Annotated in this window: 45 protein-coding genes and 1 riboswitch (1 of these 46 running past the window's edge); of the genes, 16 read left to right on the top strand and 29 right to left on the bottom strand. The window is 70.3% G+C overall.

Going from position 1 to position 57161, the window contains the following annotated elements; translation table 11 throughout:
- The 4 genes from BUF17_RS05980 to BUF17_RS05965 form a co-directional block, all read right to left on the bottom strand.
- Positions 1–1760 carry the 5' portion of an ABC transporter ATP-binding protein gene (locus tag BUF17_RS05980; RefSeq protein WP_073626570.1) on the bottom strand. It extends 103 nt beyond the left edge of the window, so 1760 of the gene's 1863 nt are visible here — the first part of the coding sequence; the start codon lies at positions 1758–1760; its stop codon lies off the left edge, out of view.
- Between the two features lie 127 nt (positions 1761–1887).
- Entirely contained in the window at positions 1888–3096 is a 1209-nt protein-coding gene (locus BUF17_RS05975) for a substrate-binding domain-containing protein (RefSeq protein WP_073626568.1), read from the bottom strand.
- Positions 3097–3332: 236 nt separating this feature from the next.
- Complete coding sequence (locus tag BUF17_RS05970) at positions 3333–4073, bottom strand: acetoacetate decarboxylase (RefSeq protein WP_073626566.1); 741 nt, start codon at positions 4071–4073, stop codon at positions 3333–3335.
- Positions 4074–4241: 168 nt separating this feature from the next.
- On the bottom strand, positions 4242–5423 hold the full coding sequence (locus BUF17_RS05965; RefSeq protein WP_073626564.1) for a DUF3734 domain-containing protein: 1182 nt from the start codon (positions 5421–5423) through the stop codon (positions 4242–4244).
- 148 nt (positions 5424–5571) lie between these two features.
- Positions 5572–5831, top strand: a riboswitch (cobalamin riboswitch).
- 153 nt (positions 5832–5984) lie between these two features.
- Here BUF17_RS05965 and cobW point away from each other — a divergent pair.
- The 6 genes from cobW (at position 5985) to BUF17_RS05935 (ending at position 14401) form a co-directional block, all read left to right on the top strand.
- Positions 5985–7034, top strand: a complete 1050-nt coding sequence (gene cobW / locus BUF17_RS05960; RefSeq protein ID WP_139282434.1) for a cobalamin biosynthesis protein CobW — start codon at positions 5985–5987, stop codon at positions 7032–7034.
- A 47-nt stretch (positions 7035–7081) separates the two neighbouring features.
- Positions 7082–10564: a cobaltochelatase subunit CobN gene (gene cobN / locus BUF17_RS05955; protein ID WP_073626561.1), complete on the top strand. Its 3483-nt coding sequence runs from the start codon at positions 7082–7084 to the stop codon at positions 10562–10564.
- Positions 10561–11916, top strand: a complete 1356-nt coding sequence (cobG, locus tag BUF17_RS05950; protein ID WP_073626560.1) for a precorrin-3B synthase — start codon at positions 10561–10563, stop codon at positions 11914–11916. The genes cobN and cobG overlap by 4 nt, the downstream gene beginning before the upstream one ends.
- Before the next feature lie 270 nt (positions 11917–12186).
- Entirely contained in the window at positions 12187–12822 is a 636-nt protein-coding gene (locus BUF17_RS05945; RefSeq protein WP_073626559.1) for a precorrin-8X methylmutase, read from the top strand.
- Positions 12819–13580: a precorrin-2 C(20)-methyltransferase gene (locus BUF17_RS05940; RefSeq protein WP_073626558.1), complete on the top strand. Its 762-nt coding sequence runs from the start codon at positions 12819–12821 to the stop codon at positions 13578–13580. Before BUF17_RS05945 ends, BUF17_RS05940 begins: the two co-directional genes overlap by 4 nt.
- The gene (locus BUF17_RS05935; protein ID WP_073626557.1) at positions 13577–14401 is read left to right on the top strand and encodes a precorrin-3B C(17)-methyltransferase; all 825 of its coding nucleotides are present in this window, start codon (positions 13577–13579) and stop codon (positions 14399–14401) included. Before BUF17_RS05940 ends, BUF17_RS05935 begins: the two co-directional genes overlap by 4 nt.
- On the opposite strand, the gene BUF17_RS05930 is transcribed toward BUF17_RS05935, so the two are convergent.
- Positions 14356–15282, bottom strand: coding sequence for a cobalt-precorrin-6A reductase (locus BUF17_RS05930; protein WP_084564236.1), 927 nt, complete (start codon positions 15280–15282; stop codon positions 14356–14358). The two genes, BUF17_RS05935 and BUF17_RS05930, sit on opposite strands and share 46 nt — an antisense overlap.
- Here BUF17_RS05930 and cbiE point away from each other — a divergent pair.
- From cbiE to cobM, 3 genes are read left to right on the top strand one after another with little or no spacing between them, the layout of a single operon-like run.
- Positions 15266–16492: a precorrin-6y C5,15-methyltransferase (decarboxylating) subunit CbiE gene (gene cbiE, locus BUF17_RS05925; protein WP_244530778.1), complete on the top strand. Its 1227-nt coding sequence runs from the start codon at positions 15266–15268 to the stop codon at positions 16490–16492. The genes BUF17_RS05930 and cbiE overlap by 17 nt on opposite strands.
- Positions 16489–16953 carry a cobalamin biosynthesis protein gene (locus tag BUF17_RS05920; protein ID WP_244530777.1) on the top strand — a complete coding sequence of 155 codons (465 nt, stop codon included), beginning with the start codon at positions 16489–16491 and terminating at the stop codon, positions 16951–16953. The genes cbiE and BUF17_RS05920 overlap by 4 nt, the downstream gene beginning before the upstream one ends.
- Positions 16950–17714, top strand: a complete 765-nt coding sequence (cobM, locus tag BUF17_RS05915) for a precorrin-4 C(11)-methyltransferase (RefSeq protein WP_073626556.1) — start codon at positions 16950–16952, stop codon at positions 17712–17714. The genes BUF17_RS05920 and cobM overlap by 4 nt, the downstream gene beginning before the upstream one ends.
- Before the next feature lie 188 nt (positions 17715–17902).
- Here cobM and BUF17_RS05910 read toward each other — a convergent pair whose 3' ends face one another.
- On the bottom strand, positions 17903–19087 hold the full coding sequence (locus tag BUF17_RS05910; protein ID WP_084564119.1) for a cobalt-precorrin-5B (C(1))-methyltransferase: 1185 nt from the start codon (positions 19085–19087) through the stop codon (positions 17903–17905).
- 125 nt (positions 19088–19212) lie between these two features.
- Here BUF17_RS05910 and cobA point away from each other — a divergent pair, with 125 nt between their 5' ends.
- Together cobA and BUF17_RS05900 are read left to right on the top strand one after the other, a co-directional pair.
- Positions 19213–20058 carry a uroporphyrinogen-III C-methyltransferase gene (cobA, locus tag BUF17_RS05905; protein ID WP_244530776.1) on the top strand — a complete coding sequence of 282 codons (846 nt, stop codon included), beginning with the start codon at positions 19213–19215 and terminating at the stop codon, positions 20056–20058.
- A complete protein-coding gene (locus BUF17_RS05900; RefSeq protein WP_073626555.1) occupies positions 20055–21386 on the top strand; it encodes a cobyrinic acid a,c-diamide synthase CobB in 1332 nt (443 codons plus the stop codon). The genes cobA and BUF17_RS05900 overlap by 4 nt, the downstream gene beginning before the upstream one ends.
- Before the next feature lie 13 nt (positions 21387–21399).
- Here the strand turns inward: BUF17_RS05900 and BUF17_RS05895 are convergent, their stop codons facing one another.
- Positions 21400–22407, bottom strand: a complete 1008-nt coding sequence (locus BUF17_RS05895; protein ID WP_073626554.1) for an adenosine kinase — start codon at positions 22405–22407, stop codon at positions 21400–21402.
- A 345-nt stretch (positions 22408–22752) separates the two neighbouring features.
- On the opposite strand from BUF17_RS05895, the gene BUF17_RS05890 reads away from it, so the two are divergent.
- Complete coding sequence (locus BUF17_RS05890) at positions 22753–25884, top strand: UvrD-helicase domain-containing protein (RefSeq protein WP_073626553.1); 3132 nt, start codon at positions 22753–22755, stop codon at positions 25882–25884.
- 34 nt (positions 25885–25918) lie between these two features.
- On the opposite strand, the gene BUF17_RS05885 is transcribed toward BUF17_RS05890, so the two are convergent.
- The 5 genes from BUF17_RS05885 to BUF17_RS05865 all read right to left on the bottom strand — a co-directional run bounded on the left by BUF17_RS05885 (position 25919) and on the right by BUF17_RS05865 (position 32453).
- Complete coding sequence (locus tag BUF17_RS05885) at positions 25919–26386, bottom strand: GNAT family N-acetyltransferase (RefSeq protein ID WP_084564117.1); 468 nt, start codon at positions 26384–26386, stop codon at positions 25919–25921.
- Complete coding sequence (gene poxB / locus BUF17_RS05880; protein ID WP_073626551.1) at positions 26383–28110, bottom strand: ubiquinone-dependent pyruvate dehydrogenase; 1728 nt, start codon at positions 28108–28110, stop codon at positions 26383–26385. Before poxB ends, BUF17_RS05885 begins: the two co-directional genes overlap by 4 nt.
- Positions 28111–28219: 109 nt before the next feature.
- Complete coding sequence (locus BUF17_RS05875) at positions 28220–29905, bottom strand: NAD-dependent malic enzyme (RefSeq protein WP_073626549.1); 1686 nt, start codon at positions 29903–29905, stop codon at positions 28220–28222.
- 464 nt (positions 29906–30369) lie between these two features.
- The gene (locus BUF17_RS05870; RefSeq protein WP_073626547.1) at positions 30370–31302 is read right to left on the bottom strand and encodes a pseudouridine-5'-phosphate glycosidase; all 933 of its coding nucleotides are present in this window, start codon (positions 31300–31302) and stop codon (positions 30370–30372) included.
- Positions 31302–32453, bottom strand: coding sequence for a carbohydrate kinase (locus BUF17_RS05865; protein ID WP_073626545.1), 1152 nt, complete (start codon positions 32451–32453; stop codon positions 31302–31304). Before BUF17_RS05865 ends, BUF17_RS05870 begins: the two co-directional genes overlap by 1 nt.
- A 280-nt stretch (positions 32454–32733) precedes the next feature.
- On the opposite strand from BUF17_RS05865, the gene BUF17_RS05860 reads away from it, so the two are divergent.
- Positions 32734–34284, top strand: coding sequence for a glycosyltransferase family 39 protein (locus BUF17_RS05860; RefSeq protein WP_139282433.1), 1551 nt, complete (start codon positions 32734–32736; stop codon positions 34282–34284).
- A 191-nt stretch (positions 34285–34475) separates the two neighbouring features.
- Here the strand turns inward: BUF17_RS05860 and groL are convergent, their stop codons facing one another.
- Both groL and groES read right to left on the bottom strand, forming a co-directional pair.
- Positions 34476–36116, bottom strand: coding sequence for a chaperonin GroEL (groL, locus tag BUF17_RS05855; RefSeq protein ID WP_073626541.1), 1641 nt, complete (start codon positions 36114–36116; stop codon positions 34476–34478).
- A gap of 98 nt (positions 36117–36214) precedes the next feature.
- Positions 36215–36502, bottom strand: coding sequence for a co-chaperone GroES (groES, locus tag BUF17_RS05850; RefSeq protein WP_073626539.1), 288 nt, complete (start codon positions 36500–36502; stop codon positions 36215–36217).
- A 449-nt stretch (positions 36503–36951) separates the two neighbouring features.
- On the opposite strand from groES, the gene wrbA reads away from it, so the two are divergent.
- Positions 36952–37551, top strand: coding sequence for an NAD(P)H:quinone oxidoreductase (gene wrbA, locus BUF17_RS05845; protein ID WP_073627178.1), 600 nt, complete (start codon positions 36952–36954; stop codon positions 37549–37551).
- Positions 37552–37695: 144 nt separating this feature from the next.
- Here the strand turns inward: wrbA and BUF17_RS05840 are convergent, their stop codons facing one another.
- The 3 genes from BUF17_RS05840 to BUF17_RS05830 form a co-directional block, all read right to left on the bottom strand.
- Entirely contained in the window at positions 37696–38589 is an 894-nt protein-coding gene (locus BUF17_RS05840) for a DMT family transporter (protein WP_073626537.1), read from the bottom strand.
- Entirely contained in the window at positions 38586–39122 is a 537-nt protein-coding gene (locus tag BUF17_RS05835; protein ID WP_073626535.1) for a GNAT family N-acetyltransferase, read from the bottom strand. Before BUF17_RS05835 ends, BUF17_RS05840 begins: the two co-directional genes overlap by 4 nt.
- A gap of 198 nt (positions 39123–39320) precedes the next feature.
- Positions 39321–40211, bottom strand: coding sequence for a LysR family transcriptional regulator (locus BUF17_RS05830; RefSeq protein WP_073626533.1), 891 nt, complete (start codon positions 40209–40211; stop codon positions 39321–39323).
- Positions 40212–40300: 89 nt separating this feature from the next.
- Here BUF17_RS05830 and BUF17_RS05825 point away from each other — a divergent pair, with 89 nt between their 5' ends.
- Entirely contained in the window at positions 40301–41347 is a 1047-nt protein-coding gene (locus BUF17_RS05825; protein WP_073626530.1) for an NAD(P)H-binding protein, read from the top strand.
- Here the strand turns inward: BUF17_RS05825 and BUF17_RS05820 are convergent.
- The 7 genes from BUF17_RS05820 to BUF17_RS05785 all read right to left on the bottom strand — a co-directional run bounded on the left by BUF17_RS05820 (position 41296) and on the right by BUF17_RS05785 (position 50372).
- The gene (locus tag BUF17_RS05820; RefSeq protein WP_073626528.1) at positions 41296–41724 is read right to left on the bottom strand and encodes a DUF1810 domain-containing protein; all 429 of its coding nucleotides are present in this window, start codon (positions 41722–41724) and stop codon (positions 41296–41298) included. The genes BUF17_RS05825 and BUF17_RS05820 overlap by 52 nt on opposite strands.
- A gap of 54 nt (positions 41725–41778) precedes the next feature.
- Positions 41779–42831: an alpha/beta hydrolase family protein gene (locus tag BUF17_RS05815; protein ID WP_073626526.1), complete on the bottom strand. Its 1053-nt coding sequence runs from the start codon at positions 42829–42831 to the stop codon at positions 41779–41781.
- Between the two features lie 205 nt (positions 42832–43036).
- Positions 43037–43891, bottom strand: a complete 855-nt coding sequence (nadC, locus tag BUF17_RS05810; protein ID WP_073627176.1) for a carboxylating nicotinate-nucleotide diphosphorylase — start codon at positions 43889–43891, stop codon at positions 43037–43039.
- A 68-nt stretch (positions 43892–43959) separates the two neighbouring features.
- Positions 43960–45537, bottom strand: coding sequence for an L-aspartate oxidase (locus BUF17_RS05805; RefSeq protein WP_073626524.1), 1578 nt, complete (start codon positions 45535–45537; stop codon positions 43960–43962).
- Positions 45538–45624: 87 nt separating this feature from the next.
- The gene (gene nadA / locus BUF17_RS05800) at positions 45625–46590 is read right to left on the bottom strand and encodes a quinolinate synthase NadA (protein WP_073627174.1); all 966 of its coding nucleotides are present in this window, start codon (positions 46588–46590) and stop codon (positions 45625–45627) included.
- Positions 46591–46969: 379 nt separating this feature from the next.
- Positions 46970–49228 (bottom strand): mechanosensitive ion channel family protein, encoded by a 2259-nt coding sequence (locus BUF17_RS05795; protein WP_139282432.1) that lies wholly within the window; start codon positions 49226–49228, stop codon positions 46970–46972.
- A gap of 130 nt (positions 49229–49358) precedes the next feature.
- Positions 49359–50372, bottom strand: a complete 1014-nt coding sequence (locus BUF17_RS05785) for an NUDIX hydrolase (RefSeq protein WP_428977627.1) — start codon at positions 50370–50372, stop codon at positions 49359–49361.
- A gap of 323 nt (positions 50373–50695) precedes the next feature.
- Here BUF17_RS05785 and BUF17_RS05780 point away from each other — a divergent pair, with 323 nt between their 5' ends.
- On the top strand, positions 50696–51502 hold the full coding sequence (locus BUF17_RS05780) for an SDR family NAD(P)-dependent oxidoreductase (protein ID WP_073626516.1): 807 nt from the start codon (positions 50696–50698) through the stop codon (positions 51500–51502).
- A 29-nt stretch (positions 51503–51531) separates the two neighbouring features.
- Here the strand turns inward: BUF17_RS05780 and BUF17_RS05775 are convergent, their stop codons facing one another.
- The 5 genes from BUF17_RS05775 to BUF17_RS05755 all read right to left on the bottom strand — a co-directional run bounded on the left by BUF17_RS05775 (position 51532) and on the right by BUF17_RS05755 (position 56632).
- On the bottom strand, positions 51532–52080 hold the full coding sequence (locus BUF17_RS05775; protein WP_073626513.1) for a biotin transporter BioY: 549 nt from the start codon (positions 52078–52080) through the stop codon (positions 51532–51534).
- Positions 52077–52715 carry an energy-coupling factor transporter transmembrane component T family protein gene (locus BUF17_RS05770; protein ID WP_073626511.1) on the bottom strand — a complete coding sequence of 213 codons (639 nt, stop codon included), beginning with the start codon at positions 52713–52715 and terminating at the stop codon, positions 52077–52079. The genes BUF17_RS05775 and BUF17_RS05770 overlap by 4 nt, the downstream gene beginning before the upstream one ends.
- Complete coding sequence (locus BUF17_RS05765) at positions 52712–53386, bottom strand: energy-coupling factor ABC transporter ATP-binding protein (protein ID WP_073626509.1); 675 nt, start codon at positions 53384–53386, stop codon at positions 52712–52714. Before BUF17_RS05765 ends, BUF17_RS05770 begins: the two co-directional genes overlap by 4 nt.
- A gap of 221 nt (positions 53387–53607) precedes the next feature.
- Positions 53608–54708, bottom strand: coding sequence for a TRAP transporter substrate-binding protein (locus BUF17_RS05760; RefSeq protein ID WP_073626507.1), 1101 nt, complete (start codon positions 54706–54708; stop codon positions 53608–53610).
- Between the two features lie 298 nt (positions 54709–55006).
- Positions 55007–56632: an MFS transporter gene (locus BUF17_RS05755; RefSeq protein WP_084564112.1), complete on the bottom strand. Its 1626-nt coding sequence runs from the start codon at positions 56630–56632 to the stop codon at positions 55007–55009.
- Positions 56633–57161 lie beyond the last annotated feature (529 nt).

Here is a 57161-nt window from a genome sequence, read left to right as displayed (position 1 = left end):
TAGAGGCCGCCTCTGGCGATCAGTTCGTCGTGGGTCCCCGATTCGGCGACGCGCCCCTGATCCAGCACCACGATGCAGTCCGCCGCGCGGATGGTGGAAAGCCGGTGGGCGATCACCAGCGTCGTGCGCCCTTGCGACAGCCGGTCGATCGCCTCCTTGACGAGATGCTCGGATTCGGAATCGAGCGCCGATGTGGCTTCGTCGAGCAGCAGGATCGGAGCATCCTTGAGGAAGGCGCGGGCGATGGTCACGCGCTGGCGTTCGCCGCCCGAAAGCCGCGCGCCCCGGTCGCCCACCTGGGTGTCGTAACCCTCCGGCAGGCGGGCTATGAAGCGATCCGCGGCAGCGGCCTCTGCGGCTGCGCGGATGGCGGCATCGTCCGCACCCGGCCGGCCGAGCGCGATGTTGCCGCGCACGGTGTCGTCGAACAGCACCGCCTCCTGGGTGACGACGCCGATCGCCTGACGCAGGCTGGCGAGCGTCACCGAGCGGATGTCCTGCCCATCGATCAGGATACGGCCGGCCTCGATGTCGTAAAGCCGGGGAAGCAGGCCGAACAGCGTCGACTTGCCCGCGCCGGAGCGCCCGACGATGGCCGTGGTCTTGCCGCCGGCGATGGAGAGGTCGAACCCGTCGAGCGCCAGCGTGCCGTCCGGGTAACGGAAACGCACGTCCTCGAAGCGGATCGCGCCGGATGAGACCGCCAGCGGCGCGGCGTCCGGACTGTCGACCACCGTCGCCTTCTCGTCGATCACCGAGAACACGCGGTCGAGCGCGGAGAAGCCCTGCTGCAGGATGGTGTTCAGGCTGCCGATGCCGCGCAGCGGCTGTGCCGCGAGCAGCAGCGCCGAGACGAAGCCGGTGAACTCGCCGACCGATGACGCGCCGGACCCGATGCGCCAGCCGATCACGGCCAGCACGAGCGCGACGGCAAGGCCGCCGAGCGCCTCGAGCACCGGCTCCACCCGGCCGCGCTGGTCGGCCGTCTTGATCTTCAGCTTGCGGATGACCTCGAACACCGTGTTGGCACGGGTCCGGAGATAGTCCTCCAGCCGGTAGCTCTTCACCACGCGGGCGGCGCCGAAGCTCTCGGACACGAGCCCGGCCATCATGCCCATCTGTTCCTGGGTGGTGGTCGTCACCCGCCGCACCCGCTTGCCGATGCGCTGGATCGGGATCACCGCGAACGGCACGATGACGAGCGACATCAGCGACAGCTGCCAGTCGAGCCACAGCATCGCCGCGAACACCGAGATCAGCGTCAGCACGTCGCGCACCAGGCTCGATGTCGCCCGCGTCAGGGCCTCGCGGATGAAGCCGAGGTCCGTGGTGAAGCGCTGGGTCAGTGCGGCCGGGGTTTCGCGCGACAGCCGGGCGACGTCGGCGGCGACGAGATGGTCGTAGAGCTCGATCTGGAGTTCCGTCTCGATGCGGGTCGCCACCCGGTTGGTCAGCGCCACCTGGCCGTAGAGCGCCACGCTCTTGACGATGGTCACCAGCGCCACGGCGACCGGCAGATAGGCGATGCGCACGCTGTCGCGCGCGGTGAAGGCGTCGTAGGCGTGATTGATGATCAGCGGATAGAGGCCGGTGGTGCCGGCGGCGATCGCCGTGACGACGAGCACCATGATGAGCTGCGGCCACATCGCGCGGATATGGCTGCGCCAGAGCCGTGCGGCCAAGGGAAGGCTTTCGCCACGAAGGGGAGGGGCTTTGAGGGCCTTGGAGGGAGTGCCCTGGGCGCTGTCACGCTGCTTCATCGCGGGCCGCCGGCTCCTTGTTCTCTGCCTGCCGCGCCGTCCGCGGGCCGGCGAACGACGGGCCGGCGGAGCGTATGGACGAATCGGCCGGGTTTGGCAATGCCGGGCCAGCCGCCGGCAACGCGGCTCATTTCGGCGGCCAGAGCGGCACGTCGTCGATGATGATCGCGCTGGTCCATAGCGTCTCGACCGCCTCCACGAGGTTCTGCGGTGCCGGAACGTAGCCGAGCGATCCGCCGATCTCGCCGCCGGAGCGATAGATCCAGTCGAAGAACTGCAAGGCCGCGACGGCGTTGTCGCGGTTCTGCGGCACGGCATCCATGACGACGAACGTCGTCGCCATCATCGGCCAGCCGCCGATCGACGATGGGTCGACCTTCGCCGGGTCGATCACGAGGTCGGCGAAGCCGAGCCCGCCGTTCAAGCCCGCGGTCAGCGTCGCCACGGACTTGGTGAAGCTCTCCGGGCTGGCGGTCAGGGTGCCGGTCGGCGTGCGCAAGGCCACGATCGGCGCCCGTGAGGCGGTGGCGTCGGCGAAATCGGTGTAGCCGATCGCACCCGGCGTCGCCGCCACGGTCACCGCGACGCCAAGGTCGCCGGTGGACAGCACGGGCTCGCCGCGAAAAGGCACCTTGCCGCGCGCGGAACGCAGCGCATCGGCATAGGCCTTGCTGGCCACGGAGAGATAGCGGTTGAAGACGATGGTCGATCCGCCGCCCTCGTGCTCGTGGCTGACGACGACGATCGGAATGTCCGGCAGCTTCATGCCGCCGTTCAGCGCGGCAATCGCCGGATCCGACCAACGGGTGATGCGGCCGAGAAAGATGTTGGCGAGGGTGTCGCCGTCGAGCTCCAGCCGCGACACGCCCGGAACCGTGGCGACCGGCACCACCGCTCCGAACACCAGCGGCCACTGCACGAAGCCGTAGCTGTCGAGATCGGCCGCGCTGAACGGCGCATCGGTCAGCGCGAAGGTGATCGCGCCTTCGTCGATCTGGGAGCGGGCGGAGGCGACGCCGTTCGGCTGGTAGCTCACCGGGATGTGGGTCTTCTGCTGGAAGCCCGCCGCCCAGCGCGACATCGCGGGAAAGACGAGCGTCGAGCCGGCCCCCGTCACCACCGAGCGGGCGGCGGTGTCCGGACGGTTGGCCTGTGCCTGCGCCGGGCTTGCGGCCGGCATCGCCAGCGGGACGGAGAGCATCAGCGCGGCAGCGGCGGCGCGGACGAGCCGGAGGGCATGGGCGCGGACCGGGGCATAGGCATCGCCCGTGCGGGCCGGTCCGCGGCCGTTCGCCGGGGCGCCGCAGGTCCGGGATGTCGTGAGGCGGGAGATCATCGGGGCAGGGCTCCGCAACGCCGGCATGGTGTCGGCGGCGCACTCTGGTCCGGCGCGCGCGCGGGATCAAGGCGGCAAAGCACACCGGACAGCGGATGCGACCGCGGGCCGGGTCGTTCCCGCGGTCCCACCGTTCTTTCGGTCCCGGCGCGGCGGCACACGGCAGCGCCACATCGGGAACGGGCGGCTGCCACCTTGGCGGCAGCCGCAAGTGTGTCAGGCAGGATAGACGTGCGTCAGGCGAGGTAGTCGTGCACCACTTCGCCGAGACCGAGGGTGAGGTCGGTCACGATATGAACGCCGCTCAGCACCTCCAGCACCGGCAGGTCGGCGACGGGAGCGAGCGCGTGGTGGAACAGTTCCAGCGCGGCCGGGCCGGTCCAGGCGCCTTTGAAGACGATGTCCGTCATGTGGTAGCGCACGAGTTCGCAGATCCGCGGGCTGCCGTCCACGTGGGGGATGATCTTCAGCAGGTAGTTCGGGGCGGTCAGCGCGCCCATCACATCGGCTTCGGAAAGCGTCTTGTGCTTGTAGCCCATGGTGGCGGTCGCCAGCTTGACCGGACCGAAATGGAGATTGCCGAGCAGCGTCTCCTTCTCGATCGTCAGCTTGGGGTTGGCGAGCTTCTTCGGGAAGCCCCAGAGTTCGCGTCCGCCGGCGATCGGCGGCTCGCAGTCGAGATACATCGCGTGCACGTAGGCGCCGGGCTTGCCCTTGTAGCTCACCGGAATGACCTGGCCGGATTCGGTGTAGTCGCCGAAGCCGGTCGAATCCGGCATGCGGATGAACTCGAACTTGACGATGGGATCGGTGATTTCCAGCGGCGCCGGCACGACCTTGGCAAGCGCGGCCGGATCGGTCCGATAGGTGACGATCAGGAACTCGCGGTTGATGAACCGGTACGGCCCGACCGGATAGGCCGGGCTGGTGAACGGCATCGCGAAGGCCTTCTGGCGGATTTCGTCTTCACTGATCATCGTGTGCTCCAGCGGGGCAGGCGGTGGACGGGCCGGATGCGGACCGGGGAGGCGGGGCATCCGGGGGGAAGGCACGGTTCGCGCGGGCGGGCATTTTGCTCCGGCCCACGAAGGCGCTGCGGCGCGGCGCGGCGTGTGCCGTTGCCGGCGCCGGGCGGCGCCCGCCGATCAGTCGTCGGCGTCGCGGTTGATGTCGTGGGTGACGACGCCGGCGTCGGCCTCGGTCGGCGGGCAGAACCACTCCGGATGCCGCAGCGTGCGCATGATGGTGTCGCGGCCGGCGTTCCAGTGATCGACCATGGTATTGCGCGAGAACTCGTAGTCCTTGAACTCGCGGTCGTAGCCGTGGCGGCGGTAGATGAGGTGGATGATGTTCACCTCCGCCTTCATACGGAGCTTCGCGAGCTCCTTGTATTCCGGCATGTCGTGGAATTCCTTCGGCAGCTTGTCGAGAAGCGCGCCGACGGCGCGCCGCGAGCGCTGCATCTGGCGGAACATATCGGTGTTCAGGCGCGTGCGGCTGGAGAACTGGATGTCCTTCTCCCGCTCGCCGAGCTCCGCGAAGGTGCGCGGGCGGTTGCCCGTCGACGAGAACAGGTCGACCTGGAAGATCAGCGAGCGGTCGTGCGGTGCCCGCGACAGCACGTAGGACAGCGGCGTGTTGGAAACGAGTCCGCCGTCCCAGTAGAGTTCGCCTTCGATCTCGACCGGCGGAAATCCCGGCGGCAGCGAGCCCGAGGCCATGATGTGCTCCGGCCGGATGCGCCGTTCGCGGCTGTCGAAATAGACGAAGTTGCCGCTGCGGATGTTCACCGCGCCGACGGAAAGCCGCACCGGGCTCTTCTCGTTCAGATAGTCGAAATCGACCAGCGTCTCCAGCGTGTTGCGCAGCGGCGTGGTGTCGTAGATGCTGAGCGCCTCGATCGAGCCGGGCGGCTGGAACTGCGGCGGCGGAAAGCGCGGTTCGAAGAAGCCGGGCTGGCCGAAGGCGAGCGCCGAGAACGACGACAGCTGATTGAACATGCTGCGCGCGGCGTCGCCCGAGGGGATGAAGGGCCACTGCACCCGGCTCGTGACCAGGTCCCAGAATGCGCGCAACTGGTCTATGCGCCGCTCGGGCGGGTTGCCGGCGATGATCGCGGAATTGATCGCGCCGATGGAAATGCCCGCGACCCAGGTGATGTCGAGACCGACTTCGGACAGGACTTCCGCGACGCCCGGTTGATACGACCCCAGTGCGCCGCCTCCCTGCAAGACCAGAACCACGTTCTTGTAGTTCGCCTCGACTTCCTTGCGGACCGCCGAGAAGTCTTCAACCGATTGCCGTTTGCCGGGCTTGAATTGGAACACCTAGGGCTCCTTCGATATTGGCGTGGCGGCGATGATAGCCACAAATATGTGTCAAATATACCCTGCTGCCGGGCCGCGGGCGAGGCGCCGCAGCCCGGCGCAAGGCTGCCGGGCGCGCGCGTGCGTTGACAAGGCCGGCCGGTGGCGCCTTAGTGGCCTTGCCGACGGTCCCGGTGGGCGAGAGCCTCCGGGTGAAAAGGGAATGCGGTCTGGACAGCGGTGCTGTCCGATGCCGCAGCTGCCCCCGCAACTGTAGGCGGCGAGCCCTCGCCAAGATGCCACTGGCGTTAGTGCCATCTCTTTAGAGGTGGAGCGGCCGGGAAGGCGGCGGGGGGCGGCGGACGGCGTCATGCGCCGGATCGCCGGAACGCCGCGAGCCAGGAGACCTGCCGCCGGCCGAACGATCGGGATGCGTGCCGGGCGGGGTGCCTCGGGATGCAGACGACGGCTGGACGTTCGGGCTCGGTGGTTGCCGGCCTCGCAACCGGCGTCGGTCCTTGACGCACCTCGCGACAAGATCGCCTCATCGGCGGCTGGCCCGGTGCGATCCGAAGGATGTCCATGCAAACCCTCGCGCGCATTCCCTGCACCATCGTCACGGGCTTCCTGGGCTCCGGCAAGACCACGCTGATCCGCCACGTGCTTGAGACCGCCCACGGCCGCAGGCTGGCGGTGATCGTCAACGAGTTCGGCGACGTCGGCATCGACGGCGAACTTCTCAAGGGCTGCGGCGACGAGACTTGCCCGGAAGAGAACGTGGTGGAACTCGCCAACGGCTGCCTGTGCTGCACGGTGGCCGACGAGTTCGCCCCGGCGATCGAGACCATCCTCTCGCGCCGCCCCGAGGTGGAGCATATCCTGATCGAGACCTCCGGCCTCGCCCTGCCGAAGCCGCTGGTGCAGGCGTTCCAGTGGCCGGAAATCCGCGGCCGGGTCACGGTCGACGGCGTCGTCGCGGTGGTCGACGGCGCGGCGCTGGCCGACGGCAAGGTGGCGGCCGACGAGGAGGCGCTGGCCCGCCAGCGTGCCGAAGATGCCTCGCTCGACCACGACGATCCGGTGGAAGAGGTGTTCGAGGATCAGCTCGCCTGCGCCGACCTGATCATTCTTTCCAAGACCGATCTTCTCGACGAGAACGGCCTGGCCCGCGCCCGCGCCGCCATCGACGGTGCGCTCGCCGAGAGTGGCGTCGATCGTCCGGTCGCCGTGGTGCCGGTCGCCGAAGGCCGCATCGAGGCCGCCGCGCTGCTCGGCCTCGGCGTCGGGGTGGAAGACGAGATCGAGAACCGCCGCACCCATCACGACGACGAGGAAGACCACGACCACGACGAGTTCGACAGCTTCGCCCTGCCGATCGGCGAGGTGTCCGATCCGGCCGACCTCGCCCGGCGCGTGGCGGCCGCGGCGGCGGCCGGTCCCGCGCTTCGCGTCAAGGGGTTCGCCTCGGTTGCCGGCAAGCCGATGCGCCTCGTGGTCCAGGGCGTCGGCACCCGCGTCGGCCACCATTTCGACCGGCCGTGGAAGGCGGGCGAGGCACGCGACGGCCGCCTCGTCGTCATCGGCCTGAAGGGGCTCGACCGCGACGCCGTCGCGCGCGCCCTCGCCGGCTGACGCCGAGAGACCGGCAAAGAGACCCCCGGCAAAGAGCCCCTGGCATCATGCACCTCATCGCCACCACCGCCCGCGGCCTCGACGAGATGACGGCTGCCGTCGATCTCGGCCAGACGCCGGGCGACGTGGTGGTGATGTCATATTCGGACGGCGAGCTGACCGCCCTCGGCGCCGGCTGGGAGGCCTGGACGGCCGAGGTCAACTCGGAAGAGGCCCGTTCGGCGAAAACCGAACCGCGAGGGGCCCGGCGTCCTGCGCTTCGTCTCGTGCAGCTTGCCGATCTCGCCCATCCGATGTCGGTCGATCTCTGGATCGACCGCACCGCCCGTCACGCGCGCCTGATCATCGTCCGCATGCTCGGCGGGCTCGACTGGTGGCGCTACGGGCTTGAACGGCTCTCGGCCTTGAGCCGTGAGGCCGGCATCGCCCTCGCCGTGATCCCGGCCGATGGCCGCGACGATCCTCGCCTCGACGCGATTTCCACGCTGTCACCCGATCGTCTGGCCGCGCTGGCTGATTATTTCTCCGCCGGTGGCGCCGCCAATCTCCGCAGCCTCGCGCGCCGTCTTTGCGAGGACGCGGGCTTCGTCGTCCCGGCCGGAACCATCGCTCCACCGGCGCCGGTGCCGTGGGCGTCCGGCTATCACCCGAAGCGGGGCGCGTGCCCGCTCGACGACCTTGCGGCGGTGCTGCCGGCCGGTCGACCGGTCGTGATCGTGCTGTTCTATCGGGCGCTCTGGATCGCGGCGGACGTCGCGCCCGTCGACGCCCTCGTCGCGGCGCTGGAGGCGCGCGGACTTGCGGCCGCGCCGTTGTTCGTATCGAGCCTGAAGGATGCCGGCGCCTGCGCGTTCGTGCGCGAGGCGATGGAGCGGCTCTCTCCCGCCGCCATCGTCACCGCCACGGCCTTCGCCGCGGGCGACGAAGCGGCCGCGCTGTTCGAAGCGGCCGGCGTGCCCGTGCTGCAGGCGGTGATCGCCACCACCCGCAGGCAGGCGTGGGCGAAAAGCAGTCGCGGGCTCGGCGCATCCGACCTCGCCATGCACGTCGTGCTGCCGGAGATCGACGGCCGGGTGCTTGCCGGCCCCTTGTCGTTCAAGGACGAGGCTCCGACGGCCGCCGGCCCCGGCTTCACCGCCTTCCGCAATGTGCCGGAGCCGGATCGGGTGGCCCGCGTCGCCGGGCGCATCGCCGCGCTGGTGGCGCTGCGGGGCCTGCCGCCCGCGCGCAGGCGGGTCGCGATCGTGCTGCCCGATTATGCCGGCGTCTCCGGCCGCACCGGCTATGCCGTCGGCCTCGACGTGCCGGCGAGCGTGCTCGCGCTCTGCGACGATCTGGAGGCCGCCGGCTATGGAGCCGGCAACCGTCCCGCGACGGCGCGCGACCTCGTGGCGATGCTCGAAGGCCGGATGCCGGTGCCGGGTGAAACGCCCGCCGTCGCGCTCGCGGACTATGCCGCGTGGTTTGCGGGTCTCGATCCCGCATCCCGCGCTGCCGTGGAGGCGGCATGGGGGCCGCCGGAGGCCGACCCGGATGCGGTCGACGGCACGTTCCGCTTCCGTGGTTTCGTGGCCGGCAACGTCGCCGTCGCGCTGCCGCCGGACCGTGGCCGGTCTTCCGACCGCCGTGCGGACTACCACGACCCTGTGCTGCCGCCGCGCCATGCCCTGCTCGCGTTCGGGCTGTGGCTCCGTCGCAGCGCGGATGCCGTGGTGCACATGGGCGCCCACGGCACATTCGAGTGGCTGCCGGGCAAGGCGGTGGCGCTCACCGCCGGCTGCTTTCCCGACATTCTCCTCGGCGAAATGCCGGTGTTCTATCCCTTCATCGTCTCCAATCCCGGCGAGGCGGCCCAGGCGAAGCGCCGCGTCGCCGCGGTCACGCTCGGCCACCTGCCGCCGCCGCTGGTCGGTGCGGAACTCGATGGCCCGGCGCGCGAACTCGAACGCCTCGTCGACGAATACGCCATGGCGGACGGCCTCGATCCGCGTCGCCGCGACCGCCTTGCCGCGCTGATCGTCGAAACCGCCCGCGAGGCGCGTCTCGCCGGCGAAGCCGGTCTCGACGGGGCAAGCGATGCTGCCGATGCCCTGCAGCGCATCGATGCGTGGCTCTGCGACGTCAAGGAACTCGCGATCAAGGACGGACTGCACGTCTATGGCCGTATGCCCCGGGCCGGTGCCGAAGCGGACGATCCGGAGCGGCTGCGCTCCACCAACAACGAGCGGCAGGCGCTGCTCGCCGCGCTCGATGGCAGGCGCGTCGTTCCGGGCCCGGCCGGCGCGCCGGCACGCGGGCGGCGCGATGTGCTGCCGACCGGGCGCAACCTCGTCACCGCCGATCCGCGCGGCCTGCCGACCGAAACGGCGATGGAACTCGGCCGCCGGGCGGCCGACGAGATCGTGCGCCGCCATCTGCAGGAAGAGGGCGATTATCCGCGTGCGCTCGTCCTCGATCTCTGGGGCTCGGCGACGCTCAGGACCGGGGGTGAGGAGATCGCCATCGGACTGGCGCTCCTCGGCTGCCGGCCGTTGTGGGATCGGGCGACGGGCCGCGTCACCGGCATCGAGGTGCTGCCGCCCGCCGTGATCGGCCGGCCGCGCGTCGACGTTACCTGGCGGATCTCCGGCCTGTTTCGCGACCTGTTCCCGGCGCAGATCGCGCTGATGGATGCCGCCGTGCAGGCAGTCGCGGAGCGCGACGAGCCGGACGACGACAATCCGCTCGCCGCCAGCCGCCGTGCCGCGGCCACCGGTGACCCGTCGGCGTTGGTGCGCGTGTTCGGCTCGGCACCGGGCACCTACGGCGCCGGCGTCGAGGATGTCGTCGCCGCCGGTGCTTGGCAGGATCGCGGCGAGATCGGCCGGGCCTATCTCGCGGCATCGTCCCATGGCTTCGGCGCCGACGAGCGGATGGTGCCGGCTCCCGACGCTTTCGCCGAACGGGTGGCCTCGGCCGACGGTCTCGTCCATGTCGGCGACGACCCCGGCCGCGACCTTCTCGAAGGCACCGCGGATGCGAGCTTCCTCGGTGGATTCGCGGCAGCGGCCGAGGCGCTCGGCAACGCCGCTGCGCTCGTCGTGCTCGACACCACGGATCCGGCCCGCCCCCGCGCCCGGCCGCTGGGCGCGGCGCTCGCCCGCGTCGTGCGCGGCCGTGCGACGAGCCCGCGCTTCATCGCGGGCCAGATGCGCCACGGCCCGCGCGGGGCGGCGGAGTTCGCCGAAACCGTCGACCGCCTCGTTGCGTTCGCGGAAATGACGGACGCAGTCCCGACCGCGCTGATCGACCTCGTCCACGAGGCCTATGTCGCCGATCCCGTCGTGCGCGATTTCATCCTGCGGGAAAATCCGGCCGCCGGCCTTGCCATCGCCGGGCGGCTCGACGACGCCCGCCGGCGCGGCCTCTGGCATCCCCGTCGCAACGACGTGGAGCACGATCTCGCGCTGCTGCGGCGTGGCGCGAACGACGGAACGGCGCCGCGCGGAGGCGCTGCCGACGGCCGCGTTGCCCGGGCGGTGGCGTCATGACCCGGTCACCGTCTTTCCTTGCCAGCCAGTCTTCCGCTCTTGAGGCGGGAACGCCCGGCCCCGACACCACTGCGCCGTCGTCCGGAGCGCGCCGTGGCGCTTGTCCGGCCCTCGACCGCCCGATGATGACGGGCGACGGGCTGATCGCCCGCCTGATGCCGCGCTTCGGTGCCATCGGTCTCGAAGCCCTGGGGGCTGTGCTCGATGCCGCCGGCCGCCATGGCAACGGCATCGTCGAGATCACCCGCCGCGCCAGCCTTCAGGTGCGCGGGCTCGACGCGGCCGGCGCGGCTTCGTTCGCGGACGCGGTGCGCGCGCTGCCGATCGAGATTGCCGAGGCGCCTGCGATCCTGACGGACCCGCTCGCCGGCCTCGACCCCACCGCCGCTGTGGACCCGCGCCCGCTCGCACGCGGGATCGCAGACGCCGTTGCCGGGAGCGGTCTCGCGGACCGGCTCGCCCCCAAGGCCACATTGGTGATCGATGGCGGAGCCCGGCTCGGCTTCCCAACGGTGGCCGCCGATCTCCGGCTGTCGGCTGTTCCGGGACAGGCGGATGTCTGGGTGCTCGGTCTCGGCGGCCCCGCCCGCGACCAGACCGTCTTCGGCGCCGTTTCTGGAACCGCCGCCGTCGCGGCGGCGGTCGCCGTCCTGGAGCGGCTTGCCGCGCGCGGCCGCGCCGCCCGCGCGCGATCCTGGCTTGCCGAAGCCGGCGCCGTGGCGGACGCCGCGCGGTTGCTGGCGCCATTCCTGCTGCCGGTCGCCGCCGGCGCGGTCCAGCCCGGCATCATCGGGGGATCGCCGGCCGCAGCGCTGGCAAGCGCCGTCCCGGCCGGCCTGCATCCCGTTCGGGGCGGTCTCGTCGCGGTCGGAATCGTGCCGGCCTTCGGGGCCTGCACGGCCGGGGCGCTGGCGGCCTTCGTCCGGCGCGCCATCGGCCTCGGCGCGACCGAGGCCCGGCTTGCCGCCGACCACGGGCTGGTGATCGCCTCGCTCGGCGCAGATGCCGCCCGTGCGCTGGCGTCCCATGGCGAGGCGCTCGGCCTCATCGTCCGGCCGGACGATCCGCGGCTTTTCGTGGCGGCCTGCGCCGGTGCGCCGGGGTGCGCCTCCGCCCACTTCGCCGCTCGCGCGCTGGCCCCCGCGGTCGCGCAAGCGGCGCACGGTCGGCTCGGGCCGGATTTTTCCGTCCACCTCTCCGGATGCGCCAAGGCCTGCGCCGGCGGCGAGGCGGCGGCACTGACCTTCGTCGGCCATGAGGACGGCGTGGCGGTGATCGGGCCGGCCGGCTCCCTTTCCGGCCCGATCGCCGAGAGCGAGATCGTCGACGCGGTGCTGCGTCATGCGTGGTGAGGTCGTTGGCCGGCCGGCGGGGTCTTCCGGCGCCCGGAACGGCGAGAATTTGCCGGGGAGCGCGGCGCGGAAGTCCTTGCGTTGCCGGCGGCGTTCGCCTCTACCTTTTTCGGGTTTGATGCCGTCCGGGCCAGATCGGCCCCGATGGATGTCCTTGCATTTGCGGTCCGGAACGGTCTCCCCACACCGGGATGTCCCAGCCCCGGCGAACACATTCCGGACGCCGGCCGAACGGCCCGGCGTGGCCGAAGACAAGACTGAAAGCGCGTGATGGCCGACGGCTTCGACTATATCCGCGACGGGCAGGCGATCTATCGCCGTTCGTTCGCCATCATCCGGGAAGAGGCCGATCTGTCGCGCTTCTCGGCGGAAGAGGCCGACGTCGCCGTCCGCATGATCCATGCCGCCGGACTGGTGGAGGCCGCGCGCCATTTCGTGTTCTCGCCGGGCTTCGTCGCCGCCGCGCGCGGCGCACTCGAAGCTGGCGCGCCGATCCTGTGCGACGCCGAGATGGTTGCCCACGGCGTCACCCGCGCCCGGCTGCCGGCCGAGAACGCGGTGATCTGCACCCTGCGCGATCCGGCCGTGCCCGGGCTCGCCGCGAGCCTCGGCACGACACGCTCCGCCGCGGCGTTGGAGCTGTGGCGCGAGCACATCGCCGGAGCGGTCGTCGCCATCGGCAACGCCCCGACGGCGCTGTTCCACTTGCTCGAGCGGCTGGATGAAGGCTGGCCGAAGCCGGCGGCGATCCTCGGCATCCCGGTGGGCTTCGTCGGTGCGGCCGAATCCAAGGCGGCGCTTGCCGCCGACTCGCGCGGCGTGCCGTTCCTGATCGTCTCCGGCCGGCTCGGCGGCAGCGCCATGACCGCCGCCGCCCTCAATGCGCTGGCGAGGCCTGGTCTATGAGCGCGGCGCTCGAAACCGCGCCCGGGCGGCTCTACGGCGTCGGCCTCGGCCCCGGCGATCCGGAACTCGTCACCCTGAAGGCGGTGCGGGTGCTCGCCTCCGCCGACGTCATCGCCTGCTTCGCCAAGGCCGGCAATGCGGGCCGCGCGGCGACCATCCTCGCCAATCCCGCGCTCGCCGGCCACGTCAGGCCCGGTGTCCGTGTGCTCGCGCTCGATTATCCGGTGACGACGGAGATCCACCGCCATCACCCCGACTATCGCGCCGCCATCGCCGCCTTCTACGACAATGCGTCGGCGCGAGTCGCCGCCGCGCTCGATGCCGGCGACACGGTGGCGGTCGTCAGCGAGGGCGATCCGCTGTTCTACGGTTCCTACATGCACCTGCATGTGCGGCTGTCCGGCCGATACCGCACCGAGGTCATTCCCGGCGTCACAGCCTTCTCCGGCTGTTCCGCGGAAGCCGGCCTGCCGCTCGTCCAGGGCGACGACGTCCTCACCGTGCTTCCCGGCACGCTCGACGAGGATGATCTCGTGCGCCATCTCGCCGGCGGCGAAGCGGCGGTGATCATGAAGCTTGGCCGCAACCTGCCCAAGGTCCGCCGCGCGCTGATGCGGGTCGGCAAGCTCGAACGCGCGCTCTATGTGGAGCGCGGCACCATGGCGGACGGCGCCAGCCGCCGGCTCGTCGATCAGCCGGACGAAGGCGCGCCCTACTTTTCCCTCGTGCTGGTGCCGGGTTGGGAAGGGCGACCATGACGTCTCCGCTCTCCGGCTCCGAACTGTCGCCGCAGGCGGGCGGCCGGCTCGATGTCATCGGCCTCGGACCGGGTGACGCCGCGCTGGTGACACCGGCGACGAGCGCCGTGGTCGCCGATGCCGAGATCTTCCTCGGTTATGGACCCTATCTCGACCGGCTGACGCTGGCGCCCGGCCAGCGGTGCGAGGCTTCCGACAATCGCGAGGAACTGGATCGCGCGAAGGCGGCGCTGCGGCTTGCGGCCGAGGGCCGGCGGGTGGCGGTGGTGTCCGGCGGCGATCCCGGCGTGTTCGCCATGGCGGCCGCGGTCTGCGAGGCCGTCGAAGCCGGTCCGGCGGCCTGGCGGCAGATCGAGATCGCGGTTCATCCCGGCATCACCGCGGCGCTCGCGGTGGCGGCCCGGGCCGGCGCGCCGCTCGGCCACGATTTCTGCGTGATCTCGCTCTCGGACAATCTGAAGCCGTGGGCGCTCGTCGAAGCCCGGCTCAGGGCCGCCGCCGAAGCCGGCTTCGCCATGGCGCTCTACAATCCGATCTCCCGGGCAAGGCCCTGGCAGCTTGGTGCCGCCTTCGAGGCGTTGGGAAGCGTGCTGCCCGCCGATGTGCCGGTGATCTTCGGCCGCGCACTGTCCCGCCCCGGAGAACGGCTCTCGGTCAGCCGCATCGCCGAAGCAACCTCGGCCGCCGAGGCGTTCGGTGCCGATATGGCGACGCTCGTCATCGTCGGCAGCCGCGAGACGCGGGTGATCGATCGGCCCGGCCGGCCGCCGCTGGTCTACAGCCCGCGTTCCGCGGCGACGGTGGCGGAGGCCGCCTCGTGAGTGCCGCCGCGGTCGATCCAGCCGAGCGCCGCCTCCACATCGGTTGCGATCTCGGCCGGCGGCAGCGTCGGCCGTCCGATCAGGAATACCTCGATCCCGAGCGCACGCGCCGCGGCGATCTTGCCGTAGGTGGCCTCGCCGCCGCTGTTCTTGGCGACAACGGCGTCGATGCCGTGGGTCTCGAACAGCGCGCGGTCGTCCTCCTCCCGGAACGGGCCGCGGCCGAGCACGTAGCTCGCGTGCGGCACGGCGAGCGGCGGCTCCACCGGATCGACGCTGCGGACGAGATAGGCATGCTGCGGCGCATCCTCGAACGGGCCGAGTTCCTGCCGGCCGAGCGCCAGGAACGCCCGGCGCGGCCCGGTGCCGAGCGCGGCGACGGCCGCGGCGACGGAGGAAACCGGCCGCCAGCGGTCGCCGGGAACCATGGTCCAGGCCGGCCGTTCCAGCCTGAGCAGCGGCACGCGGGCAAGCCGGGCGGCCGCCACCGCATTGGCGGAGATGCGGGCGGCGAACGGATGGGTGGCATCGATCAGCCGGTCGATGCCATGCTCCGCCAGATAGGTCGCGAGGCCCTCGACACCGCCGAACCCGCCGGTCCGGACCGGCACGGGCTGGGTGAGCGGGGCAATGGTCCGTCCGGCGAGCGACAGCGTCGCCGCGATATCAGGGCGCATCGCCAGCCGCGCCGCCAGCTGGCGTGCCTCGGTGGTGCCCCCGAGCACGAGGAGGCGTGCGATGCCCTCTGACGTCGACACGATGACGGGACCTTCCGGTTCGATGATGTCTTCCGGATCGATTGCGTCCTCCGGATCTCTCCGGGCCGAAACCCGGCCGTCGGAGACGGCGGACAATGCCGCGCCGATGCGGTGGCTGTCCATCGTCGGCATCGGCGAGGACGGCGCCGCCGGGCTTTCGCCGGCTGCGCGGGCGCTCGTCGAGGGCGCGGAGATCGTGTTCGGCGGCCGGCGGCATCTGGCGCTCGCCGCTGACCTCGTGCGCGGCGAGGCGCGGCCGTGGCCGAGCCCGTTCACCGGGGCCATCGAGGCGGTCGCCGCCTGCCGGGGCCGTCGGGTCGCGGTGCTCGCCTCGGGCGATCCCTTCTTCCACGGCGTCGGCGCGAGCCTGATGCGCACGGTGTCGCCTGCGGAGATCGCCGTGATCCCGGCGCCTTCGGCGGCGAGCCTCGCTGTGGCGCGGCTCGGCTGGCCGCTGCACGACGTCACGGTCGTCTCCGTCCACGGCCGCGATCCGGATCTGATCCGGCCACACCTTCACCCCGGCCGGCGCGTCGTCGCGCTCACCTCCGACGGCACCGGGCCGGCACGGCTTGCCGCGCTCCTGACCGAGACCGGGTTCGGCCCGTCGCGGCTGACGGTGCTCGAAGCGCTTGGCGGTCCGCGCGAACGGGTGCGAACGGCGACGGCCGAGATGTTCGATCTCGAAGCCATCGACGGTCTCAACGTGGTGGCGATCGAGCCCGAGGCGCTTCCCGGCGCCCGCATCCTCGGCCGCGCGCCCGGCCTCCCCGATCGCCTGTTCGAGCACGACGGGCAGTTGACGAAGCGCGAGATCCGCGCGGTGACGCTCTCCGCACTGTCGCCCCGCCGCGGCGAACGATTGTGGGATATCGGCGCCGGTGCCGGCTCCGTGGCGATCGAATGGATGCTCGCCGATCCGAGCCTTTCGGCGATCGCCGTCGAGGTCGTTCCCGAACGGGCCCAGCGCATCGCCCGCAACGCCGCGGCCTTCGGCGTGCCCGGGCTGAAGATCGTGACGGGCGAAGCCCCCGCCGCGCTCGCGGGGCTGGAGCCGCCGGACGCGGTGTTCATCGGCGGCGGCGCCAGCGAGCCCGGTGTGATCGAAGCGGGCATCGCCGCCCTCGGCCGTGGCGGCCGGCTCGTCGTCAACGCGGTGACGCTCGAGACCGAGACGCTGCTGATCGGTTTCCACGCCCGGCTCGGCGGCGAACTCGTGCGCCTGTCGGTGGCCCGCGCGTCACCGGTGGGCGACATGACGGCGTGGCGGCCGGCAATGCCGGTGACGCAATGGAGCTGGGTTGCCGGCTCGGCGACGGGGACGGGTTCGTGAAGAAGACGCGTGGCGCAAGCAGGGCAGGACTGGTCGCCGGTGTCGGCGGACGTCGCGGCGTGGCGGCGGCGGATGTCGCGGCGGCGCTGAACGCGGCGCTGAAGCGGGCGAACCGCAGCCTCGGGGCCGTCACCGTCGTGGCGACGCCGGCCGCCAAGGGGCTGGAGCCCGGCATCGTCGAGGCGGCCGCCGCATTCGGCCTGCCTCTGGTCGCGGTGGCGGATGCGGGCCTCGCGGCGGTGTCCGGCCAGACGATGACGCAGTCGCCGCGCGTGGTGGCGCTGTTCGGCGTGCCTTCGGTGTCGGAAGCCGCGGCCCTCGCCGCCGCCGGCGGTGGCGCGCGGCTGCTTGGCCCCAGAATCGCCGTCGGCGGGGCGACCTGCGCGCTGGCGGAAGTCGTCGCCAGCCCGCACGGCGCGGGTGACGCGTCCGCGGCCGGCGACGAAGGAGGCGAGGCGTGACGGTCCATTTCATCGGTGCGGGTCCCGGCGCGGCGGATCTTCTCACCCTGCGCGGTCGCGACATTCTCGCCCGCGTGCCGGTGTGCCTCTATGCCGGTTCCATCGTGCCGCGCGAGATGCTGGCCCATTGCCGCCCGGATGCGCGCCTCGTCGATACCGCGCCGATGAGCCTCGACGAGATCGAGGCCGAATATGTCGCCGCCGCGCGCAACGGCGAGGACGTCGCCCGGCTTCATTCCGGCGACCTCTCGGTCTATTCGGCCGTTGCCGAGCAGATCCGGCGGCTGGAGCGCCACGGCATCCCCTATACGCTGACCCCGGGCGTGCCCGCCTTCGCCGCCGCCGCCTCGGTGCTCGGCCGCGAGCTGACGGTGCCGGAAGTGGCGCAAAGCGTCGTGCTCACGCGGGTCTCGGGGCGGGCTTCCGCGATGCCGCCGGGAGAACGGCTCGCCGATTTCGCCGCGACCGGCGCGACGCTCGCGATCCACCTCGCCATTCATGCGCTCGACCGCGTGGTCGCGGACCTGACCCCGGTGCTCGGTGCCGATTGCCCGGTGGCCGTGGTCGTCCGCGCCACCTGGCCGGAGGAGCGCGTGCTGCGCGGCACGCTCGGCGACATCGCCGCGCGGCTCGCCGCCGAACCGGCCGAGCGCACCGCCCTGATCATGGTCGGCAAGGCGCTCGGCGCGTCCGGCTTCCGCGACAGCGCGCTCTACGATCCCGATTATCGCCGTCGCTTCCGCGGCGGGGAGGGGGCGTGATGGCGGGCCCGCGTGGGCCGGGATTTGCTCATGCTATTGAACGGGCAACCGTTTCCCGTCGTTCGGAAAGCGCTCTAGAGCATATCCCGTTCAGATCGAACCGATCTGAACGACAAGGATATGCTCAAGCTTTTGAAGCTGGAGCGATTTCTTGTCGATCGGATGATTCCATCCGATCGGAAAGCGCTCTAGCCGCCGCTGCGAAACGGCGCCCGGCCGATCAGCGAGCCGGTCCGGTCGAACACCACCACCTCGATTGCGATCGGCAACCCGGCGAGGGTCGCCTCCGCGGTCGCGCGGGCGGACTCGGCAATGGCATCGGCGAGCGCGATGCCCTCGGCGGCGGCGTGGCCGAACGCCTCCAGCACCGTGTTGGCACCGGTGATCCGTGTCGCCAGCGCCGCGGAGCTTCCGGCCTCGACGGCCACCGCCGCGAGCGCGCCGAGGTCCGCCTCGCCCCGCTTCGAATGCAGGTCGAGCCGGCCCTGCGCCAGCTTGGTGATCTTCGCCGGCCCGCCCGCGATGGTGAGCCGCGGCACCGGATGGGTCTTGAGATATTTGAGCAGGCCGCCGACGAAATCGCCCATGTCGATCAGGGCCATGTCGTCAAAGCCGTAAAGCGCGCGCACCGCCGCCTCGGAGGTCGAGCCGGTGCTGCCGGCGATGTGGCCGAGCCCTGCGGCCCGGGCGACATCGACGCCGCGATGGATCGAATGGATCCACGCCGCGCAGGAATAGGGCACCACGATGCCGGTGGTGCCGAGCACGGAAAGCCCGCCGACGATACCGAGGCGGCCGTTCAGCGTGCTCTCGGCAAGACGCTCGCCGTCGAGGATGGAGATTTCGATATCCGCGTCCGGCGGAACGGCGAAGGCCGAGGCCACCTCCGCGATGGCCGTGCGCATCATCGCGCGGGGAACCGGGTTGATCGCCGGCTCGCCCGGCGGTATCGGCAGCCCCGCCCGGGTGACGGTGCCGACGCCGGCGCCCGCCGCGAAGCGCACGCCGGCGCCCTCCACCCCGCGCGCGACGGAGGAAACCACGACGGCGCCGTGGGTGACGTCCGGATCGTCGCCGGCATCCTTCACCACCGCCGCGACCGCGCGGCCGTCGGGCTCGAAGCGGTGAAAGGCGAGCGCGAACGCGACCTCGCGTCCGCCCGGCAGGGTTATGGTAACCGGATCGGGAAAGGTGCCGGTCGCAAGCGCGGTAAAGGCGGCCTTGGTCGCCGCCGTCGCGCAGGAGCCCGTCGTCCAGCCCGGCCGGAGCGCGCGGCCGGATCCGTCGCCGTCCGACGCGGCATGCGGGTTGCCGTTCCCGCCCTCGATCAGGGCCGGCCGGTCGCGGTTCGCAGGGGCACCGGTGCGCGTCATGGCGTATTAGATAGCGTGCGGAGGCGGCGATGAACACGGCTGCGCCAAAGAAGCTGCCGGCCCCGCGCCACGATGAACCGATGGCCGCCCGGCGGCCGCATGCCGAACCTGTGGATAGCTGCACTTTGAATACCAGGGATGCGATCGCGACCTTGCTGGGTGGGCTGCCTGTATTCCGCCCGGGCGAAGTCTGGCTCGTCGGTGCGGGTCCGGGCGATCCGCGCCACCTCACGCTGGAAGCGGTCGCTGCGCTCGCATCCGCCGATGCCGTGGTCCACGACGCCCTCGTCGATCCCCGCGTGATGTCGCTCGCCCGTCCGGAGGCGGAGCGCGTGTTCGCGGGCAAACGCGGCGGCAAGCCCTCCGCCGTCCAGGCCGATATCGCCGCGCGGCTCGTTGAACTCGCGCGTGCCGGCAGGCGCGTGGTGCGGCTCAAGGGCGGCGATCCGTTCATGTTCGGCCGCGGCGGCGAGGAGGTGGAAACCCTGCTCGCCCACGGCATCTCCTGCCGGGTCGTGCCGGGGGTGACGTCCGGGCTTGCCGGTCTCGCTGCGGCGGGCATTCCGGCGACGATGCGCGGCATCAATCAGGCCGTGGTGCTCGCAACCGGCCACGGCGGCATCGGCCAGGAGGCGCCGGACTGGGGCGCGATCTCGGCGACGGGCTTGCCGCTGGTGCTCTATATGGCCATGAAGAACCTGCCGGAGATCGTCGCCGCGCTGATCGCCGGCGGGCGCCCGGCGGAAACACCGGCGGCCATCATCGCCGCCGTCGCGACGTCGGCCGAGCGCGTGCTCGTCTCCCGGCTGGACCGCATCGTGCCCGATGCACTGGAGGCCGGCATGGAACCGCCGGCCATCGTGGCGATCGGCGACATCGTTGCCCTGCGCGAGCGGCTGGCGGCCGGGCTGCTGCCGTTCCGCCTTGCGGGTGACGACGCCGGGACATCCGACATCGGAGCGGCATCATGAACACCGCCGGCCTCCCGGTGCCCGGTCTCGTCATTGCCGCGCCGCGCTCCGGCAGCGGCAAGACAACGGTGACGCTCGGTCTCCTTGCGGCGCTCACCCGGCGCGGCCTCAGGGTCGGGGCCTGCAAGGCCGGCCCGGACTATATCGATCCGGCGTTCCATGCTGCGGCCACCGGCCGGCCGGGCGTGAATCTCGATAGCTGGGCGATGACGGCCCCGCTGCTCGACGGCCTCGCGGCGGAAGCCGGCGAGGGAGTCGATCTCCTGATCTGCGAAGGGCTGATGGGGCTGTTCGACGGCGTCGCCCCCGGCGCTTCCGGCGACGGGTCGACGGCGTCGCTCGCCGCGCGGTTCGGCTGGCCCGTCGTGCTGGTGCTCGACGTCTCCGGGCAATCGCAGTCCGCCGGGGCGGTGGCCAAGGGGTTCGCCACCTTCCACCCGGATGTCCGGGTGGCGGGCGCCGTCCTGAACCGGGTCGGCAGCGACCGTCATACGCGCCTCGCCGGGGCGGGTCTCGCCGCCGCCGGGGTGCCGGTGTTCGGCGCGCTGCCCCGTCAGGCGGGTCTGGCCGTTCCGGAACGTCATCTCGGCCTCGTTCAGGCGGAGGAAGTCGATGGGCTCGATGCCCGCCTCGCCGCGATGGCCGATCTCGTCGAGGCGCATCTCGATCTCGATGCCATCGTGGCGGCCGCCGGGGCAACGGCCTCGCCGCGGACGACGGCGCCCGCGACCGCAATGACGCCCCCGGGGCAGCGCATTGCCATCGCCCGCGACCGGGCGTTCTCGTTCGTCTACCCCCATGTGCTCGAGGGGTGGCGGCGGGCGGGCGCGCAACTCCTGCCGTTTTCACCTCTCGCCGACGAGGTGCCCGATCCGGACGCGGACGTGTGCTGGCTACCGGGCGGCTATCCCGAACTGCATGGCACGGCGCTCGCCGCGGCTTCCCGCTGGAAGGCCGGAATGCGGGCCTTCGCGGCATCGAAGCCGGTTCATGGCGAGTGCGGCGGCTACATGGCGCTGGGCGAGGGGATGATCGATGCCGACGGTTGCCGTCACGAGATGCTCGGCCTCATCGGCCTCGTCACCAGCTTCGCCGCGCGCCGCCTCAATCTCGGCTACCGCCATGCGGTGCTCGCCGCAGACGGCGTGCTCGGCCGTGCGGGCACGGCGGCGCGTGGCCACGAGTTCCACTATGCGAGCGTGGTGACCGCCGGCGACGATGCGCCTTTTGCCCGGGCGTCCGGCGCCGATGGCACCGACCTCGGCGCCATCGGGAGCCGGCGGGGCAACGTCACCGGCTCGTTCTTCCACGTCGTCGCCGTCGCGTGAGGCGCGCCGGCGTTCAGAACGCGAAGCCCGCCTGCGAGGCGAGTTCGGACAGCGAGCGCATCGGCCGCGGGCCGACCTGACCGATCACCTCCGCGGCGCACAGGCCGCCGAGCGAGGCGCAGCCGGCAAGATCGAGCCCGCGGGCGAGACCGAACAGGAAGCCGGAGGCATAGAGATCGCCCGCGCCGGTCAGGTCGACGACGCTCTCGATTGGCGTCGCCTTGACGTGGTGGGTCTCCTCGCGCGTCACGGCGAGCGAGCCTTCCGCGCCGAGCGTCACCGCGGCAACCGCGCAGTCCTGCCGCAGCGCCTCGATGGCGGTGGCGATGTCGGCGGTCTCGTAAAGCGCCTTCAGTTCGTGCTCGTTGGCGAAAACGATGTCGACGGTGCCGGTGCGGATCAGCGACAGGAACTCAGCTCGGTGCCGGTCGACGCAGAACGAATCCGACAGCGTGATCGCGACCTGCCGGTCGTTGGCATGGGCGATCGCGGCGGCGCGGCGGAAGGCCTCCTTCGCCGCCGGCGGATCCCACAGGTAGCCCTCGAGATAGGTGGTGGCGGCGGCGCCGATGGCGTCCGCGTCGGCCTCGACGTCCGCGACCGTCAGGGACTGGCAGGCACCGAGATAGGTGTTCATGGTGCGCTCGCCGTCGGGCGTGATCAGGATGATGCTGACCGCGGTCGGCGCGCCGCCTTCGAGCGGCTGCGTCGCGAAGGCGATGCCGAGGCTCGACAGGTCGTGAGCATAGGCGCGGCCGAGATCGTCGGCGGCGACCTTGCCGATATAGGCGACGTTGCCGCCCAGCGAACCGACGCCGAAGGCGGTATTCCCGGCCGAACCGCCGGACATCCGAACGACCTGGCCGAGGCGGCCGTAGATTTCCGTCGAGCGCGCGGCGTCCACCAGCCGCATCTCGCCCTTCACAAGACCTTCCCGCACGATGAAGTCGTCGTCGACGCGTCCGAGCACGTCCACGATGGCATTGCCGATACACAGCGCGTCGAGGCGAGGGGAAGTCATTGCGGCGAAAGTCCTCTTGGAAGGGCATGTCGAAAGGTTGGAGCGCTTTCCGATCGGATGAACTCATCCGATCGACCAGAAATCGCTCCGGATTCAAAACCTTGAGCATATCCTTGTCGTTCAGACCGGTTCGATCTGAATGGGTTATGCTCCGGGGCGCGCGGACCATGCCCCGGAATGCGGGCGTTGAAAAGCGTTTCCTGACCGGAATGGGCCCCGATGCTGGAAGGATGGCGTCGCGGCTGCTGCGGCCTATATTCGGCTCGCCGGCCCCGTGTGGCTCATCGTGCCGGCCACGCTCGAACCGGATCGAGCTGACCGGATGGAGCCAGACCGGATGGAAAGATGACCCTGCCCGACGGCCTGTTCCACGCCGACCTGCACGTCCACTCGAAATATTCCCGCGCCACCAGTCGCGATCTCGACCTCGAGCACCTCGCCTGGTGGGCGGCGCGCAAGGGCATCGCGGTGGTCGGCACCGGCGATTGCGTCCATCCGGCGTGGCTTGCGGAGATCAAGGCCAAGCTGGTGCCGGACGGGCACGGGCTGTTCCGCCTGAAGCCGGAGATCGAGACCGAGATCTGGAAGACGCTGCCGGCGATCTGCCGGCGGCCGGTGCGCTTCATGCTCTCGACCGAGATCTCCACGATCTACAAGAAGGGCGACCGCACCCGAAAGGTGCACCACCTGATCTACGTGCCGGATCTCGCCTCCGCAGACCGGCTCGCGGCGAGCCTCGGCCGCATCGGCAACATCGCCTCCGACGGGCGCCCGATCCTTGGCCTCGATTCCCGCGATCTCCTTGAAGTCGCGCTGCAGTCCGGCCCCGGCTCCTATCTGGTGCCGGCCCATATCTGGACGCCGTGGTTCGCCGCGCTGGGCTCGCAGTCGGGTTTCGATTCCATCGCCGAATGCTACGGCGACCTCGCGCCCCACATCTTCGCGGTCGAGACCGGGCTTTCTTCCGACCCGGCGATGAACTGGCGCGTCTCGTTCCTCGACCGCTACCGCCTCACGTCCAATTCGGACGCGCATTCGCCCGGAAAACTCGGGCGCGAGGCGACGCGCTTTTCCTGCGCGCCGGACTATTTCGCCATCCGCCGGGCGCTCGAAACCGGCGAGGGCTATCACGGCACGGTCGAGTTCTTCCCCGAGGAGGGCAAGTATCACATGGACGGGCACCGCAACTGCGGCGTCCGGCTCGACCCGAAAGAGACCATCGCGCTTGGCGGCCTCTGCCCCGTCTGCGGCGGGCGCGTCACGGTCGGTGTCGCCCACCGGGTGGAGATGCTGGCCGATCGCAGCGAGGCGGAAGCGACCCCGCCGGAAACCGCGGGTGAGGCGGCGAGCCTCGTGCCGCTGCCGGAAATCCTGTCCGAGATCGTCGGCGGCGGTGTCGCCACCAAGGCGGTCGCGGCCGCCTATGACCGTGCGACCGCCACACTCGGCCCGGAGTTGTCGCTCCTGGACGAGGTGCCGCTCGAAGACGTGGCGCGGGCCAATCCCCTGCTCGGCGAGGCCATCGCGCGGCTGAGGACCGGCAGCGTGATCCGCGATGCCGGCTATGACGGCGAATATGGTGTGATCCGCCTGTTCGGCGACGGCGAGCTCGACGGCCTGACGAAGGGGGCGCTTTTGTTCGACGCGCCCCTCCGCCGCCGCGCGAAGAAGACGGCGGCGGCCGTGCCCGGCCCGCAGGAAGGCGCGGAGAGCCATCCGGCGCCGGCTCCGGCGGCTCCATCCGGCCGCAGCGGCCTTCTCGCCGCCCTCGACGAGGATCAATGCCGCGCGGCCGAGGCCGCCGGCCCGCTCGTGGTCGTCGCCGGGCCGGGCTCGGGCAAGACACGGATGCTGGCGCATCGCATCGCTCACCTCGTCGCCGAGCGGGGTGTGCCCGCCACGTCGTGCCTCGCGGTCACCTTCACCCGGCGGGCCTGCGAGGAACTGCGCACCCGCCTCGCCGCGCTCCTCGGCCGCCGCGCGGGGACGGTCGCCGTCCACACGTTCCATTCCCTCGGCCTCGCGATCCTCAGAAGCCACGGTGCGGCGCTGGGCCTCGGCCCGCAGTTCCGCGTCGCCGATGCGGCTGCTTGCGCCGGGCTGCTGGCTGAGGAGATGGGCCTGAAACCGGGCGAGGCGGCGCGGCTCGTCAAAGCCTTGTCGGTCGCCCGGCGCACCGGCGAGATCGGCGACGCCCGCACGGCGGAGGCGCTCGCCACCCTGCGCCGGCTCGGCCGTGAGCACGGCTTCGTCGATGTCGACGATCTCGTCGCGCTGTCGGCCGAACTCCTCGAAACGGACGCGGCCTGTGCCGCCATATGGCGGCAGCGGTTCGCCCACATCGCGGTGGATGAGTTCCAGGACATCGACGCTGGGCAATACCGTCTGGTCCGCCTGATCGCGCCTTCCGGCGACGGCCTCTGCGCGATCGGCGACCCCGATCAGGCGATCTACGGCTTTCGAGGTGCCGATGCCGCCTGCTTCGCCCGCTTCGCCGAGGACTATCCGGCGGCCGGGACGGTCCGGCTCGCCCGCAACTATCGCTCCTCGGGAACCATCGTCGTGGCCTCGACCCAGGCGCTCGGTGGCGGCGATGCGCAGGCGATGCGGCCGCCGGGCGAGGCCGTCGGCCTTCATGTCGCCGAGGACGAGCGCGCCGAAGCGGCGTTCGTCTCCGAGACCATCGAAGGTTTGCTCGGCGGTCACGACATGCTCGCCGCCCACGCCGGCAAGCCCGGCCGCAGGAAGGGCGGGCCCTCCCTCGGTTTTGCCGATTTCGCCGTGCTCTACCGCACGGACCAGCAGGCGGCGGCGTTGCGGGAGGCCTTCGACAAGGCCGGCATTCCCCATGCCAAGAGTTCGCCGGCCCCGATCGCCGGCCATCCAGCGGTGCGCGCCGTGCTCGCGGCTCTGGAAGAGGTTCCCGCGGCCGATCTCCCCGCCGGGATCGCCGCTGCGGTCGAGCGGGTGAGGGGGCAATCGGTGTCGGCTGACGACGTGACCGGTGCCACCGGGCATATCGACGCCGCCGGACTTGCCGAGGCGAGGGCCTGGCTCGATCACCTCGCCGCGTCTGATGCGGTCGCCGGCGACGCGGCGCGCTTTCGCGAGCAGGTCGCGCTCGCGACCGAGGCGGATTTCCACGATCCGAGGGCCGACCGCGTGTCGCTCCTCACCATGCACGCCGCGAAGGGGCTGGAATTTCCGGTGGTGTTTGTGGTGGGGCTCGAGGCCGGCCTGATGCCGTTCTCGTTCGACGGCGGCATGCCCGACCCGGCCTCGGCGGCGGAGGAGCGGCGTCTGCTCTATGTCGCGATGACGCGGGCGAAGGATCGGCTCTATCTCAGCCGGGCGTCACGGCGCGGCGGGCGCGAGCCGTCGGCGTCGCCCTTCCTCGCCGCCATCGATCCGGCTCTCCTCGCGCCCACGGCCGGGACGCGCCGAAAGCCGCGTGCCCGGCAGTTCAGCCTGTTCTGACCCGAGCGGCCGGGCCGAGAGGTCCGGCAGGCCCTCAGGGTAGCATCTCGTAGGTCACCCAGGTGGTGGCCCGCGCCAGCTGGTCGTAGAGCGCGCGGGCGGAGGCATTGTCCTGCGCCGTGAGCCAGCTCACCTGAGGCCAGCCGCGCTCGCGGGCGACGGTGGCGACCGCCTCGATCAGCTGGCGCGCGATGCCGCGCCCGCGGGCCGAGGGATCGACGAACAGGTCGTCGAAGAAGCCGATGTCGCAGCCGCGCAGCGGGTCCGGATAGGGCCGGAAATGCGCGAGGCCGACGAGGGTGCCATCGGCATCCTCGGCCGCGAGGCCTTCCTCGGGGTGGCCGGGGTCCATCAGCCAGCCCCAGGTGCGCCCGAGGATCTCGTCCGTCATCGGCACCGCATAGAAGGCGGCATAGGCGCGGTAGAGCTTTTCCCAGCCCTCGCGATGCCGGGCGGCCATCGGAACGATGACCGCCGGGGCCCTCCCGGGCGCGCCGCTCATCGGAACAGCGTGTTCTTGGCGAGCTGCAGGATCTCGTCGCCGCGGCCGTTCATGATGGCGCGGGCGGCGTAGAGGCTGAAGCCGATCGCCTGTTCCGCCTTGATCTCCGGCGGCATGACGAGTTCCATCCGGTCGGTCACGACATCGACGAGCGCGGGGCCGTCATGGGCGAAGGCCTTTTCCAGCGCCGGGCGAACGTCCGCCGGGTCCTCGGCGCGGATGCCGAGGATGCCGAGCGCCTCCGCCATCTTGGCGAAGTTCGGGTTCTTCAGGTCGGTGCCGAACGGCAGGAAGCCGGCGGCCTTCATCTCCATGTCGACGAAGCCGAGCAGGCCGTTGTTGAACACCACGATCTTCACCGGCAGGCCGAGCTGGCTGACGGAGATGATGTCGCCCATCAGCATGGTGAAGCCGCCGTCGCCGGACATCGACACCACCTGCCGGCCCGGGAAGGCCGCCTGGGCACCGAGCGCCTGGGGCATGGCGTTGGCCATCGAGCCGTGGATCAGCGATCCGATCAGGCGCCGCTTGCCCTTCAGGTGCAGGTAGCGCGCCGCCCAGACCGTGGTCTCGCCCACGTCGCAGGTGAACACCGCATCCTCGGCCGCCACCTCGTCGATCATGCGGGCCAGGAACTGCGGATGGATCGGCTTCGAGCCGGCCTTGCCGGTGGCGAGGTCGTCCAGGCCCTTGCGCGCCTTCACATAGTGGTCCTGCGCCTTGCGGAGGAAGGCGTCGTTCGTCTTCGGCTTCAGCTTCGGCACGAGGCGGCGCAGCGTCTCGCCGACATCGCCGACGAGGCCGAGATCGAGCCGCGTGCGCCGGCCGAGATTTTCCGGGCGGATGTCGATCTGCGCCACCTTGGCGTCGCTCGGATAGAACTGGCGGTAGGGGAAGTCGGTGCCGACCATCAGCAGCAGTTCGGCATCGCGCATGGCGTGGTAGCCGGACGAGAAGCCGATGAAGCCGGTCATGCCGACATCATAGGGGTTGTCGTGCTCGACATGGTCCTTGCCGCGCAGGGTATGGACCACCGGCGCCTTCAGCGCGCCGGCAAGCGCCACGACCTCGTCGTGGGCACCCTCGCAGCCCGCGCCGCACAGCATCGTGATCGAATCCACGCCGTTCAGCAGGTTCGCGAGGCGGTCGAGTTCGGCCTCCGGCGGCACGACGACCGGCGGCGCGACCTCGGTCCACGACACGCTCGATCCGGCCTCGGCCGTCGAAAGCGCCACGTCGCCGGGGATGACGATCACCGCCACGCCCTGCTTCTGGATCGCGGTGCGCATCGCGATCTCGATGGCGCGCGGCATCTGCGACGGGCTGGAGACCAGCTCGCAATAGTGGCTGCACTCGCGGAACAACTGCTCCGGGTGCGTTTCCTGGAAGTACCCCGAACCGATTTCCGCGCTCGGGATGTGGGCCGCGATGGCCAGCACCGGCGTGCGGGTGCGGTGGCAGTCGAACAGGCCGTTGATCAGGTGCAGGTTGCCCGGGCCGCAGCTGCCGGCGCACACGGCAAGCTTGCCGGTGAGCTGGGCTTCGGCGCCCGCGGCGAACGCCGCCACTTCCTCGTGGCGGACATGCATCCATTCGACCTTCTTGCTGGTGCGCAGCGCGTCGGTGAACCCGTTGAGGGAATCCCCGACCACGCCCCACACCCGCTCGACACCCGCCGCTTCCAGCGCCCCGGCCAGAAGGTCGGCTACACGCAATCCCGCCATCGTCAAACCTTTTCGCTTCGGCTCGGGGTGCCGGGGCTTTCAGCCGCCCGGCCCCCTGCTGTCATTTCACGGTCGGCCGGCGGCACGGAAACGGCGCCGGCCAGCTTGTTCAGGCGGCGACATAATCCCGGTATTCCGGGTTCCACATCGTGGCGTCGACCTTCGCGGCGATGGTGTCGTCGTCCGCCGCAGCCACGAGTCCGTCCTTGATGGCCGCCTTTGCGACCGCGATGGCGATCGCGCGCGACACGGCGCGGATGTCGCTGAGCGGGGGCAGCAGCACCGGCACGCTGCCGTCGCCTCCGGTGTTGGCATCCGCAAGCGCACGCGACGCAGCCATGAACATCCCGTCGCTGACGCGGGGAATGCCGAGGGCGAGGATGCCGAGGCCGAGGCCCGGGAAGATGTAGGCGTTGTTGGTCTGGGCGATCGGATAGAGCTTGCCGTCATGGGGCACGGGCTGGAACGGGCTGCCGGTGCCGATGATCGCCCGCCCGTTGGTCCAGGCGAGCACGTCGGCAGGCTGGGCCTCGCAACGGTTCGTCGGGTTCGACAGCGGGAACACGATCGGCCGCTCCACCGTCGCCGCCATGGTGCGGATGATCTCCTGGGTGAAGATGTCCGGCTGGCCGGTGACGCCGATGAGGATCGTCGGCTTGGCGTTCTTGACCGTCTCGAGGAACGAGAACTTGCCCGGAACGGCGCCCGCCGGCCACGCGGCCAGGTCGGCGGCGGTGTGGGCGAGCTTCGCCTGGAACGGCCACAGCCCCTGCTGGGTGTCGAGCACCAGGCCCTCGCGATCGATCATGTAGAACCGCGACCGCGCTTCCTTCGGATCGACGCCGTCCTCGACCATGAGCTGGATCATCTGCTCGGCGATGCCGCAGCCGGCCGAGCCGGCGCCGACCACCACCACGCGCTGGTCGGAAAGCGGCCGGCCGGACACCTTGACCGCCGACAGCACAGTGCCGACCACCACCGAGGCCGTGCCCTGCACGTCGTCGTTGAACATGCAGAGCTGGTCGCGATAGCGCTCCAGGAACATGGTGGCGTGGTTCTGCGCGAAGTCCTCGAACTGCAGCAGCACGTTCGGCCACTTGCGCTTCACGGCGGCCACGAACGCATCGACGAACGCGACATATTCGTCGCCGGTGATGCGGCGGTTGCGCCAGCCGATATAGAGCGGATCGTCGAGCCGCTCCTGGTTGTTGGTGCCGACATCGAGCGTGATGGGCAGGGTATATTCCGGCGCGATGCCGCCGCAGGCGGTGTAGAGCGAGAGCTTGCCGATCGGGATGCCCATGCCACCGGTGCCCTGGTCGCCAAGGCCCAGAATGCGCTCGCCGTCGGTGACGACGATCACGCGCACGTCCTGATCGCTGACGGCCTCGAGGATCGTGTCGATCGAATCGCGCAGCGGATAGCTGATGAACAGGCCGCGGGGACGGCGATAGATTTCGCTGAACTTCTGGCAGCCGAGACCGACGACCGGTGTGTAGACCATCGGCATCAGGTCGGTGACGTTTTCGACCATGAAGCGGTAGAACAGCGTCTCGTTGGTGTCCTGCAGCGCGCGCAGGTAGATGTGGCGTTCCAGATCCGTCGTCTTCTGCTGGTAGGCATCCTTCACGCGCTCAAGCTGGGTCTCGATCGTCTCCACCGACGGCGGAAGCAGCCCATGCAGCCGGAATGTCGTGCGTTCGGAATCGGAGAAGGCGTCCGCCTTGTTGAGGAGCGGCGTGTCGATCAGTTCCTGGCCGTGGAACCGGGTCGCGTCGATCTTTTTGGTCGTCATGCGAACACCTTGGGCGCTAGTGGCGAGCAGAGGAAACAGTCGGCGGGAAACGAGAGAACGGAACGGCAGCGCGTCTTCAGGAAAATGGCCCGGTCACGTCGATCAGCACGCTGCACGTGCAATAAACATGTCTGCATGAAGCCGCGATTTCTTTGTGTCGGATGCATTCCGACGCATTGTCATCGCTTTGTCAGCATTCGGACCGGGATATAAATGCGTCAGGCCGTTCCCTTTGGCTTGGGCTGAGCGCAAACAGTTTCATGCGCCTTATGCATCGTTCAGATGCACAGGATAGGCGGGCTTTTCAACGGAAATCAAGTTGCCACTCGTACAATGAACTATACGAAGGTTTATCTTCGTCTCCCGAACCCTGAGGTTGCGCTGCCGAAAGGCTGCCGGCAAAGGGACGGGGCAAAGAGGAACGGGCCTCCCTGGATGAGGCCCGCCCCGGAGTGGCGAGGGCGTCAGGCCGTCAGCGCCGCGAGCGCGCGCGCGATTTCCGCAGCGAGGCGCGCATTGTCGAGGATGAGGGCGATGTTCGTCCTGAGGCTGCTGCCTCCCGTCAGCGCATTGATGCGGGCAAGCAGGAAGGGCGTCAGTTCCTTGCCGCCGATGCCGCGCTGCGCCGCCTCCGCCACCGCCGCTGCGATGGTGCGTTCGATCTCATCGCCGGGCAGGGCATCGGCCTCGGGCACAGGATTCGCGATGAGGATGCCGGCGTGGAGGCCGAGGCTGCGCTGGGCGGCGATCACGGCGGCGATCGCGGCCGGATCGTCGAAGCGGGCATCGACGGGCGAGCCCGAATCCCGGGAGAAGAACGCCGGGAACGCATCCGTGCGGTAGCCGAGCACCGGCACGCCGCGGGTCTCGAGATATTCGAGCGTCTTGGGGATGTCGAGGATCGACTTCGCGCCGGCGCACACCACCGCGACCGGCGTGTTGCCGAGCTCCTCCAGATCTGCCGAGACGTCGAAGGTCGTCTCCGCGCCGCGGTGGACGCCTCCGATGCCCCCTGTGGCGAAGATCGCGATGCCGGCTCGCGCAGCGATCAGCATGGTGGAGGCCACGGTGGTGCCCGCGGTGCCCCGGCGGGCGGCGATCACGGCGAGGTCGCGTCGCGACGCCTTCACCACGTCCTTCGCCGCGCCGATCCGCTCCAGGGTCGCGTCGTCGAGCCCGACCTTGATGCGTCCGTCGACGACCGCGATAGTGGCCGGCACCGCGCCGGCCTCGCGAACCGCCGCTTCGACCGCCCGCGCGGTGGAGACATTGTCCGGGAACGGCATGCCGTGGGTGATGATGGTCGATTCGAGCGCCACCACCGGCTCGCCGTGCGCGAGTGCGTCGCGGACGTCGTCGGCGATGTCGAACCAGGGATGGGGCGGCTTCGTCGTCATCATGGATGTCCTTGCTGTAGCGGATCCGGATCGGAGCCCGGTCCGGGCACATCGTCTTCGTCTGCGGCGATCAGGGCGGGGGAGAGACCGGGCGCGACGCTCGCCTCGCTCGCCACCGTCAGGGCTGCGGCACGCGCGCCGGTGCGGACCGCGGCGAGGAGCGGGACGCCCGCGAGAAGCCTGGCGAGGGTGACCGCGATCAGCGCGTCGCCGGCCCCGGTGACGTCCACGACCTCGGCCGGGACGGCGGCAACGTGATGGCAGCCGTCGCCGTCGGCCACGATCAGCCCGGCCTCGCCGAGCGTGAGAACCACGGCGCCGGCCCCCGTCGCGACGAGACGGCGGGCGCAGTCTTCCGGCGGCAGGTTTGCGCCGTCCGCCACCATCGCCCCCGCTTCGTCGGCATTGAGGAACAGCACGTCAAGGCCCGTGAGATCGGTTGGCAGCCGGCGCGACTTCGCGACCGAGACGGCATCGGCCGCCAGCCGGAACCGGCCCGCGCGCCTGAGTGCGAACACGGCCGCGATCACCTCCGCCGGCATGTTGGTGTCGAGGAAGATCCAGGCCGTGCGCGTCAGCACCGGTGCGAGCCGTTCGACCTCGGCCGGCGTTACCGTCTCGAAGACAGCCATGTCGGCGAGCCCGGTGAAAAGCCGTCCGGCCGGATCGAGCACCGCGACATATTCGGCGGTCGCAGCCCCCGGGCGCACCAGCGCGCGGCTGACGTCGATGCCGGCCTCCTTCGCCGCCGCGAGCAGGGCGTGGCCGGCCTCGTCGTCGCCCACGGCGGTGACGAGCGTGGTCTCCACGCCGACCCGTGCCAGCACCTCGGCGACGTTGCGGCCGACGCCGCCGAACGCGCGCCGGCTCGTCACCGGGTTCGACGTGCCGGGCAGCACCGGCCCCGCGGCGCGGTACTTGCGGTCGATCACCGCGCCGCCGATCACCATGACTGCGGGGCGCGGCGCCGGAACATAGGCGCGGCCGAGCAGGTAGCCCTTGCGCACGAGCTGCGCGATGTAGGTCGCGATTGTCGAGCGGCCGAGCCCCAGCGCCGCCGCGAGGTCCTGCTGCGACACGAACGGATCGGCCTCGATCCGTGCCAGAATCGCGCGCTCCGGTTCGTTCAGGGCGTCGGAAGACTGCGACATGAAGGCGGGGCCTCTCGGCGGATCGGGCGAAAGCGGCGTCTCTCAACATTTATTGGGAGAACAGACAAAAGTCTAGACAGCAATCGTCCCGCTCGGAGGCCGCCTTGAAAAAGGCCGCCGCCGGCTCTACAGCATCGGGCGCCCGTTTCGCATCCGGAAGAGGGCGCTGCGGCTCCGGCCACGGCGCCGGGCATGTTCCGAACGCCGCTTCGCATCGGCCACGCGCCGATCTCGCACGCGACGTTGATGCCTCCGCCGGAAGTTGAGGAATCCCGCCACCGTGATCAGCGACCCCGTGCCAAGCGCCCGCCCTGCCGGCCCGACGACGCGGTTGGCGCGCTGGGGCGGGTTCTTCCTGACGCCGGCCGGCGTCGCCGTCCTCGTGCTGGCGCTGACGATGCTGCGGCTGTTTTTCTCCGCCGCGACGCCGCCGACCGAGGACGAGGCCTATTACCGGCTGTGGGGGTTGCACCCGGCCTGGGGCTATCTCGACCATCCGCCGATGGTGGGGTGGTGGATGACGGCCGGCATCGCCCTCGTCGGCGACAACGCCCTCGGGTTGCGGCTGTTCTCGGTGCTTTCCGTCGCCATCGGCTCGCTGGCGCTGTGGCGCACCGCCCGCATCCTGTTCGAAAGCGAGCGCGCTGCGGCGTGGTCCGTGCTCGTGCTCAATGCCACCGTGTTCATCGGCGGCGCCGGCATCGTCGCCACGCCCGACCAGCCCTCGGCGCTGTTCTGGGGCCTCGCGGTCTGGGCGCTGGCCGAACTCGTCCGCTCCGGCCGCGCGTCGTGGTGGCTCGCGGCAGGCGCCTTCGCCGGGCTTGGTCTCGTCTCGAAATATTCCGTGCTCTTTCTCGGCGCCGGCATGGTGCTGTGGATCCTCGCCTGGCGCGAAACCCGCCGCTGGCTGGCATCGTGGCAGCTTTGGGCCGGTGGTGTCCTCGCCGGGCTGATCTTCCTGCCGGTGGTGCTCTGGAACGCGCAGCACGGCTGGGCGTCGTTCATCAAGCAGTTCGGCCGCGCCGGGGCCGGCGCGCTGGAGCTGGAGCACGTGCCGGAATTCATCGCCGGCGAGGTCCTGCTGATCGGCCCTCTGCTCGTTCCCTATGTGCTGCTCGGCGCGTGGCTCGCGGTGCGGGCCGGCTGGAAAGGCGATGTCCGCCGCGGCCTCTTGGTCGCCACCAGCCTGCCGTTCGTGCTCTATCTCGTCAGCCACGGCTTCCATGACCGGGTCCAGGCGAACTGGGCGGCGCCGCTGTTCGCGGCGAGCGCTCTCGTTGCCGGCGACGCCGCGGCATGGCTCGCGTCGGGCGCACGCGGCCGGCTCGGCCGCTGGCTCACGGTGCTGCTGCCCTGGGCGGTGGTGGCCGGCCTCGCGACCGGCATCGGGGTCATGGCCCATGGCGCGCGTCCCATCGCCGGCATCGTCTCGCCGCTCGATCCGACCCAGCAGCTGCGCGGCTGGAAGGACCTCGCCGCGGAGGTCGAGAAGCAGCGCATGGCGGCCGGCGCGAGCTGGATCGCGACCCAGAACTACGCCATGACCGGTGAGCTTGCCTATTATCTGCGGCAGGTGCCGGTGGAGCAGCTTCACGAGCGCCTGCGCTATGCCGCGGCGCCCGATCCCGATCCGGCGATCCTCCAGCAGCCCGGCCTGTTCGTCGGCCTGGAGCGCAATTTCTACCCGCAATATCTCGATCTGCGCTTCCGCGACGTGAAGCCCCTCGGCGTGATCGAGCGCCGGGCAGGCGGCGTCCTGCTCGACCGCTATGTCGTGATCCGCGTCGCCGATCCCATCGGCAATCCGCTCCATCACGCGGCGCCGTGGTAGCCGGCCGCTTCCGCCTCGCTCTCGGCCACGCCTCACAAAAAGAAACCGCCGGCGCATTCGATGCGCCGGCGGTTTCATGTTCGTCACCCTCTTCAGCGGCCCCGGCGACCGGACGCCCGTGAGCGTCCGTGCCGCCACCGCGACCGGGTGTCCCGGTCGCGGCCTGCGGGCGCAGGGGCGTCAGGACGTCCTCAGAAGTCCATGCCGCCCATGCCGCCCATGCCGCCGCCGCCCGGCATCGCCGGAGCGGCCGGCTTCGGCAGCTCGGCGATCAGCGCCTCGGTGGTGATGAGCAGCGAGGACACCGACGCGGCGTCCTGAAGCGCGGTGCGCACGACCTTGGTCGGATCGATGATGCCGGCCTTGATCATGTCGACATAGGTCTCGGTCTGAGCGTCGAAGCCTTCGTTGTCCGAAGACTCCAGCACCTTGCCGACCACGATCGAGCCTTCCACGCCGGCATTCTCGGCGATCTGGCGGATCGGGGCTTCAAGGGCGCGCAGCACGATCTTCACGCCGGCCTGAACGTCGGCGATGTTGGACGTCACGGCCGCGACGGCCTTCTTGGCGCGCAGCAGCGCGACGCCGCCGCCCGGGACGATGCCTTCCTCGACCGCGGCGCGGGTGGCGTTCAGCGCGTCGTCGACGCGGTCCTTGCGCTCCTTCACCTCGATCTCGGTGGCGCCGCCGACGCGGATCACCGCGACGCCGCCGGCCAGCTTCGCCAGACGCTCCTGCAGCTTCTCGCGGTCGTAGTCCGAGGTGGTCTCCTCGATCTGCGCCTTGATCTGCGCCACGCGGCCTTCGATGTCGGACTTCTCGCCCGCACCGTCGACGATCGTGGTGTTCTCCTTGGTGATGGAGACCTTCTTGGCGCGGCCGAGCATGTCGAGCGTGACGCTCTCGAGCTTGATGCCGAGGTCTTCGGAGATCACGGTGCCGCCGGTGAGGATCGCGATGTCCTCGAGCATCGCCTTGCGGCGATCGCCGAAGCCCGGAGCCTTCACGGCCGCGATCTTCAGGCCGCCGCGCAGCTTGTTGACGACGAGCGTGGCGAGAGCCTCACCCTCGACGTCCTCGGCCACGATCACCAGCGGACGGGAGGACTGCACCACGGCTTCCAGCACCGGCAGCAGCGGCTGCAGGGTCGAGAGCTTCTTCTCGTGGATCAGGATGAAGGCATCTTCCAGATCCGCGACCATCTTCTCGGCGTTGGTCACGAAATAGGGGGAGATGTAGCCGCGGTCGAACTGCATGCCCTCGACGACGTCGAGTTCGGTCTCGAGCGACTTGGCTTCCTCGACGGTGATGACACCCTCGTTGCCGACCTTCTGCATCGCCTTGGCGATCATCTCGCCGATCTCGCGCTCGCCGTTGGCGGAGATGGTGCCGACCTGACCGACCTCTTCCGAGGTCTTGATCTTGGTCGAACGGGCCTTCAGGTCCGCGATGGCGGCGACGACGGCGAGGTCGATGCCGCGCTTCAGGTCCATCGGGTTCATGCCGGCGGCAACCGCCTTGGCGCCCTCGCGGACGATCGACTGGGCGAGCACGGTGGCGGTGGTGGTGCCGTCGCCGGCGAGGTCGTTGGTCTTGGAGGCGACTTCGCGGACGAGCTGGGCGCCGAGGTTCTCGAACTTGTCCTCAAGCTCGATTTCCTTGGCGACGGTCACGCCGTCCTTGGTGATGCGCGGAGCGCCGAACGACTTTTCGATCACGACGTTGCGGCCCTTGGGACCGAGCGTGACCTTCACCGCGTTGGCGAGAATGTCGACGCCGCGCAGCATCTTGTCGCGCGCGTCGGACGAAAACTTGACTTCCTTGGCAGCCATCGGATTTTTCCTCTTGGATGCGGGCCGCGGCCTATGCCGCGCAAAGGCCGCTTATGGAAAGGCCGGCGCTCGGCCGGCCGTCCCGTGGGATCAGTGGATCAGGCCACCACGCCCAGGATGTCGCTCTCCTTCATGATGAGGAGATCCTGGCCGTCGACCTTCACTTCGGTGCCGGACCACTTGCCGAACAGCACGCGGTCGCCGGCCTTGACGTCGAGCGCCACGAGCTCGCCCTTGTCGTTGCGCGCGCCGGGACCGACGGCGACGACCTCGCCCTCCTGGGGCTTTTCCTTGGCGGTGTCGGGAATGATGATGCCGCCCTTGGTCTTTTCCTCGGACTCGACGCGGCGGACGACCACCCGGTCGTGCAGCGGACGGAAAGCCATGGTTGTTTTCCTTCAGGTTCTCGAAAAGGATCGCGGAAGATCGGAATTCGGTTGAGGCCGCCGCTGCTGCGTCCGCTCCGCATGAACGGGGACCCAGCGCCGGCACCTCCCTGGCACTCTCCCGATGGGAGTGCCAAGCCACCTGCGATGTAGGAGGCGCGGCACCGGAAGTCAACAGCGGCCGGCGGGTCCGGCGAACACGGCATCGTCAACGCGGCGCGCTGCAATGGGGCGCCAATGGACGACACAGTGTTCACACCAGCGTTGTAGCTTGCGGCACCGGACCGCCTTAAGTGTTGTGTCGTCATTGATCGGCGCCGCCGGTCGCTGGCGTCGCGGTGTGTCTGCCTGCCGCCGGTTTCACCCCGGCGCGGCCATCTGCGGACCGTGTGTCCGCCGGGCCGCCTCGGACGCCATATCACAGATGAACGAAAGACGGAGTGCACGAGATGACGAAGGTTCTCGTTCTCTATTATTCGAGCTGGGGTCACGTCGAGGCGCTGGCCAAGGCCGCCGCCGAAGGCGCTGCCTCCACCGGCGCCGAAGTCACCATCAAGCGGGTGCCGGAGCTGGTGCCGGAAGAGGTGGCGAAGCAGTTCTATTACAAGCTCGAGCAGGAAGCTCCGATCGCGTCCCCGGCGGAACTCGCCGATTATGACGCCATCATCTTCGGCACGCCCACCCGCTTCGGCAACATGGCGTCGCAGATGAAGAACTTCCTCGATCAGACCGGCGGCCTGTGGGCCCAGGGCAAGCTGATCGGCAAGGTCGGCTCGGTGTTCACCTCCACCGCCAGCCAGCATGGCGGCCAGGAGACGACGATCACCTCGTTCCACACCGTGCTCCTGCACCACGGCATGGTCGTTGTCGGCCTGCCCTATGCCTTCCAGGGCATGGTGGGCGTCGACGTGGTGAAGGGCGGCACCCCCTACGGCGCGACCACCCTCTCGGACAGCGACGGTTCCCGTCAGCCGAGCGAGGTCGAGCTCGAAGGCGCGAAGTTCCAGGGCAAGCACGTCGCCGAGATCGCGGCGAAGCTATCGGCCTGACCGCTTCCGGCTGGGTCTGCCTTCGTCCGGATTGTCCGATCCGGGCGGGGCGCTCCCGCGCCGAAAACACCAGGGGCCGCTCCGGCACAGCGCCGGGCGGCCCCTTTTTTGTTGAGAAGAACGTCGTCGCGTCTCCGGCGCAGGCTACTCGGCCGCTTGCCGCGTCGGGGCCGGGCGCAGCGCGAACAGGCAGGCGCCGACGATGATCGCCGCGCCGGCAAGCGTCGGCGTCGTCGGATGCTCGCCGAACACCAGCCACCCGAACAGGCTCGCCCACAGGAACGCGGTATATTCGAGCACCGCCAGGCGCGAGGCCGGCGCCCGCGTCAGGGCCCAGGTGATGCCGAACTGGCCGAGCGTGCCGAACACGCAGACGGCACCGAACAGGAACAGATCCTGCGTCGTCAGCGGTTGCCACGCGCTCGTTCCGGGGATCGCGAGCAGGGTGCTGGCGACGATGGTCTGCGACAGCACGATGGTCTCCACCGAATCGCTCGCCGATTGCCGCCGTACCAGCACGTTGGAGAGGCCGTAGCACGCCGCGGCGAACAGCGCGGCAAGCGCGCCGTAAAGTGCGGAATCGCCGTGCTTGCCACCGATCTGGCCCCACAGGATGACGAGGATGCCGGCGAAGCCGATGCACAGGCCGATGATCACGCGGCCGCCGAGCGGCTCCTTCAGGATCAGCCGGCCGAACAGAGCGATGAAGAACGGCGCCAGGAACTGGATCGCCATCGCCTCGGCGAGCGGCAGCACCGAGATCGAATAGAAGAACGACATCGCGATCATCACGACCAGCACGCCGCGCAGCCCGTTGGAGCGCAGCGAGGCGACCGTCAGCCGCTGTGGCCGGCGCAGGAACAGCATGAGGACGATCGGGATCGCGAAGGCGTAGCGCAGGAACACCGCCTGTTCGAGCGGCAGGCCACCCACCAGGAACTTCATGGTGGTGTCGAGCCCGACGAACGAGCAGATCGCGGCCGCGCCGACGAGCACCGGGGTCGAGCCCGGATCGGTGCGGATGGAAACCGCGCTCATGGCCGTGCCTCCCCGCTGGCCGGGAGCGGCAGGCGGTAGGCGAATTCCCAGGAATCGGATGCGTCCGCGAGGAAGCGCCGGACCGGGATGCGGGTGAAGCCGTACCGGTCATAGAAGCGGTGCCCGGCCGTGAAGCGCGTATCTGTCCAGAGCCGCAGCTCCGTCGCGCCGGCAGCACGTGCGAACGCGATCGCCTCGTCCAGCATCCGCCGGGCGAGCCCGAGGCCGCGCGCGGCGGCATCGAGATAGACCTTGTGCAGCGTGAACACGCCCGGCTCCGCCGTGGCGGCGAGGCCGAAGGTTCCGATCAGGCGGTCGCCGTCTTCGGCCACCCACAGCCGTCCGCCGAGACCGGCGAAGTGGCTGGCGGGCGCGGCGAGTTCGGGAAATTCGGACGGCTCGTAGACGCAGCCCGGATATTCGGCGAACACGCCGGCGATCAGGCGCGCGATGGCCGCGCCGTCGCCGTCGGAGGCGGCACGGACGACGACGGCGCCGGAGGAACCGGCGCCGGCAGACGAGAGGGTAGACACGGAAGACCTCGAACAACGCGAACAGCGGCGCCTGTACCCGCTGTGCGGGCCGCATTCCCGGCGGTTGATCGTTCTTGTCCGACCGCTGTCGATTCGCCGAGGAAAGGGGATCCCGCGCGCAACGCCGACCAGCGAAATCCGTCCCTCCTGCGTATCATTTGTGTGCGTGTGTGGGCAAGGGGAGCCGCGTCCGGCGGCTCATTCCATCGCCGGGGCCAACCCTTCCACCAGCCCGTCGAAGGTCGCCCGGCAGCGCGGCGACGCGCGCAGGTCCTCGTGCATGACGATCCAGGTGTCGAGCGACAGCGTCACGGCGTCCGGCAGCAGGCGGACGAGATCCGGGTCCCGCGCGGCGATCGGCACCTGGCAGATGCCGATGCCGAACCCGGCGCGGATGGCGGCGAGCTGGGCGATGTCGCTGTCCGTCGCCAGCGCGAAGCGCAGTCCGTCCAGCGCCGGCACCCGGGCGGCCATGGCGCGGATCGCCGCCGACCCCCGGTCGAAGCCGATCAGGGCGTGCGCGGCAAGGTCGGCTGTCGTCCGGGGCGTCCCGGCGCGGTCGAGATAGCGCCGATGGGCATGGAAGCCGAGCGGAATGCGCCCGACATGGCGGGCGACGAGCGCGCCCTGTGTCGGTGCCACCATGCGCACCGCGATATCGGCTTCCCGCTGCATGAGGTCCTCGACGGCGTTGGTCAGCACCAGCTCGAACGCGAGGGCGGGGTGGCGCTCGCGCAGCGCGGCGAGGATCGGCGGCAGCACCTCCGCGCCCATGATCTCGCTGGCGCTGATGCGCACCGTTCCTGCAACGTCCCCGCCATCGCCGGATGCCGCCCGGATCAGCGCGTCCGCCGTCGCCGCCAGGGTCTCGGCGTGGGGGATCAGGCTGCGTGCGACGTCGGTGGGCGACAGCCCGCGCTGCGAGCGCACGAACAGCGTCGTTCCGAGCGCGCGTTCGAGGTCTTCGACATGCCGGGCGAGCGTCGGCTGTGTCAGTCCGAGGCTGCGGGCGGCGGCCGACAGCGAGCCCTCCCGCGCGACCGCGAGAAAGCTGCGATAGAGATCCCAGTCCGGCTTTCTCGTGTTCATAAATTTCCGTATGGATGCACTACGGATTTCAACAATTCCGTTTAGCATCGCATCGGCCCATCTTCCATCGGTCAGATGGAGGTCGGACGATGACGCAGAACGCGAACAGGCAGAACGCGGACAGAACGGCACTGGTGCTCGGAGCCACCGGCGGAATCGGCGGTGAAGTCGTCCGCGGCCTTCAGGCCCGCGGCTGGGCCGTGCGGGCGCTGCATCGCGATCCGGGCCGGGCGGCCGCGCCGGCCGGTGGCATCCGCTGGATCACCGGCGACGCCATGAACGCCCGCGACGTCGCGGCCGCCGCCGAGGGGGCGCAGCTCGTCGTCCACGCCGTCAACCCGCCGGGCTACCGCCGCTGGGCCGAATTGGTGCTGCCGATGATCGACAACACCATTGCCGCCGCCGTATCGAGCGGCGCGCGCATCCTGCTGCCCGGCACGGTCTATAATTACGGCCGGGACGTGATGCCGCTCATCGGCGAGGACGCGCCGCAGAACCCGTTCACGAACAAGGGACGCATCCGCGCCGAGATGGAGCGCCGCCTGAAGCACGCGGCGGATGCTGGCGGCAAGGTGCTGATCGTCCGTGCGGGCGACTATTTCGGCCCCCGCTCCGGCAACAACTGGTTCTCGCAGGTGCTGGCGAAGGGCGAGGGACCGCTGCGGCGCATCACCTATCCCGGCCGGCGCGGCGTCGGTCACCAATGGGCCTACCTGCCCGACGTCGCCGAGACGATGATGCGTCTTGTGGAGCGGGAGCAGGTGCTCGGCGCGTTCGCCTCGTTCCACATGGCCGGCCATTGGGATGCGGACGGCACGGCGATGATCGCCGCGATCCGGCGGGCCGTCGGCCGGCCGGACCTTCCGGTGTCCTCGCTGCCGTGGGCCATGATGGCGCTCGCCGCGCCGTTCGTGCCGCTGTTCCGGGAGCTCGGCGAAATGCGCTATCTCTGGCGCGAGCCGGTCCGGCTCGACGGCGCGCGGCTTGCCGCGCTCGGCATCGAGGCGCATACGCCGCTCGACGCGGCCGTGCGGGAAACCCTCGCCGGCCGCGCCGCGTCTTCGTCCCGCGCCGCGGCCTCCGCTCAGGCCGCGACCTTCGCTTCGGTCGCGGAATCCGGCACGCCGCCGAAATAGATCTCGAGCGCCGTGCGGAACAGCGGCTCGCCCGGATCGGCGGCGGCGAACAGCGTCATGCTCGACCGGAATTTCAGGTTGTCAGGTGTGCCGAAGATGTCGCGCGCCGAACGGCCGGAAAGGCGGTTCACGGCCGCGGTGCAGGCCTTCAGTCGCGGTCCGAGCACCGGGTGTCGCAGATAGGCCCGCGCCTCGTCCATGGAGCCGATGGCATAGCGCTGCGCCATCGCACTGTGGCCGAGGCCGGCGAACTGGGGAAACACGAACCACATCCAGTGGCTTTCCTTCCGGCCCTGCCGCAGTTCGGCGAGCGCGGCGTCGTAGACGCCCTCCTGCGCCTGCACGAACCGGTCGAGATCGTAGGTCGCGTCGTTCATCGCATCCTCCCGCGAGTGTCGCCGCGGGGCCGTCTCTGGCGGGCTCGCGGCCGTTTACCGGGCGAAGTCCTGCAGGAAGGCGGCCTCGATCATCGCCGCCACCTGCCGGTGGATGTCGTCTCTCGTTCGCGGGTGTCCCGGCGCATCCCCGCACAGGGGATCGGTGTCGCCGGTCTCCTTCAGGAATTCCCGCGCGCCCGGCTGGCATTCGGCGAGGAAGCTCAGATGCACCGCGCCGTCCACCTTCTGATATGTGTGGTCGGGAATCGCGGCGGCAAGCGTCTCGGCCTCAACGGCGACCGGAATGGTGCCCGGACTGCCGAGATTGATGATGTGGACCGGCACGGCGATCGCCTCGAGGCTGTCCGCGGTGAACGCCCGCGCCACCGAGGGATCGACCGCGACGACGGAGCCGATGCGCGCGTCGCGGTTCGATTGTTCGAAGCGCGCCTTGTTCGTGCTGCGCAGGTCGACGCCGCCGCTCGCGAACCACCGGCAGTCCGGCATCGCGGGATAGCGCTCGCAATAGACGGCATAGGCTTCGAGATCGGCCCGTGCGCCGGCGAGCGACAGCACCGTGTGGCCGCCGAGGGAGAAGCCGATCGCGCCGACATGGCGGTCGTCGATGTGCTCCTTCCAGGGCGGCTCGGTCGTCAGCGCCGTCAGCACGTCGGAGATGTCGGCCGTGCGCTGCCACATCCGCGTGGTGTCGAGCGGCGTCGAATTGCCCCGCGTCGTGCCGGGGTGGTTCGGGCCCGCCACGATCATCCCGGCCGCGGCGAGCCGGCTCGCCAGCCAGGAGAGATTGAGGATGCTGCCGCCCGACCCGTGCGACACGAGCACCAGCGGAAACCGCCCCGCGGCGGGCGGCGCGTCCCGCCACGCCGCCGTTCCCCTGAACAGCCTGTCCTCGCCGACGAGCGCTTTCGTGCCCCCCGCCGTCGCGGGATACCAGACGGTCACCGTCAGCGTGCCGCCGCGCGACGGCGCGGGCACCTCGACCGTCCGGACCCCGACGGCGTCGGCAGCCATGGAGGCGCCGGAAAGGCCGGTTGAAAGGAGGACGGCGGACAGGGCGGAAAGAAGGGTTCTGAGAAGCGGGCGCATGGCGGGGTCCGGAAGCGAACGGAGGGAACGCGATGCCCCCTCTTTCGGCCCCGGAGCCGCATTTATGCGACCCGCAACGTGTTCGAGATCGTCCTTGATCGCGATTCAGGTCCGCGCGTGTGTCGACGCGTGCCTTCCCACGGCTCGTCTCCCCGCGATGCGTCTTGCATCACCGACGGGATCGTCTGCCTCCCGAAGCCGTGCTTCAGAGCGCGATGTCGAGCCCGAGATCGAGGATCGGCGCGCTGTGGGTGATCCAGCCGACCGAGATCAGGTCCACCCCGCTCGCGGCGACCGGGCCGACGGTCTCCAGGTTGATGCGGCCAGAGGCCTCGGTCAGGGCACGCCCGCCGACGCGCGCGACCGCCTCCTTCAGCATCGCCGGCCCCATATTGTCGAGCATGACGACGTCGGCCCCGGCGGCGAGCGCCTCGTCGAGCTGGGCGAGCGTGTCGACCTCGATCTCGATCTTGACGAGGTGGCCGACATTGGCCCGCGCCCGTTCAAGCGCCGGGCGAACGCCGCCCGCGACGGCGACATGGTTGTCCTTGATCAGCACGGCGTCGTCGAGGCCGAAGCGGTGGTTGGAGCCGCCACCAGCCCGCACCGCGTGCTTTTCCAGCGCCCGCAGTCCTGGCGTGGTCTTGCGGGTGCAGACGATGCGGGCGTGGCCATGGGGGCGCGCAGCGGCGACGAGGGCCGCCGTCGCCGTCGCGATGCCGGAAAGCCGGCAGATCAGGTTGAGCGCCACCCGCTCGGCCGCCAGCACGGAACGCGCCGCGCCGGCGATGCGCATCACCACGTCGCCGGGTTCGACCGGCGTGCCGTCGCCTTTCGCGACCGTCACCTCAAGCGCCGGATCGATCAGCCGGAACGCCATGGCGGCCACCGCGGTGCCGGCGATCACGCCCGGCTGCCGGGTGACCATCTCGGCGACGGTGCGCGCGTCCACGGGCACCACCGCGTTGGAGGTGATGTCGCCGGCCCGGCCGAGATCTTCCAGAAGCGCGGCGCGGACGATCGGCTCCACCAGCAGGTCCGGCAGTGCCGGCAGATCCACCGGAAGATCCGCCGGCCGGCCGGCGGGTAGGGCCGCGACGGACTCGGGACGGGCAAGAACGGTTTCGGTCACGCGACTCTCCGCTTGTCTGCGGGCTCGGCGGCGGCAAGCGCGGCCGCCCGGTCCAGGGCATCTGCGAGGGTGATTTCGGCGTGGATGCCAAGGGGGCCGGTCAGCGGATGGTCGCGCCGGGCGTGGCCGCCGCGGCTTTCCCGGCGATCGAGCGCGGCGACGGCGACAGCCGTCGCGACAGTGACCATATCCGGGACCGATGCCATGCCCGCTGCCGTCTCTCCTGTCATTCCTGCGACGATGGCGCCGAGCCGGGCCACCGCCTCCGTCAGCCCCGCTTCATCCCGCAGCACGCCCACGTGGCGGTCCATCAGAACCCGGATCTCCGCCCGAAGAGCCGGCGGCAGCGCGGGGGCGGACGCCGCCGGCCGGATCGCCGTCGCGCGGCCGCCGCCTTCCGCGGCGAGCGCCTCGGCGATGCGGCGGCCGAACACCAGCCCCTCCAGCAGCGAGTTGGAGGCGAGGCGGTTGGCGCCGTGCAGCCCCGTCGATGCGACCTCGCCCGCTGCCCACAGGCCGTCGAGACTGGTGCGGCCGCGGTCGTCGGTCTTCACCCCGCCCATGTGGTAGTGGGCGGCCGGCCGCACCGGGATCGGCTCGCGCGCCGGGTCGATGCCGGCGGCGCGGCACAGCGCGGCAACGGCGGGGAACCCTGCCGCGAAGCGCTCGCCGAGCGCCGGGCGCGTATCGAGGAACACACGCTCGCCGCGGGCGATCTCGGCGAAGATGGCCCGCGCCACCACATCGCGCGGCGCCAGTTCCCGGCCGGCAACGTCGCGCATGAAGCGCTCGCCGCGGCCGTTGACGAGGATCGCGCCTTCGCCGCGCAGCGCTTCGGTGGCGAGCGGCATCGGGTCGCCGCCGGCCGCGATCGCGGTCGGGTGGAACTGCACGAACTCCATGTCGCGCAGCACGGCGCCGGCCCGGCCGGCGAGCGCGAGGCCCTGGCCCGTCGCGCCAAGCGGATTGGTGGTGGAGCCGTAGAGCCCGCCGAGACCGCCGGTCGCCAGCACCACCGCCCGGGCCGGCACCGCTTCCGGGGCGCCGCCGTCGCGTCGTGCTGCGACGCCGCGCACCCGGCCGCCGTCGTCGCACAGCAGCGCCGTGGCAGACGCGCCCTCGACCACGGTGATCGACGGGGTCGCGCGGGCAGCGGCGATCAGGGTTTCCAACACCACGCGGCCGGTGGCGTCGCCACCGGCGTGGGCGATGCGCCGCCGGTTGTGGGCGGCTTCGAGGCCGAGCGAGATCGCGCCGGCGGCATCGCGGTCGAATGGCGTGCCGATGCGCACCAGCCAGTCGATGGCCGCCGGCGCGGCTTCGGCGACCAGCGCCGCGATCGCCGGATCGCTCAGGCCCGCGCCGGCCGTCAGCGTATCGGCGGCATGAAGCGCGGGGGCGTCGTCCGCCCCGAGCGCGGCGGCAATGCCGCCCTGTGCGAGCCCGGTCGCCGCCGCCGTTCCGAGCGGGGAGGCGACGAGTACCGTCACGGGCATCGGTGCGAGCGCGAGCGCCGTCGCGAGGCCCGCGACGCCGCCGCCGACCACCACAACGCGGTCCGATCCGTTCGTCATGTCGGTTGCCTTCGGTTGGTCTTTTCGGTGCCGAAGCGTCCGCGCGGAATGCCGGGCGCTGCCGATTGCCGCAGAAGGGCGCGCGGTTCAGTGCACCGCGAGCATCCGTTCGACCGCGAGGCGTGCCCGGCCGGCGGTCTCAGGGTCGAGCTCCACGGGGTGCTCCATGCGCTCCAGCGCGCGCCGGATGTTGGCGAGCGTGATCCGCCGCATGTGCGGGCAGAGATTGCAGGGGCGCACGAAATCGACCGCCGGGTTGTCGACGGCGATGTTGTCGGCCATCGAGCATTCGGTGATCAGCACCACCCGAGGCGGCTGGCGCTCGGTGACGTAGTCGGCCATCGCGGCGGTGGAGCCGGCGAAATCGGCTTCGGCCACCACTTCCGGCGGGCATTCGGGGTGCGCCAGCACCACGACGCCGGGATGGTTCTCGCGCAGCGCCCGGATGTCCTCGGCCGAGAAGCGCTCGTGCACCTCGCAATGGCCCTTCCAGGTGATGAACTGGATGTGGGGCAGCTCGGCGGCGATGTTGCGGGCGAGGTACTCGTCCGGCAGCATGATGACGCGGTCGACGCCGAGGGACTCGATCACCTTGCGGGCGTTGCCGGAGGTGCAGCAGATGTCGGATTCCGCCTTCACCTCCGCCGTGGTGTTGACATAGGTCACCACGGGCACGCCGGGATAGCGCGCCTTGAGCAGCCGGATGTCGGCGGCCGTGATCGAGGTGGCGAGCGAGCAGCCGGCCTCGGTGTCGGGGATCAGCACCGTCTTGTCCGGATTGAGCAGCTTCGCGGTCTCGGCCATGAAGTGCACGCCGGCCAGCACGATCACGTCCGCATCCGCCCCGACGGCTTCGCGGGCGAGGGCGAGACTGTCGCCCACGATGTCCGAGACCGTGTGGAAGATCTCCGGGGCCTGATAGTTGTGGGCGAGGATGACCGCGTTGCGCTCCTGCTTCAGGCGCAGGATCGCCTCGATGTCCGCCGCCAGGGCAGGCCACTCGAACGCCGGCACGTGGCGGCGCACGCGCTCGTAGAGGTGCGGCAGCGGCATCGCCTCGCGGGCGTCGGCGGAGACTTCGGCGGCTGGGACGGCGACGTTCATGGCGGCGCTCTCGGTTTACGGTGTTATGCTCGAATTGAGCATATGGGGGCCCAAAAAAACCGGATCCCGGAAAGCGGCGCCTGCGACGGCGGCCGCTCGTGGACCCGATACCCTTATGCTAATTATGAGCATAAGAACGTCAAGCCCCTGCCGCAGAAATTTTGCCGCCGCATCATCGCGTCGGGCCGGGCGCGGGATGTCGGCGGGTGTGGGCACGCCCGGCCAGCGGGATCGCGTTCGCGGCGCCTCAGGGCACGCAAAAGGGGCCGCAGCGTTTGCCGCGGCCCCCTGGTGTTTCCTGAACTGGACCGTGTGCGGCTGTTGCGCGTCAGCCTTCCGCGCCTGCCGGCGGGGCGGACGCGGCGCTGGCGGCGGCGCCCGCGATCGCCTGCTTCACCTCTTCGGTGATTTCCGTCTTGCCGTCGGACTCGATGCGCACGGTGACGATGTTGTTGCTGAGTTCGAGGCCGGCTTCCTCGAACGCCTTGGTCAGCGCGACATAGGCCTGCCGCTTGACCAGGAACAGGTCGTTCGGCCGCGTCATGAACTTCACGCGGATGGTGACGCCGGAGCTGTCGATTTCCGACACGCCCTGGGACTTGATGGGCGCCAGGAACTTCGGGCCGAGTTCCGGATCGCCCGCCAGGCGCTCGCCCACTTTCTTGATCACCTTGCGCACCTTCTCAACGTCCGTTCCGAACGGGAACTTGAACGGCAGCTTGGCGACCTGCCAGTCGCGCGAGAAGTTGGTGATCTGCTTGATGCCGCTGAACGGAATGGTCTGCAGCTGGCCGTTCTGGTGGCGCAGCTGGAACGAGCGGATCGAGATGCGCTCCACCACGCCCTTCGCAGAACCGATGTCGACATATTCGCCGACGCGGAAGGCGTCGTCGACGAGGAAGAATGCGCCCGACATGATGTCGTGAACCAGCGTCTGCGATCCGAAGCCGATGGCGAGGCCGAGGATGCCGGCGCCCGCGAACAGCGGCGCGACCTGAACGCCGAGTTCCGACAGCACCATCAGTGCCGAGACGCAGAGCACCGCGGCGAGCAGGAACACCCGTACCAGCGGCAGCAGGGTCGCAATGCGCGACTGGCCGGCGGCGAGCGGCTGGTCGCCGTCGAGGTCGACCGCGACGACGCCGGGAATGGCGCCCTCCATCGCGAGCTTGCGTTCGATGCCGATGCGGATCGACTCGTAGACGATGTAGCCGAACAGGCAGATGAGGCCGACCTTGATCGCCGTGATGCCCGCGCCGGAGCGGGCGAACGACAGACCCCAGGTCTCGAGCAGCAGGGCGAGCGCGATGAGCGTGATCGCCAACGCGGACGCGGTATAGGCAAGGTCGCGGAAGTCCGGCAGGCGCCGGCCGGCCGGGCCGCCCACGCGCAGTTCCGGACTGCGACGCACGATCTGCGCCAGAACGAGGCGGGCGATGCCCTGCAGGCCGAGCCCGGCGAACACCAGCAGCACCGGCACCACCACCAGCTCCGCACCGCCGCGGGCATCGAGCAGCACCTCCACGGCGCGGACGGCCCAGGCGGCGACGAAGTACAGGATGGCGACCGCCCACCAGTTGCGGGCGAGCCAGCCGGCGAACCCGGTGGAGCGCCAGCCAAGCGCCTTGGTCACGGAACGGCGTTCGGTGACGCAGAGCACGACGAGGAGCAGCAGCAGGAGAACGCTCAGAACCAGCGACGCGATGTGACGCGGCTCGCGCGGCAACTGCAGCAGATGCAGCCAGAAGTCCATGCCGACCACGACCGCGAACAGCGCCGCGAACAGCGTCAGGCCACGTCCGAGGCTGCGGGCCTCGCGATCCTCGAGATGCACGATGCGGTATTCCGGCAGGCCGGGGGTGATCACGGTGCGGAACATGGACGCCGCGGCTCGGACCCCGGCAAAGCACATCAGCACGGTGAGCGCCGTGCCGTGCTCCAGGTCGTGCCCCTTGTCGAGCAGTTCGAGCACCACGAGGCCGACGATCAGCACGACAGCGGTTCCGACCAGCCAGATCGCGGCCCGCCGAAGCAGGAAGGCGATGCGCGTGTTGGTCTCGATCTGCTGTCCCGCCGGGGCGCCGACCGGGCGGCCGATCGCCCAGCGCTCGAGCGGAATGGCGATCACGAGGCCGGCGACGATCCCGATGAGGGCGATGCCGATGCCGTCCATCACCCACCGGTCGACCTCGCCGTAGGGCTCCTCACGGTCGAGTGCGGCCTTGAGGTCGGACGGGAACGTCTTCAGCGCGCCCATGGCCGCCCTGAACTTCCCGCGCAGCTCGCCCATCGTGGTGACGAAATCAGCCTCGTCGGCCTGCACGTCGGCGTCGAGTTTCTGTTCCAGATCCTTGGATGCGGCCGTGGATTCGGCTTTGGGGGCTGGCGCTGCGGCCGGCGCGGCCTGCGCAACCGGCGGGGCCGCCGCGGGCGTGGCTGCCGGCGCTTCCGTCGGGACGGGCGTCGCCGCCAAGGCCGCCGTGGCCGACAGGCCCGAGACCGGGCCGGCTGCGAAAAGGGCGACCATGAGTGCGGCGAGCAGCGCCGCGACCGAGCGTGTCGGCTTGCAAACTGTCCGGCTGGACATCGAATTCCCCAAAATGCGCCGCCGGATGCCGGAAGGCGCCCCCAAGATCAACAAATGTTTATCGGCCGTCGGAACCGCCGTCGATAGGGCGAAACGCGCCTTGATTACCCATTTTGGGTAACTGAGCGGACTATACGCGCGACAGCGGCAGCCGCACGCCGGGGGTCAGCCGTTCCAGCACCACTTCACGGCGGAACCGCACCAGCCGCGCGGGGCGTCCGCCGGTGTTGGAGGCGGTCTCTCCGGTCTCCTCCACCAGCCCCTGCGCTTCCACCAGCCGGCGGAAATTCTGCTTGTGAAGGCGCACCCCGGAAAGGGCTTCCACGGTGCCCTGGAGATCGGAGAGCGTGAAGCTCGGCGGCATCAGCTCGAAGATCACCGGGCGGTACTTGATCTTGCCGCGCAGCCGGCCGATGGCGATCGCGAGCATCCGCCGGTGGTCGAGCGCCATCGCGGCGCCTGGCGCCAGGTCTTCCGCCGGCGGCGGTGCCTCGCCGCGGTCTTGCCAGGCCTCGGCGACGAGCCCAGCTTCGTAGAGCAGCTCGTAACGGTCGAGCACGCGCTCCTCATTCCACGCGGGCGCGGTGCCGAAGCCGAACGTCAGGCCGAGCCGCTCCTGACGCGCCTGTCGCATGGCCGGGCTCGGCGCCTCCGCCTGCCAGGCGAGCAGCCGCGGTTCGATGCGGTCGAGGGCGGCCGGGCGGCCGGCACGCCAGTCCTCGTGCGGCAGGAAGGCATACCAGTCCCGCCACACCGCGTCCGCCGCGCCCGCCGGCTTCACCTCGCGGACGAGGGCGAGATAGGCGATGGCGAGGGCATAGACGGCATTGCGGCCCGCCTCCGTCCGGTCGCGGTCGGAGAAGGTGTAGAGCTGTTCGACATAGCCGAGGGTCTGATTGGTGAGCCGCCCGACCCAGGCGCGCACGCCCATCTCCAGCGTCCGGTGCTCGCGCTCCAGCGGGCCGGAGGGAAGCGCATCCGGACAGTCCGGGCGGCGGACGGCCAGCACGCGCGGCTCGCGCGCCGAGGCAGCGATCACGACGGCACTGAGCGTGACGGACGGCATTCCCATCGCGCCGCCTGCCATCGGCACCGCGGCGGCGGAGGGCTGGTCTGGAACTGGCGGGGCTGGCTCGGTGGTCATCGTCGGCGGTCTGGTTCCTCTTCGGCGGTTTGGCAGCAGCGGCTCGCGTTCGGGCGGCTCCCGCTCGGGCGATCTGCGCCCGGTGGAAGCGTGCCTTCGGCACCGCCCCACGCCGCCGGAAGCAGCGGTGGCAGGATAGCGGAACGCCCGGCCCCGCGCCGGGTTTTCCTGCGCGCAGCCGCGGCTTCCCACAACCTTGGCCGGTCCGGCTCGCTCCGCGATCGGGCGGCGGATGAAATCTGGTCCCAACGCCCGGCCGATTCTGCCATGGTGATCGACGCTATCTTCGGCGTGACAGCGTTTTGCGACAGGCGAGAGAGACCATGACGGGAGACGAGACCGGCGCGGCAGCGGCGGGGCCGGGCGCCACGCACGAGTTCGAGGGCAGGGTGGTGCTCGTCAGCGGCGGCAGTTCCGGCATCGGGCGGGCCACGGCGCTGGCTTTTGCGCGCCGGGGTGCCTCGGTGGTGGTCGCGGGTCGCGACCGGCCGCGCGGCGAGGAGGTGGCGGCCGCCTGCGCCGCGCTCGGCGCCCATGCCGCGTTCGTCGCCGCCGACCTGTCCGTTCCCGACGCGGCGGCCAAGATGGTGGAGCGCGCCCGCGCCGCCTTCGGCCGGCTCGACATCGCCTTCAACAATGCCGGCATCCAGGAAGCGGCGGCGCCGCTCGCCGAGCAGCCGGACGCGGTGTTCGAGGCGGTGTTCGGCCTCAACGTCCGTGCGGTGTTCCTGGCGATGAAGGCCGAGATCGCGGCGATGCGCGAACTCGGCGCCGGCGTCATCATCAACAACGCTTCGGTGTCCGGCTCGCGCAACCCGAACGGCGGCCTCGCGCTCTATTCGGCCTCCAAGGCGGCGGTGCTGTCGATGACGCGCACCGCGGCGCTGGAATACGGGCCCGCCGGCATCCGCATCAATGCGATCTCGCCCGGCCGGGTCGACACGCCGCTGATGCAAACGGCTGCCGCCAATCTCGGCCTGCCGGTCGAGCGCATCGCCGCCTCGCTTCCCGCCCGCCGGGTCGGCCGGCCCGAGGATGCCGCCGAGGCCGTGGTCTGGCTCGCCTCCGATGCCGCCTCGTTCGTCTTCGGCCACGATCTGGCCGTCGACGGCGGCTTCCTCGCCTCCTAGGCGCCCGGCAAGGGCGACGGCGCGGGCATTCAGGCCCGCGCGCGGATCATCGGATAGGCGCGCTTCACCGTCACCGCGACGGCGGTCGCGACCACCGCCTTGACGATGTCGCCGGGCACGAACACCGCCGATCCGGCGATGGCGGTCCAGAGCGGGATCTTCGCGGAAAGCGCGACCCACGGCACGCCGATCAGATAGACGACGCCGATGCCGCCGACGACGTTGAAGACGAAGCCGAGCAGGGCGCCGACCTGCCGCCAGAACGTCTCGAACAGCGCGCCGACCACGAACGCGGCGACCGGCCAGGAGAACAGGAAGCCGGCGGTCGGCCCGAAGAACACCGCCAACCCGCCATTGCCGCCGGCGAGCAGCGGCAGTCCGGCCGCGACCAGCAGCAGGAACAGCACCAGCGCCAGGCATCCCCGCCGCGCGCCGAGAATCGAGCCCGCCAGCATCGGCCCGAGCGATTGCGCCGTGATCGGCACGCCCGCGAGCGGCATGGTGATCGGCGGAAACAGCGCCAGCGCGGCCGTGATGGCGGCGAACAGCGCGATGAGGACGATATCCCGGGTGGTCAAGGTCGGCTCCTGTCGGATCGCGCCCGGCGACGCGGCGCAGGATCGAAGCCGCGCGCGTCGATGGCGTCTGCAATGTCATCGGCCATTTTCAGCGCGCGGACAATCACCGGCAGCGCGACCGCGACGAGGCTGCGTTCGAGGCCGCGCGCGCGCTGCGCCTCCCGCACCTCACGGGTGATCTCCGCGATCAGGGGAATGAAGCGGAACGCCAGCGAAACGGCGAGCGCGATGCGGGCGGAGGACATCCCGATGCGGTCGAGCGGCGAAAGCAGCCGCTCCAGCGTGGCGATGATGGCGGATGTCCGCGTGGTCAGGGTCACGAGCGCGGCGAGCAGCACCAGCGCAAAAAGGCGCAGGGCCACCTCAAGGCCGGTCAGCCACTGGCCGAGCGCGGCCTGCACCGCGAGCAGCACCACGGCGATCCAGACGAAGCGCCGCATTTCGGTGAGGAGCCCGCGCACGCCAAGGCCGGCGACGAAATAGAGCGCGCAGACCGCGGCCATTCCCACGGCGAGCCATCGCCAGTCGGTGGCGAGGAAGGCGAGCGTGCCGGCCGCGGCGAGCACCGCGAGCTTCGCCCCGGCCGGCAGGCGGTGGAGCGGTGAGCCCTCCGGCCGGGCCGCGCCTCCGGTCACGACATCATCCCGACATAACGGGCAAGCGCGGGCGAGGGCGCGTCGTCGACCGCCACCCGGCCGCCTTCGATCACCACCACCCGGTCGAACTCCGCCACGAGGTCGAGATCGTGGGTGACGACGACGACCGGCTGCGGCAGCGAGGCGATCGCCTCGGCGATGCGCCGCTTGTTGCGCAGGTCGAGCAGCGTGGTCGGCTCGTCGAGCACGAGATAATCGGGCTCCATCACCAGCACGCCCGAGATGGCCAGCAGCTGCTTTTCGCCGCCGGAAAGCAGGTGCGCCGGCTGCTGGCGCAGCGCCGTCAGGTTCCACCGGTCGAGCGCCGCATCCACCCGGGCGGCGATCTCCGGCTTCGAAAGCCCGCGGTTCTTCAGCCCGAAGGCGAGGTCTTCCTCCACCACGGGAAACACGATCTGGTTGTCGGGGTTCTGGAACACGAAGCCGACCTTGCGGCGCACCGCCTTGCCGTCGGCGCGGGTGTCGAGGCCGTCCACCAGCACCCGGCCGCGGGCCGGCAGCACCAGCCCGTTCAGAAGGCGCGCGAACGTGCTCTTGCCCGAACCGTTGGAGCCCACCACCGCGATGCGGCGCTCGTCCAGCGAAAGGTCGACGCCGTCGAGCACGGGGCGGTCGCCGAAGCTGTGGGAGACGTGTTCGACACGGATCATGAAGGGCGCAACCCGCCTCCGGCTTCGCGAGACAGCGCCCGCCCGGAGTGTGGCCCGGGCCTCCCCGGCCGGCGTTCTCGTCCGGTCGGGAAGGCGGTGCGTTGGCGCGGGTCCTGCTTTGGCGCGATCGGGCGGCCGGTGCAAGTCCCGCCGGCACGGCGGCCCCCGAAAAGTCCCGCCGGCTACGGGGTTGCCGGCCGGCGGGGCAGGGGCGTCGCGCGTCAGATCATCTTCTTCTGCTGCAGATAGGCCTGGAAGCGGTCGAAGGTGCCGTCCGGATACTGGAACCAGAACGCCTCCTGGGACCGGAACGGCTTCCACTGGTCGTAGACCTTCTTGAAGTTGGCGTTCTCGGCGCAGACCTCGGTGTAGACTTCCTCGGCCGCCTTGAACGAGGCCTCAAGGATTTCGGCGGAATAGGGCAGCACCTTGGTGCCGAGGCCATAGAGCTTCTTGAGCGCGCCGGGGTTCAGCGCGTCGTACTTGGCGAGCATGGTTTCGTTGGCCAGCGCCGCGCCGGCGCGGAGCGCCGCCTGATAGTGCTTCGGCAGTTCCTCCCACTTCGCCTTGTTGACGAAGGCGTGGATCGAGGGGCCGCCTTCCCACCAGCCGGGATAGTAGTAGTAGGGCGCGACCCGGTAGAAGCCGAGCTTCTCGTCGTCGTAGGGGCCGACCCACTCGGCCGCGTCGATGGTGCCGCGCTCGAGCGCGGGATAGATGTCGCCGCCCGCGATCTGCTGCGGCACGGCGCCGAGCTTGGCCATGACGCGGCCCGCGAAGCCGGCGATGCGCATCTTGAGGCCCTTGAAGTCCTCCGGCGACTTCACCTCCTTGCGGAACCAGCCGCCCATCTGCGCGCCGGTGTTGCCGGCCACCAGGCCCTTCACGTTGAAGGTGGCGAAGAACTCGTCGAGGATCTGGTTGCCGCCGCCTTCCAGCAGCCAGGAATTCTGCTGGCGGGCATTGAGGCCGAACGGGATCGAGGTGGCGATGGCGAAGGTCGGATCCTTGCCGACATAGTAGTACGAGCAGGTGTGGCACATCTCGACGGTGTTGTTCGACACCGCGTCGAGCGCCTGCAGACCGGGAACGATCTCGCCGGCGGCGAACACCTGGATGTCGAACTGGCCGTCGGTGGCCTCGCGCACGGAATTCGCCAGCACCTCGGCGCCGCCATAGATGGTGTCGAGCGATTTCGGGAAGCTGGAGGTCAGGCGCCACTTCGTCTGCGGCTGGGCGCGCACGACGGCGGGCATCGCCACGGTTGCGGAGGCGGCGACGCCGGCGAGACCGGCCGTCGTGAGGAATTTGCGACGTTCCATCTGGGAGTTTCCTCGTGTTCGGCGCCTCTTTGAGGCGGCATTCCTGGAGCCTGTGTTTCGAGGCCGTATCTTTTGATTGCCTGGCGGAGAGAACCGCCCCGGCCCGTGGCAGCACGGGCGCGCTGGCGTGGGGCCGGACGGCTCCGCCGGTTGATTTAGACCGGCGGAGCCACCGGATTGCAACCTCTGACTTGCATGGTCGGGGGGTGATCGGAACAGGTCCGCCCGCGGCGCCGGACGGACCGGCATCGCGGGCGGACTGAAGCCCGGAGGGGAGGCTCCCCGGGCCTTGTGGGCGTCAGCTCAGGATGTCGACATCCTTGGTTTCGCGGACGAACAGCATGCCGATCACGAACGTCGCCGAGGCGATGATGATCGGGTACCAGAGGCCGTCATAGATGTTGCCGGTTGCGGCCACGATGGCGAAGGCCATCGGGGGCAGGAAGCCGCCGAACCAGCCGTTGCCGATGTGATAAGGCAGCGACATCGAGGTGTAGCGGATCGCGGTCGGAAACATCTCGACGAGCATCGCGGCGATCGGGCCGTAGACCATGGTGACGAACAGCACCAGGATCGTGAGCATCAGCACCGTCATGCCCCAGTTGAGCTGCGCCGGATCGGCGGCCGTCGGGTAGCCGGCGGCATTGACGGCGGCGGTCATCTGGGTGCCGAACGCCGCGGTCTTCGCCTTCAGTTCGTCGGCCGGCAGGCCATGTCCGTCGAAGCTCTGGATTTCCGTGTCGCCGATCTTCACCGAGGCGACCGTTCCCGGCACGGCGGCGACGTTGGAATAGTTCACCGAGCGCTTGGCGAGGAACGCCTTGGCGATGTCGCACGAGGTCAGGAAGGCCGAGGTGCCGACCGGGTTGAACTGGAACGAGCATTCGGCCGGATTGGCGACCACCGTCACCGGTGCACTGGTCTGGGCCGCCTCCAGCGCCGGGTTGGCGTAGTGGGTGATGGCCTTGAAGATCGGGAAGTAGGTCAGCGCGGCGATCAGGCAGCCGGCCATGATGATCGGCTTGCGGCCGATGCGGTCGGAAAGCCAGCCGAAGAACAGGAAGAAAGGCGTGCCGATGGCAAGCGCGACGGCGATCATGATGTTCGCGGTGCTGGGGTCGACCTTCAGCGTCTGGGTGAGGAAGAACAGCGCGTAGAACTGGCCCGTGTACCACACCACCGCCTGGCCCGCCGTCAGGCCGATCAGGGCGAGGATGACGATCTTCAGGTTCTTCCAGTTGCCGAAGGCGTCGGTCAGCGGCTGCTTGGAGGCCTTGCCCTCCTCCTTCATCTTCTTGAACACCGGGCTCTCGTTGAGCTGAAGGCGGATCCAGACGGAGATGCCGAGCAGGATGATCGAGACCAGGAACGGAATGCGCCAGCCCCAGGACGCGAACGCCTCCTCGCCGATCCAGGTGCGCACGCCGAGGATGACGAGCAGCGACAGGAACAGGCCGAGGGTGGCGGTCGTCTGGATGAAGCTGGTGTAGAAGCCGCGGCGGCCGTTCGGCGCGTGCTCGGCCACATAGGTCGCCGCACCGCCATATTCACCGCCGAGCGCAAGGCCCTGGACGAGGCGGAGCAGGATGAGAATGACCGGGGCGAGCAGGCCGATCGAGGCATAGGACGGCAGGATGCCGACCACGAAGGTCGAGATGCCCATCAGCAGGATGGTGATCAGGAAGGTGTACTTGCGGCCGACGATGTCGCCGAGCCGGCCGAACACGATCGCGCCGAACGGGCGCACCGCGAAGCCCGCGGCAAAGGCGAGCAGTGCGAAGATGAACGCCGCTGTCTCGTTCACGCCCGAGAAGAACTGGGCCGCGATGATGGCCGAGAGGGAGCCGTAGAGATAGAAGTCGTACCACTCGAACACGGTGCCGAGCGACGACGCGAAGATGACGCGCCTTTCGGCGGAGGTCATCGGTCGTACGCTATGCGGCGGAGCCGTCGCAGATGAGACATTGGCCATGGTCGATATCCTCCTTCGCGCGCTCTTGGTCGTCCCGTCGCGCCGTTTGCGGGCGCAATGACGCGATTTCGCTGCGGCAGATGCCGGCGCGAGGGCGGATGCGGACACGAGTCGGCAATCCCGCCCGCGCAGCACGACGGCCGCGAAGCGAATTCGGTCGTTCGGTTCGGCTTCGAATGCCGGTCCGCCATGCCTCGCATGATCGGCCGGTGGGCGGTCCTCCCGTTGAACCCGGCGGGCGCCGCCCGCGCCACCGTGTTCTCGCCGGCATTTCGCCGGCATTCTTGCTGATCGCCGCCATACGTTGGGCAACGTGCAATAACCGTAACAAACCTCTTCAGCGTGCGCGATTCAGACCTTAGGCTTAGATGAGCCGTGCATTGGGCGCGTCCGGTGCCCGAAAGTCGCCGGGAAAGGCCGGGAACGCGCTCGACGGGCGTTTGCAATGCTGTCAGGCTCGCTCCGCCACGCCTTCCGGGCG

It is taken from the genome of Pseudoxanthobacter soli DSM 19599 (assembly GCF_900148505.1).
GTDB lineage: Bacteria > Pseudomonadota > Alphaproteobacteria > Rhizobiales > Segnochrobactraceae > Pseudoxanthobacter > Pseudoxanthobacter soli.
This window is presented reverse-complemented; position numbering and strand designations above follow the sequence as displayed.

What these genes read in the sequence shown, in the direction of transcription:
- BUF17_RS05975 (WP_073626568.1), bottom strand. Translation starts at nt 3,096, where the DNA reads ATGATCTCCCGCCTCACGACATCCCGGACCTGCGGCGCCCCGGCGAAC.
- BUF17_RS05970 (WP_073626566.1), bottom strand. Translation starts at nt 4,073, where the DNA reads ATGATCAGTGAAGACGAAATCCGCCAGAAGGCCTTCGCGATGCCGTTC.
- cobW (WP_139282434.1), top strand. Translation starts at nt 5,985, where the DNA reads ATGCAAACCCTCGCGCGCATTCCCTGCACCATCGTCACGGGCTTCCTG.
- cobN (WP_073626561.1), top strand. Translation starts at nt 7,082, where the DNA reads ATGCACCTCATCGCCACCACCGCCCGCGGCCTCGACGAGATGACGGCT.
- cobG (WP_073626560.1), top strand. Translation starts at nt 10,561, where the DNA reads ATGACCCGGTCACCGTCTTTCCTTGCCAGCCAGTCTTCCGCTCTTGAG.
- BUF17_RS05945 (WP_073626559.1), top strand. Translation starts at nt 12,187, where the DNA reads ATGGCCGACGGCTTCGACTATATCCGCGACGGGCAGGCGATCTATCGC.
- BUF17_RS05940 (WP_073626558.1), top strand. Translation starts at nt 12,819, where the DNA reads ATGAGCGCGGCGCTCGAAACCGCGCCCGGGCGGCTCTACGGCGTCGGC.
- BUF17_RS05935 (WP_073626557.1), top strand. Translation starts at nt 13,577, where the DNA reads ATGACGTCTCCGCTCTCCGGCTCCGAACTGTCGCCGCAGGCGGGCGGC.
- cbiE (WP_244530778.1), top strand. Translation starts at nt 15,266, where the DNA reads ATGCGGTGGCTGTCCATCGTCGGCATCGGCGAGGACGGCGCCGCCGGG.
- BUF17_RS05930 (WP_084564236.1), bottom strand. Translation starts at nt 15,282, where the DNA reads ATGGACAGCCACCGCATCGGCGCGGCATTGTCCGCCGTCTCCGACGGC.
- BUF17_RS05910 (WP_084564119.1), bottom strand. Translation starts at nt 19,087, where the DNA reads ATGACGCGCACCGGTGCCCCTGCGAACCGCGACCGGCCGGCCCTGATC.
- BUF17_RS05900 (WP_073626555.1), top strand. Translation starts at nt 20,055, where the DNA reads ATGAACACCGCCGGCCTCCCGGTGCCCGGTCTCGTCATTGCCGCGCCG.
- BUF17_RS05895 (WP_073626554.1), bottom strand. Translation starts at nt 22,407, where the DNA reads ATGACTTCCCCTCGCCTCGACGCGCTGTGTATCGGCAATGCCATCGTG.
- BUF17_RS05890 (WP_073626553.1), top strand. Translation starts at nt 22,753, where the DNA reads ATGACCCTGCCCGACGGCCTGTTCCACGCCGACCTGCACGTCCACTCG.
- BUF17_RS05885 (WP_084564117.1), bottom strand. Translation starts at nt 26,386, where the DNA reads ATGAGCGGCGCGCCCGGGAGGGCCCCGGCGGTCATCGTTCCGATGGCC.
- poxB (WP_073626551.1), bottom strand. Translation starts at nt 28,110, where the DNA reads ATGGCGGGATTGCGTGTAGCCGACCTTCTGGCCGGGGCGCTGGAAGCG.
- BUF17_RS05875 (WP_073626549.1), bottom strand. Translation starts at nt 29,905, where the DNA reads ATGACGACCAAAAAGATCGACGCGACCCGGTTCCACGGCCAGGAACTG.
- BUF17_RS05870 (WP_073626547.1), bottom strand. Translation starts at nt 31,302, where the DNA reads ATGACGACGAAGCCGCCCCATCCCTGGTTCGACATCGCCGACGACGTC.
- BUF17_RS05865 (WP_073626545.1), bottom strand. Translation starts at nt 32,453, where the DNA reads ATGTCGCAGTCTTCCGACGCCCTGAACGAACCGGAGCGCGCGATTCTG.
- groL (WP_073626541.1), bottom strand. Translation starts at nt 36,116, where the DNA reads ATGGCTGCCAAGGAAGTCAAGTTTTCGTCCGACGCGCGCGACAAGATG.
- groES (WP_073626539.1), bottom strand. Translation starts at nt 36,502, where the DNA reads ATGGCTTTCCGTCCGCTGCACGACCGGGTGGTCGTCCGCCGCGTCGAG.
- wrbA (WP_073627178.1), top strand. Translation starts at nt 36,952, where the DNA reads ATGACGAAGGTTCTCGTTCTCTATTATTCGAGCTGGGGTCACGTCGAG.
- BUF17_RS05840 (WP_073626537.1), bottom strand. Translation starts at nt 38,589, where the DNA reads ATGAGCGCGGTTTCCATCCGCACCGATCCGGGCTCGACCCCGGTGCTC.
- BUF17_RS05830 (WP_073626533.1), bottom strand. Translation starts at nt 40,211, where the DNA reads ATGAACACGAGAAAGCCGGACTGGGATCTCTATCGCAGCTTTCTCGCG.
- BUF17_RS05825 (WP_073626530.1), top strand. Translation starts at nt 40,301, where the DNA reads ATGACGCAGAACGCGAACAGGCAGAACGCGGACAGAACGGCACTGGTG.
- BUF17_RS05820 (WP_073626528.1), bottom strand. Translation starts at nt 41,724, where the DNA reads ATGAACGACGCGACCTACGATCTCGACCGGTTCGTGCAGGCGCAGGAG.
- BUF17_RS05815 (WP_073626526.1), bottom strand. Translation starts at nt 42,831, where the DNA reads ATGCGCCCGCTTCTCAGAACCCTTCTTTCCGCCCTGTCCGCCGTCCTC.
- BUF17_RS05805 (WP_073626524.1), bottom strand. Translation starts at nt 45,537, where the DNA reads ATGACGAACGGATCGGACCGCGTTGTGGTGGTCGGCGGCGGCGTCGCG.
- nadA (WP_073627174.1), bottom strand. Translation starts at nt 46,590, where the DNA reads ATGCCGCTGCCGCACCTCTACGAGCGCGTGCGCCGCCACGTGCCGGCG.
- BUF17_RS05795 (WP_139282432.1), bottom strand. Translation starts at nt 49,228, where the DNA reads ATGTCCAGCCGGACAGTTTGCAAGCCGACACGCTCGGTCGCGGCGCTG.
- BUF17_RS05785 (WP_428977627.1), bottom strand. Translation starts at nt 50,372, where the DNA reads ATGACCACCGAGCCAGCCCCGCCAGTTCCAGACCAGCCCTCCGCCGCC.
- BUF17_RS05780 (WP_073626516.1), top strand. Translation starts at nt 50,696, where the DNA reads ATGACGGGAGACGAGACCGGCGCGGCAGCGGCGGGGCCGGGCGCCACG.
- BUF17_RS05765 (WP_073626509.1), bottom strand. Translation starts at nt 53,386, where the DNA reads ATGATCCGTGTCGAACACGTCTCCCACAGCTTCGGCGACCGCCCCGTG.
- BUF17_RS05760 (WP_073626507.1), bottom strand. Translation starts at nt 54,708, where the DNA reads ATGGAACGTCGCAAATTCCTCACGACGGCCGGTCTCGCCGGCGTCGCC.
- BUF17_RS05755 (WP_084564112.1), bottom strand. Translation starts at nt 56,632, where the DNA reads ATGACCTCCGCCGAAAGGCGCGTCATCTTCGCGTCGTCGCTCGGCACC.